At 67.3% G+C, this 56,682-nt stretch carries 51 protein-coding genes and 1 pseudogene (2 of these 52 cut by a window edge); 28 read left to right on the forward strand and 24 right to left on the reverse strand.

Annotated elements, in window-relative coordinates; genetic code table 11:
* The 5 genes from AC1MEQ_RS08815 to arsB all read right to left on the reverse strand — a co-directional run.
* On the reverse strand, positions 1–70 hold the start of the coding sequence (locus AC1MEQ_RS08815) for an excalibur calcium-binding domain-containing protein (protein ID WP_479795830.1). It extends 800 nt beyond the left edge of the window; the window shows 70 of its 870 coding nt (coding positions 1–70); its start codon is at positions 68–70; its stop codon lies off the left edge, out of view.
* 226 nt (positions 71–296) lie between these two features.
* Positions 297–590, reverse strand: coding sequence for an antibiotic biosynthesis monooxygenase family protein (locus tag AC1MEQ_RS08820; RefSeq protein WP_479795832.1), 294 nt, complete (start codon positions 588–590; stop codon positions 297–299).
* Positions 591–721: 131 nt separating this feature from the next.
* Positions 722–2,122 carry an NAD(P)-binding domain-containing protein gene (locus AC1MEQ_RS08825; protein ID WP_479795834.1) on the reverse strand — a complete coding sequence of 467 codons (1,401 nt, stop codon included), beginning with the start codon at positions 2,120–2,122 and terminating at the stop codon, positions 722–724.
* 68 nt (positions 2,123–2,190) lie between these two features.
* Positions 2,191–2,616, reverse strand: a complete 426-nt coding sequence (locus AC1MEQ_RS08830; protein WP_479795836.1) for an arsenate reductase ArsC — start codon at positions 2,614–2,616, stop codon at positions 2,191–2,193.
* Entirely contained in the window at positions 2,613–3,632 is a 1,020-nt protein-coding gene (gene arsB, locus AC1MEQ_RS08835) for an ACR3 family arsenite efflux transporter (RefSeq protein ID WP_479796095.1), read from the reverse strand. The genes AC1MEQ_RS08830 and arsB overlap by 4 nt, the downstream gene beginning before the upstream one ends.
* A 199-nt stretch (positions 3,633–3,831) precedes the next feature.
* On the opposite strand from arsB, the gene AC1MEQ_RS08840 reads away from it, so the two are divergent.
* Complete coding sequence (locus tag AC1MEQ_RS08840) at positions 3,832–4,182, forward strand: ArsR/SmtB family transcription factor (protein ID WP_479795837.1); 351 nt, start codon at positions 3,832–3,834, stop codon at positions 4,180–4,182.
* A 109-nt stretch (positions 4,183–4,291) separates the two neighbouring features.
* Here AC1MEQ_RS08840 and AC1MEQ_RS08845 read toward each other — a convergent pair whose 3' ends face one another.
* Positions 4,292–5,347 carry an MIP/aquaporin family protein gene (locus AC1MEQ_RS08845; protein ID WP_479795838.1) on the reverse strand — a complete coding sequence of 352 codons (1,056 nt, stop codon included), beginning with the start codon at positions 5,345–5,347 and terminating at the stop codon, positions 4,292–4,294.
* A gap of 448 nt (positions 5,348–5,795) precedes the next feature.
* Here AC1MEQ_RS08845 and AC1MEQ_RS08850 point away from each other — a divergent pair, with 448 nt between their 5' ends.
* The 3 genes from AC1MEQ_RS08850 to fdhA all read left to right on the forward strand — a co-directional run bounded on the left by AC1MEQ_RS08850 (position 5,796) and on the right by fdhA (position 10,685).
* Positions 5,796–7,610, forward strand: coding sequence for a glycerol-3-phosphate dehydrogenase/oxidase (locus AC1MEQ_RS08850; RefSeq protein ID WP_479795839.1), 1,815 nt, complete (start codon positions 5,796–5,798; stop codon positions 7,608–7,610).
* Between the two features lie 223 nt (positions 7,611–7,833).
* On the forward strand, positions 7,834–9,351 hold the full coding sequence (gene glpK / locus AC1MEQ_RS08855; protein ID WP_479795840.1) for a glycerol kinase GlpK: 1,518 nt from the start codon (positions 7,834–7,836) through the stop codon (positions 9,349–9,351).
* Positions 9,352–9,470: 119 nt separating this feature from the next.
* A complete protein-coding gene (gene fdhA / locus AC1MEQ_RS08860; protein WP_479795841.1) occupies positions 9,471–10,685 on the forward strand; it encodes a formaldehyde dehydrogenase, glutathione-independent in 1,215 nt (404 codons plus the stop codon).
* A gap of 297 nt (positions 10,686–10,982) precedes the next feature.
* On the opposite strand, the pseudogene AC1MEQ_RS08865 reads toward fdhA, so the two are convergent.
* From AC1MEQ_RS08865 to AC1MEQ_RS08885, 5 genes and pseudogenes are all read right to left on the reverse strand, one after another.
* Positions 10,983–13,005 (reverse strand): annotated as a pseudogene (locus AC1MEQ_RS08865) (APC family permease).
* 131 nt (positions 13,006–13,136) lie between these two features.
* The gene (locus AC1MEQ_RS08870; protein WP_479795842.1) at positions 13,137–14,144 is read right to left on the reverse strand and encodes a glycine betaine ABC transporter substrate-binding protein; all 1,008 of its coding nucleotides are present in this window, start codon (positions 14,142–14,144) and stop codon (positions 13,137–13,139) included.
* A 2-nt stretch (positions 14,145–14,146) separates the two neighbouring features.
* Entirely contained in the window at positions 14,147–14,950 is an 804-nt protein-coding gene (locus tag AC1MEQ_RS08875) for an ABC transporter permease (RefSeq protein WP_479795843.1), read from the reverse strand.
* A complete protein-coding gene (locus AC1MEQ_RS08880) occupies positions 14,947–16,242 on the reverse strand; it encodes an ATP-binding cassette domain-containing protein (protein ID WP_479795844.1) in 1,296 nt (431 codons plus the stop codon). The genes AC1MEQ_RS08875 and AC1MEQ_RS08880 overlap by 4 nt, the downstream gene beginning before the upstream one ends.
* Complete coding sequence (locus tag AC1MEQ_RS08885) at positions 16,235–16,876, reverse strand: ABC transporter permease (RefSeq protein WP_479795845.1); 642 nt, start codon at positions 16,874–16,876, stop codon at positions 16,235–16,237. Before AC1MEQ_RS08885 ends, AC1MEQ_RS08880 begins: the two co-directional genes overlap by 8 nt.
* A gap of 290 nt (positions 16,877–17,166) precedes the next feature.
* Here AC1MEQ_RS08885 and AC1MEQ_RS08890 point away from each other — a divergent pair, with 290 nt between their 5' ends.
* From AC1MEQ_RS08890 to AC1MEQ_RS08930, 9 genes are all read left to right on the forward strand, one after another.
* Positions 17,167–17,844, forward strand: a complete 678-nt coding sequence (locus tag AC1MEQ_RS08890) for a DUF6766 family protein (protein WP_479795846.1) — start codon at positions 17,167–17,169, stop codon at positions 17,842–17,844.
* Positions 17,845–17,969: 125 nt separating this feature from the next.
* The gene (locus AC1MEQ_RS08895; RefSeq protein ID WP_479795847.1) at positions 17,970–18,524 is read left to right on the forward strand and encodes a type 1 glutamine amidotransferase domain-containing protein; all 555 of its coding nucleotides are present in this window, start codon (positions 17,970–17,972) and stop codon (positions 18,522–18,524) included.
* 41 nt (positions 18,525–18,565) lie between these two features.
* Entirely contained in the window at positions 18,566–19,162 is a 597-nt protein-coding gene (locus AC1MEQ_RS08900) for a Dps family protein (RefSeq protein WP_479795848.1), read from the forward strand.
* A 134-nt stretch (positions 19,163–19,296) separates the two neighbouring features.
* The gene (locus tag AC1MEQ_RS08905) at positions 19,297–19,956 is read left to right on the forward strand and encodes a helix-turn-helix domain-containing protein (protein ID WP_479795849.1); all 660 of its coding nucleotides are present in this window, start codon (positions 19,297–19,299) and stop codon (positions 19,954–19,956) included.
* A 442-nt stretch (positions 19,957–20,398) separates the two neighbouring features.
* Positions 20,399–20,590 (forward strand): hypothetical protein, encoded by a 192-nt coding sequence (locus AC1MEQ_RS08910; protein WP_479795850.1) that lies wholly within the window; start codon positions 20,399–20,401, stop codon positions 20,588–20,590.
* Positions 20,591–20,665: 75 nt separating this feature from the next.
* Positions 20,666–22,105, forward strand: coding sequence for a DUF3375 domain-containing protein (locus tag AC1MEQ_RS08915; protein ID WP_479795851.1), 1,440 nt, complete (start codon positions 20,666–20,668; stop codon positions 22,103–22,105).
* Positions 22,102–22,827, forward strand: coding sequence for a DUF4194 domain-containing protein (locus AC1MEQ_RS08920; RefSeq protein WP_479795852.1), 726 nt, complete (start codon positions 22,102–22,104; stop codon positions 22,825–22,827). Before AC1MEQ_RS08915 ends, AC1MEQ_RS08920 begins: the two co-directional genes overlap by 4 nt.
* Positions 22,824–26,216 carry an ATP-binding protein gene (locus tag AC1MEQ_RS08925; RefSeq protein WP_479795853.1) on the forward strand — a complete coding sequence of 1,131 codons (3,393 nt, stop codon included), beginning with the start codon at positions 22,824–22,826 and terminating at the stop codon, positions 26,214–26,216. Before AC1MEQ_RS08920 ends, AC1MEQ_RS08925 begins: the two co-directional genes overlap by 4 nt.
* Entirely contained in the window at positions 26,213–27,409 is a 1,197-nt protein-coding gene (locus AC1MEQ_RS08930; protein WP_479795854.1) for a Wadjet anti-phage system protein JetD domain-containing protein, read from the forward strand. The genes AC1MEQ_RS08925 and AC1MEQ_RS08930 overlap by 4 nt, the downstream gene beginning before the upstream one ends.
* Here AC1MEQ_RS08930 and AC1MEQ_RS08935 read toward each other — a convergent pair.
* Positions 27,381–27,680, reverse strand: coding sequence for a DUF1905 domain-containing protein (locus AC1MEQ_RS08935; protein WP_479795855.1), 300 nt, complete (start codon positions 27,678–27,680; stop codon positions 27,381–27,383). The two genes, AC1MEQ_RS08930 and AC1MEQ_RS08935, sit on opposite strands and share 29 nt — an antisense overlap.
* Positions 27,681–27,849: 169 nt before the next feature.
* Here AC1MEQ_RS08935 and AC1MEQ_RS08940 point away from each other — a divergent pair, with 169 nt between their 5' ends.
* Entirely contained in the window at positions 27,850–28,410 is a 561-nt protein-coding gene (locus AC1MEQ_RS08940; RefSeq protein ID WP_479795856.1) for a hypothetical protein, read from the forward strand.
* Positions 28,404–29,036, forward strand: a complete 633-nt coding sequence (locus AC1MEQ_RS08945; RefSeq protein WP_479795857.1) for an RES family NAD+ phosphorylase — start codon at positions 28,404–28,406, stop codon at positions 29,034–29,036. The genes AC1MEQ_RS08940 and AC1MEQ_RS08945 overlap by 7 nt, the downstream gene beginning before the upstream one ends.
* Positions 29,037–29,068: 32 nt before the next feature.
* Here the strand turns inward: AC1MEQ_RS08945 and AC1MEQ_RS08950 are convergent, their stop codons facing one another.
* Positions 29,069–30,463: an LLM class flavin-dependent oxidoreductase gene (locus AC1MEQ_RS08950; protein ID WP_479795859.1), complete on the reverse strand. Its 1,395-nt coding sequence runs from the start codon at positions 30,461–30,463 to the stop codon at positions 29,069–29,071.
* A gap of 289 nt (positions 30,464–30,752) precedes the next feature.
* Between AC1MEQ_RS08950 and AC1MEQ_RS08955 the strand changes: the two genes are divergently transcribed.
* From AC1MEQ_RS08955 to AC1MEQ_RS08970, 4 genes are read left to right on the forward strand one after another with little or no spacing between them, the layout of a single operon-like run.
* Positions 30,753–32,435: an ABC transporter substrate-binding protein gene (locus AC1MEQ_RS08955; RefSeq protein WP_479795861.1), complete on the forward strand. Its 1,683-nt coding sequence runs from the start codon at positions 30,753–30,755 to the stop codon at positions 32,433–32,435.
* Between the two features lie 2 nt (positions 32,436–32,437).
* The gene (locus AC1MEQ_RS08960) at positions 32,438–33,559 is read left to right on the forward strand and encodes an ABC transporter permease (protein WP_479795863.1); all 1,122 of its coding nucleotides are present in this window, start codon (positions 32,438–32,440) and stop codon (positions 33,557–33,559) included.
* Entirely contained in the window at positions 33,556–34,428 is an 873-nt protein-coding gene (locus tag AC1MEQ_RS08965) for an ABC transporter permease (RefSeq protein ID WP_479795865.1), read from the forward strand. Before AC1MEQ_RS08960 ends, AC1MEQ_RS08965 begins: the two co-directional genes overlap by 4 nt.
* Positions 34,425–36,152: a dipeptide ABC transporter ATP-binding protein gene (locus AC1MEQ_RS08970; RefSeq protein WP_479795867.1), complete on the forward strand. Its 1,728-nt coding sequence runs from the start codon at positions 34,425–34,427 to the stop codon at positions 36,150–36,152. The genes AC1MEQ_RS08965 and AC1MEQ_RS08970 overlap by 4 nt, the downstream gene beginning before the upstream one ends.
* Positions 36,153–36,187: 35 nt before the next feature.
* Here the strand turns inward: AC1MEQ_RS08970 and AC1MEQ_RS08975 are convergent, their stop codons facing one another.
* The 5 genes from AC1MEQ_RS08975 to AC1MEQ_RS08995 are packed head-to-tail and all read right to left on the reverse strand — an operon-like array spanning position 36,188 to position 40,852.
* A complete protein-coding gene (locus AC1MEQ_RS08975; protein WP_479795869.1) occupies positions 36,188–37,324 on the reverse strand; it encodes an NAD(P)/FAD-dependent oxidoreductase in 1,137 nt (378 codons plus the stop codon).
* A gap of 29 nt (positions 37,325–37,353) precedes the next feature.
* Positions 37,354–38,430 carry a Gfo/Idh/MocA family protein gene (locus tag AC1MEQ_RS08980; protein ID WP_479795871.1) on the reverse strand — a complete coding sequence of 359 codons (1,077 nt, stop codon included), beginning with the start codon at positions 38,428–38,430 and terminating at the stop codon, positions 37,354–37,356.
* Positions 38,430–39,215, reverse strand: a complete 786-nt coding sequence (locus tag AC1MEQ_RS08985; RefSeq protein ID WP_479795873.1) for an amino acid ABC transporter ATP-binding protein — start codon at positions 39,213–39,215, stop codon at positions 38,430–38,432. The genes AC1MEQ_RS08980 and AC1MEQ_RS08985 overlap by 1 nt, the downstream gene beginning before the upstream one ends.
* Positions 39,215–40,009 carry an amino acid ABC transporter permease gene (locus tag AC1MEQ_RS08990; protein WP_479795875.1) on the reverse strand — a complete coding sequence of 265 codons (795 nt, stop codon included), beginning with the start codon at positions 40,007–40,009 and terminating at the stop codon, positions 39,215–39,217. Before AC1MEQ_RS08990 ends, AC1MEQ_RS08985 begins: the two co-directional genes overlap by 1 nt.
* A 3-nt stretch (positions 40,010–40,012) precedes the next feature.
* Positions 40,013–40,852, reverse strand: a complete 840-nt coding sequence (locus tag AC1MEQ_RS08995; protein WP_479795877.1) for an ABC transporter substrate-binding protein — start codon at positions 40,850–40,852, stop codon at positions 40,013–40,015.
* Positions 40,853–40,985: 133 nt separating this feature from the next.
* On the opposite strand from AC1MEQ_RS08995, the gene AC1MEQ_RS09000 reads away from it, so the two are divergent.
* A complete protein-coding gene (locus AC1MEQ_RS09000) occupies positions 40,986–42,059 on the forward strand; it encodes a LacI family DNA-binding transcriptional regulator (RefSeq protein WP_479795879.1) in 1,074 nt (357 codons plus the stop codon).
* A 13-nt stretch (positions 42,060–42,072) separates the two neighbouring features.
* On the opposite strand, the gene AC1MEQ_RS09005 is transcribed toward AC1MEQ_RS09000, so the two are convergent.
* Entirely contained in the window at positions 42,073–42,969 is an 897-nt protein-coding gene (locus tag AC1MEQ_RS09005; RefSeq protein ID WP_479795881.1) for a LysR family transcriptional regulator, read from the reverse strand.
* A 157-nt stretch (positions 42,970–43,126) separates the two neighbouring features.
* Here AC1MEQ_RS09005 and AC1MEQ_RS09010 point away from each other — a divergent pair, with 157 nt between their 5' ends.
* From AC1MEQ_RS09010 to AC1MEQ_RS09025, 4 genes are all read left to right on the forward strand, one after another.
* Positions 43,127–44,758, forward strand: a complete 1,632-nt coding sequence (locus AC1MEQ_RS09010; RefSeq protein WP_479795883.1) for an amidohydrolase — start codon at positions 43,127–43,129, stop codon at positions 44,756–44,758.
* 61 nt (positions 44,759–44,819) lie between these two features.
* Positions 44,820–45,794 (forward strand): ABC transporter substrate-binding protein, encoded by a 975-nt coding sequence (locus AC1MEQ_RS09015; protein WP_479795885.1) that lies wholly within the window; start codon positions 44,820–44,822, stop codon positions 45,792–45,794.
* Between the two features lie 9 nt (positions 45,795–45,803).
* Positions 45,804–46,787, forward strand: coding sequence for an amino acid ABC transporter permease (locus tag AC1MEQ_RS09020; protein ID WP_479795887.1), 984 nt, complete (start codon positions 45,804–45,806; stop codon positions 46,785–46,787).
* Positions 46,784–47,599 carry an amino acid ABC transporter ATP-binding protein gene (locus tag AC1MEQ_RS09025; RefSeq protein ID WP_479795889.1) on the forward strand — a complete coding sequence of 272 codons (816 nt, stop codon included), beginning with the start codon at positions 46,784–46,786 and terminating at the stop codon, positions 47,597–47,599. The genes AC1MEQ_RS09020 and AC1MEQ_RS09025 overlap by 4 nt, the downstream gene beginning before the upstream one ends.
* A 62-nt stretch (positions 47,600–47,661) precedes the next feature.
* On the opposite strand, the gene AC1MEQ_RS09030 is transcribed toward AC1MEQ_RS09025, so the two are convergent.
* Positions 47,662–48,234 (reverse strand): DUF4396 domain-containing protein, encoded by a 573-nt coding sequence (locus tag AC1MEQ_RS09030; protein WP_479795891.1) that lies wholly within the window; start codon positions 48,232–48,234, stop codon positions 47,662–47,664.
* A 68-nt stretch (positions 48,235–48,302) separates the two neighbouring features.
* The gene (locus tag AC1MEQ_RS09035; RefSeq protein WP_479795893.1) at positions 48,303–48,476 is read right to left on the reverse strand and encodes a DUF1541 domain-containing protein; all 174 of its coding nucleotides are present in this window, start codon (positions 48,474–48,476) and stop codon (positions 48,303–48,305) included.
* Positions 48,477–48,900: 424 nt separating this feature from the next.
* On the opposite strand from AC1MEQ_RS09035, the gene AC1MEQ_RS09040 reads away from it, so the two are divergent.
* Positions 48,901–50,646, forward strand: a complete 1,746-nt coding sequence (locus tag AC1MEQ_RS09040; RefSeq protein WP_479796096.1) for an MDR family MFS transporter — start codon at positions 48,901–48,903, stop codon at positions 50,644–50,646.
* Position 50,647: 1 nt separating this feature from the next.
* On the forward strand, positions 50,648–51,175 hold the full coding sequence (locus AC1MEQ_RS09045; RefSeq protein WP_479795897.1) for a MarR family winged helix-turn-helix transcriptional regulator: 528 nt from the start codon (positions 50,648–50,650) through the stop codon (positions 51,173–51,175).
* A 72-nt stretch (positions 51,176–51,247) separates the two neighbouring features.
* Here the strand turns inward: AC1MEQ_RS09045 and AC1MEQ_RS09050 are convergent, their stop codons facing one another.
* Together AC1MEQ_RS09050 and AC1MEQ_RS09055 are read right to left on the reverse strand one after the other, a co-directional pair.
* Positions 51,248–52,045, reverse strand: a complete 798-nt coding sequence (locus AC1MEQ_RS09050; protein WP_479795899.1) for an IclR family transcriptional regulator — start codon at positions 52,043–52,045, stop codon at positions 51,248–51,250.
* Between the two features lie 66 nt (positions 52,046–52,111).
* Positions 52,112–52,411: a hypothetical protein gene (locus AC1MEQ_RS09055; protein WP_479795901.1), complete on the reverse strand. Its 300-nt coding sequence runs from the start codon at positions 52,409–52,411 to the stop codon at positions 52,112–52,114.
* 110 nt (positions 52,412–52,521) lie between these two features.
* Here AC1MEQ_RS09055 and AC1MEQ_RS09060 point away from each other — a divergent pair, with 110 nt between their 5' ends.
* Entirely contained in the window at positions 52,522–54,462 is a 1,941-nt protein-coding gene (locus tag AC1MEQ_RS09060) for an FAD-dependent monooxygenase (protein WP_479795903.1), read from the forward strand.
* 130 nt (positions 54,463–54,592) lie between these two features.
* Positions 54,593–56,227, forward strand: coding sequence for a glycoside hydrolase family 10-like protein (locus AC1MEQ_RS09065; RefSeq protein WP_479795905.1), 1,635 nt, complete (start codon positions 54,593–54,595; stop codon positions 56,225–56,227).
* Positions 56,228–56,234: 7 nt separating this feature from the next.
* Here the strand turns inward: AC1MEQ_RS09065 and AC1MEQ_RS09070 are convergent, their stop codons facing one another.
* Positions 56,235–56,682 carry the 3' end of an acyl-CoA thioesterase gene (locus tag AC1MEQ_RS09070; protein WP_479795907.1) on the reverse strand. It continues 506 nt past the right edge of the window, so only the last 448 of its 954 coding nucleotides appear in the window; the start codon falls outside the window, past its right edge — the gene reads right to left on this strand; its stop codon occupies positions 56,235–56,237.

A 56,682-nucleotide genomic window follows, 5' to 3' on the forward strand; every position in this document is an offset into this window, starting at 1 on the left:
CCAAAATCACCAGCGCGAAAGGAGCTGTGATCAGCAGGAGGATGATGACGATGGCGGCCACTGCGAGCACCAGCCAGAATCGGGGTCCTCGTGTCTTTTTTGGGGCAGGCGGTAGCCCCCACGATGCGGTCAAGTTGGTCCCCCCAGGGCGATAAATCGATCAGATGCGTGAAGCATATCCCGGGTACTTGAAGCTTGAACATCATTCTGGGTAACGATTCGGGGGCACAGATCGGTGACGACGACGGAGCCCAGACTTCGTCGTCATCCCCGCGCTCCTGAGGGGCAGGCCCCGGCTACTCCCCGAGGTCGACGACCTCGAACTCCAGCAGCCCCATGCCGGTGGCGACCGGCGCGCCCTTCGAGTGGTCGTGCGGGGCGCGCTGGTCACGCCAGTTCTCGAAGTCCTCGCGTGTGGCCCACTGCGTATAGACGAAGTAGCGGTCCTCGCCGGCGACGGGGCGCAGCAGCTGGAACCCCTCGAAACCCGGTTGGCCGTCCACCGAGTGCTTGCGGGCGGCGAAGCGCTTCTCGAGTTCGGATCCGGCCTCGACGGGGACCTGCAGGGCATTGATGACGACGACGGACACGGTGCTCCTTCCGGGCCCGGAACCTCCGGGCCACTCATTCTTCCAAGCTATCGCAGCCCGGTCCCTGTTCGCCGTCGTCCCCGTCACGGCCCTCGGCGACGGGACCCCTACCGGGCAGGGCACTTCATGGGTCATGGCACGGCGGAGCGCCCATGGGCCAGGCCGGTGGGGATGCCGATGAGGACCGGTTCGGGCACGGAGCAGCAGGAATCCACCGTCGTGTCCTGTCCGGATTCTGCCGGGGCGTCGCAGCTGCCTCCGAGGTCCGTGGAGCAGACCCCGGTTTCGGGCAGATCCAGATGGACCTGTGCGGCGGCGGCCTGTTCTCCGGCGACCGCGGCGACGATGGAGCGGACCTGCTCGTAGCCGGTGGCGAGCAGGAAGGTGGGCGCGCGTCCGTAGGACTTCATGCCGGCGATGTAGAAGTCGCGCTCCGGGTGGGCCAGCTCCTTGGCCCCGTGTGCCGGGACGGTCCCGCAGGAATGGAATTCGGGGTCGATCAGCGGCCCCAGGGCGCGTGGCGCCTCCACGGCGGGATCGAGCTCGAGGCGGATCTCGCGCAGCGTACCCAGATCGGGACGGAACCCAGTGGCGGGGATCAGCACGTCCACGTCCAGCATTGCTTCCCCGTCCGGCGTGGCCCCCGTGACGGCCAGACGGTCACCGGTCGCGAAGGAGATCGTGGTGAAGGACGTGCGCAGTTCGATGTGCCCGTCCTCGACGAGCTCGCGCAGGCGGGTCCCGAGCTGGCCGCGGGCGGGCAGCCCGTCGAGGTCTCCGCCGCCATAGAGACGGGTGGCATCGGGGGCGCGCACGGCCCAGCTGATCCTGGTGCCGGGTTCGTTCTTGGCCAGCTGGCCCAGGGCGATCAGGGTGTTGGCGGCCGAGTGCCCGGCACCGATCACCAGGACATGCTTGCCGGCGAACCGGGGGCGGTCGGCACCGGTGACGTCGGGCAGCGGCTTCGTGATCAGGCCACGGGCGATGGCCGCAGTTTCGCCGGGCGCGGCCAGCCCAGACTGTCCCAGCGGGTTGGGCTGGGCCCAGGTGCCGGAGGCGTCGACTACCGCGCGGGCCTGGTGGTCAACCGTGGTTCCTGCTGCGGTCGAGACGCGGACCAGGAAGGGTCGTCCGTCCCGTCCGCGGGAGTGGGTCTTGTCCATGCCGACGCGACTGACTGCCGTGACGGTCGTTGAAAGGTGCAGGGCCTCGGCGATGGCAGGCAGTGCGGCGAGCGGTTCGAGGTACTGCTCGACGAGCTCGGCGCCGTACGGCAGGGCCGACAGCCGCGGCTCGGTCCAGCCGGTCGGCTCGAGCAGGCGACGGGAGCTGGGATCGATGTTGTGCCGCCACGGGGAGAACAGGCGGATGTGCCCCCAGGCCCGGATGGCTGCGCCAACCCGCTCACCGGATTCGAAGATGAGGGGAGTCAGTCCACGTTCGATGAGGTTGGCCGCCACCGCCAGGCCCACGGGCCCGGCCCCGATGATCGCAACCGGCAAATCGTTGGGCTGATTCGTCATGTTCGTCATGCTCCTTGATGCGTGAATTCTCGGTGCGCTCCGCGACACGAAGGACCAGCGGTCCCCCGGCCGAGCGGCTATTCGCGGGCCGGCAGCAGTTCCGCGACGAGGGCCTGGATGCGGGCCTTGATGTCGTCACGTATGGGGCGGACCGCCTCGATTCCCTGGCCGGCGGGGTCATCGAGTTCCCAGTCCTCGTAGCGTTTCCCGGGGAAGACCGGGCAGGTGTCGCCGCAGCCCATGGTGATCACGACGTCGGATTCGCGCACCGCATCGACGGTGAGGACCTTGGGCGTTTCGGCGGACAGGTCGATGCCCTCCTCCGCCATGGCCGCCACTGCCGCCGGATTGACCGAATCGGCGGGCTCGGATCCGGCGGAGCGGACCTCGATGGCCCCACCGGACAGCGAGGCGAGGTATGCGGCGGCCATCTGGGAGCGGCCGGCATTGTGGACGCAGACGAACAGGACGGACGGCTTCGTGATGGCCTCGGTTGTGCTCATGGGTTCATGCTCCTCGTCGAAGTTGGCAGGTCGGCGCTGTCAGGGGCGAAGAATCGCTTGCGGGCCCACAGCGCCACGTAGACCAGCGCCACCAGCGCCGGGACCTCGATCAGTGGGCCGACCACGCCGGCCAGCGCCTGGCCCGAGGTCACGCCGAACGTTCCGATGGCCACGGCGATGGCCAGCTCGAAGTTGTTTCCCGCCGCCGTGAACGCCAGCGTCGTCGTCTTCGCGTATCCCAGGTGCAGGAGCCTGCCGATGAGCATGCCGGCACCGAAGACGACGACGAAGTAGACCAGCAGCGGCAGCGCGATGCGGACGACATCCATCGGCCGGGACGTGATGGTCCCACCCTGCAAGGCGAAGAGCAGGACGATGGTGAAGAGCAGTCCATACAACGCCCAGGGTCCGATCCGCGGCAGGAACCGCCCCTCGTACCACTCACGGCCCTTGGCCCTCTCCCCCAGGGTTCGGGTCAGGAATCCGGCCAGCAGTGGGATCCCGAGGAAGATCAGCACCGAGGCGGTGATCGCCCAGAAGGAAAAGTCCGCACTGGTCGTGGGCAGGCCGAGCCAACCGGGCAGGACCTGCAGGTAGAACCAGCCGAGCCCACCGAAGGCGATGACCTGGAAGACGGAGTTGATGAACACCAGCACGGCCGCGGCCTCCCGGTCACCGCAGGCCAGATCGTTCCAGATCATCACCATGGCGATGCACCGGGCCAAACCGACGATGATCAGCCCGGTGCGGTATTCGGGCAGGTCGGGCAGGAAGATCCAGGCCAGCGCGAACATGAAGGCCGGGGCGGCGATCCAGTTGATGAGCAGCGAGGTGACCAGCAGCTTGCGGTCGGCGACGACACGGTGGGCCTGGTCGTAGCGGACCTTGGCCAGCACCGGATACATCATCACGAGCAGCCCCACGGCGATCGGCAGGGAGACGTCGCCGATCCGCACCGCGTCCAGCGCGGTGTCCAGGCCCGGCACGAACCGGCCAAGCAGCAAGCCCAGGGCCATGGCGGCAATGATCCACACCGGGAGGAAGCGGTCCAGCGTGGACAGCCGGCCGGCGACGGCGGCCTCCGGGGACCGCACGGTGGACAGGGCGCTGTGGTGGCTCACGGGACGGTGGCACCTCTCGGAAGATCGATGATGGTCGATCCACAGTATCCACGCCTATATTGATGAATGTCAATATAGGTGCATAATGGTGCCCATGACCTCCCTCGACAGCTTGGCGCCGGCCACCGACGCCGCATGCTGCATCCCCACGGCAGTCCCGGGTCTCAGCGCCGACGAGGCCGCACACAAGGCGCTCGTCTTCAAGGCCCTGTCCGATCCGAACCGGCTGCGGCTGCTCTCCATCGTGAAGGCGGGTGACGACGGCGAAGCCTGCGTCTGCGACTTGACCGCACCCCTGGACCTGGGTCAGCCCACCGTCTCCCACCACCTCAGGATCCTGGTCGAGGCCGGCCTGCTGCATCGCGAGAAGCGCGGGACCTGGGCCTACTATTCGCTGGTTCCCGGGGCGTTGGCGCGGACTGCCGCAACATTGTCAGGGATCTGACGCCCCACCCCTACGCGTAACACGCACCGGATGATCCTCGGCCGCCGAGAAGATTACCGGTGGTGAGGCGGCATCGTCTTGCCCCCGGAGAAGCGGAGCCGGTGGTTGGCTACTCCTCGTCCGATGCGCTCGGCGGGTCGGACGCTGCCCTGCGGCCCGTCGTCCCCTTCGGGGCGTTCGCCTGGTTCGGTTCGTTCGAATCGAGCGGTGCGGCTTCCTCGGTCCCTGGCCCGGCCTCCCCCTCCAGTTGCTGCAGCCGGAAACGGGCGTGCAGGATGTCACCGATGAACAGGTCGTACACCAGGATGCCGATGAGGCCACCCACCAGTGGGCCGACGATGGGAACCCAGAAGTACCAACTGAACGATCCGTCGATCGTGCCCGGTAGCGCCGTGTCCCCCCAGCCCGCCATCCACGCGAAGAGCCGGGGGCCGAAGTCGCGGGCGGGGTTGATCGCGTATCCGGCGTTGGCGCCGAATGATATGCCGATCGCTGCGACGCTGAACCCGATGATGAGGGGGCCGAGGTTTGCTTTCACCCCGCCATTGCGCATGTCGATGACGGCGGCGATCAGCATCAGCAGAAGCGCGGTGCCGACGATCTGATCCACCAGCGGCCCGAAGTTGTCGCCGTTGTAATATGGCGCCGGGAAGGTCGCGAAGATCGAATACGTGGCCAGGCCTCCGGCCGCATCCCTGGCGGTTTTCGCTGCTTGGTTGAACGCATCGATGGCTTGCCAGTAGACGGCGTAGACCACGGCGGCGGCAGCAAAGGCTCCGACCACCTGGGCGATGATGTACGGGATCACCTTCTTCCACGCGAATTTGCGCCGGACCGCGAATGCCAGTGTCACGGCCGGGTTGAGATGCGCCCCGCTGACACCGCCGGCGATGTACACCCCGAACGCCACGGCAAACGCCCAGCCCCAGGCGATCAGCATCCAGTCCCCGGATCCCTGGAAGAAGATATTGGCTCCTTCGGTGCGGCCCGACCCCGGCAATGCTGCCACCGCCATGGCGACGGAACCGTCCCCCAGAAGGATGAGGACAAACGTCCCCAGGAACTCTGCGAGCACCTCCCCCCATGTCCCGCCCAGTCGCTTGAGACCACTGCCGTTGCGAACGGCGCCTCGAAGCGCGCCTCGAATTGGGGTGATGTCGCTCACGCCGAACCTCCATTGGCCGTTCGTTTCCGTTCACCCTTAGTGCGTTGGCAAACAGGCTTGAGCGAAGACTAACTCTCACGGGCACGCTTTAGCTAGGGTACGAATTAACTCCTAGGGATCCTCCGCCTGTAGCGACACGTTGCCTCACTGGAAGACCTCCGGATGCTTCGGGTGTGCCCACGGGCCGATGCCCAAGTCACTGGAGGTGATGTAACGGTGTTTCCCTCGCTGTGGGCATTTAGGCGCTGGGCACCAGCAACGGATCGGCCGGGATGTCCTTCGCATCGAGACAGCTGTCGGAATTGGTGACGGGGCTATGACGGAATCTGGCCAGCGTCGGCATGCGTCCGCAACAGCCCTTGTCAGAGGGTTCAGCGAAGTCAACCATTGTGCCAAATCAAGATTGGTGTGACGCTACAGACACAACCATTGTTTGGAGGTCCCCTTGATGTCATCCAGTTCCCGATTGACGCCTCAATCACGGACCAGTGCCCTGGATGCCATGCGGGACTCCTCCGCCGCGGAACCACTTGACGTCCTGGTCATCGGCGGTGGTGTCACCGGCGCCGGCACGGCCCTTGATGCCGTGACCAGGGGGCTGACCACCGCCGTCGTCGAAGCCCAGGACTGGGCGTCGGGAACCTCCAGCCGTTCCAGCAAGCTGGTCCATGGTGGCCTGCGCTACCTGCAAATGCTCGATTTCCACCTGGTCCATGAGGCGCTCACCGAGCGCGACCAACTGATCGCCAAGCTCGCACCGCACCTGGTGCGTCCGGTCTCCTTCCTCTACCCGCTCGAACACCACGTCTGGGAGCGCGCCTATGTCGGGGCCGGCATCGCCCTCTACGACATCCTGGCCAGCATCACCCCCGGAAAGCGTCCGCTGCCGCTGCACCAGCACCTGAGCCGCAAGGGCATGAACAAGTTGTTTCCGGATCTGCGTCACGACGCGGCGGTGGGCGCACTCCGCTATTGGGATGCTTCGGTGGACGACGCCCGCCTGGTATCCACCCTCGTTCGTACGGCGGCCTCCCACGGCGCCCAGGCGGCGAATCGGACCCAAGTCATCGACCTCACCCGCAATAGCCGCGGACGCGTTGACGGTGCGCTGCTGCGCGATCTGGAAACCGGGGACGAGTTGCGCGTCCACGCCAGAAACGTCATCAATGCCACCGGCGTATGGACGGAGGAAACCGAGTCACTGGCCGGTGGCACGGGCGGGCTGCGCGTGCAGGCGTCGAAGGGGGTTCACATCGTGGTCCCCCGCGAACGCATCAAGGGCGAGGCCGGGCTGATCCTCCAAACAGAGAAGAGCGTCCTCTTCGTCATCCCCTGGTCGCGTTACTGGGTCATCGGCACCACGGACACCCCGTGGAAGCAGGAGCTCCAGCACCCCGTCGCCACGTCTGCCGACATCGACTACATCCTGGAACACGCCAACGCGGTACTGGCCAGGCCGCTGACCCGTGAGGACATCATCGGCACCTGGGCCGGCTTGCGCCCGCTGCTGCAGCCGGGAACCAAGGAGGGGACGAATTCGGCAAAGGTCTCCCGCGAACACACCACCGCCTCTCCGGTGCCGGGACTGACCGTCATCGCCGGCGGCAAGCTGACCACATATCGGATCATGGCCGAGGACGCCGTGGACTTCGCGCTCGGCCCCGAAGCCCAGGAGAACCCGTCCGTGACCAGCAACGTCCCGCTGGTTGGAGCGGTTAACCTCGAGGTCCAGCGCAACTGGAGCCGGACCTATGCGAAGACCTACGGCTGGTCGGACTTCATGGTGGACCACCTGCTGCACCGGTATGGCTCCCTGATCACCGACATCGTTGGGCTTTGCGCCAAGGACGAGTCGCTGGCCCGCCCACTCGAACACGCTCCCGCCTATCTCCGGGCAGAAATCGTTTACGCGGGCAGCCACGAGGGGGCGCTACATGTGGAGGATGTCCTGCTCCACCGCACCCGGTTGAACTACGAGATCGCCGATCGGGGGCTGGCCGCCCTGGAGGAAATCTCCACACTCATGGCCGGCGTGCTGGCGTGGGATGAGGCCACCCGCGAGCGCGAGATGGAGTCATACAGGTCCCGTGCCCACGCCGAGGAAGCCGCCGAGAACGAGCCCAACGACGAGGCCGCCGAGTCAACGCGATTGAGCGCCAACGACGTCGCGCCGATGGCCAAGCTGAGGCCGCCTCCCGACGCGGGGCTCAAGCCGGGATCACCGTCGGATTCGGCTGGCGCCGCGGGCCCTGCCGGTACCTAGAGACGGCACTGGCAATCACAGCAGGAAACACGCACCGCGAAATCCACGGAGGAAAGGACAAGGATGGACGCCACGCTCACCAAGGTCCTTGTCTCGGAGGTGCTTGGTACGGGAATCCTGGTCCGGCTCGGCCCGCTCGCTGCCGGGGTCGGTTAGAGCACCGGCACCGGGCCCACATAGCGCCAGCACGGATCACCGCCAGCCACCACCGATAGGAAAAGACATGAACACCAAGTACGTCCTCGCGATCGACCAGGGAACCACCAGCTCCCGGGCGATCGTGTTCACCCACGAAGGAACCATCCACTCCGTTGGCCAGCTCGAACACGACCAGATCTTCCCGCGGGCCGGCTGGGTCGAACACAACCCCGAACAAATCTGGAACAACGTCCGCGAGGCGGTCGGCCAGGCCCTGACGCGCGGGAACATCGCCCATCAGGACCTGGCGGCCGTCGGTATCACCAACCAACGCGAGACCACGGTGGTCTGGGACAAGAACACCGGAAAACCCGTCTACAACGCGATCGTCTGGCAGGATACCCGCACGCAGAAAATCGTCGAGGAGCTCGGCGGCACGGAAGGTGCCGAGAAATACAAGGCCCGCGTGGGGCTTCCGCTGGCCACCTATTTCTCCGGCCCGAAGATCAAGTGGATCCTCGACAACGTCGAGGGCGCCCGCGAAGCGGCCGAACGCGGCGACCTGCTGTTCGGCAACACCGACACCTGGGTGCTGTGGAACATGACCGGCGGCACCGATGGCGGCGTACACGTCACCGATGTCACCAACGCCTCACGGACCATGCTCATGAACATCGATTCACTGACCTGGAACGAGGACATCGCCGCCGAGATGGGGGTGCCGCTCTCGATGCTGCCCGAGATCCGCTCCTCCTCCGAGGTCTACGGCCACGGGCGCCAGCGCGGCATGGTCCCCGACGTGCCGATCGCCGGGATTCTGGGTGACCAGCAGGCAGCCACATTCGGACAGGCCTGCTTCAAGAAGGGTGCCGCTAAGAACACCTACGGCACCGGCAATTTCATGCTGCTCAACACCGGCACCGAACCGGTGGCGAGCAAGAACGGGCTGCTGACCACCGTTTGCTACAAGATCGGTAAGGCCCCGCAGGTCTATGCCCTCGAGGGCTCGATCGCGGTCACCGGCTCCTTGGTGCAGTGGCTGCGGGACAACCTGGGCCTGTTCGAGGAGGCCGCAGACATCGAGTACTACGCCAACAAGGTCGACAACAACGGCGGTGCCTACTTCGTACCGGCCTTCTCGGGCCTGTTCGCCCCGCACTGGCGCGCCGACGCGCGCGGCGCGCTCGTCGGGCTGACCCGCTTCGTGAACAAGAACCACATCGCCCGCGCGGTGCTGGAAGCCACCGCGTTCCAGTCCCGCGAAGTGCTCGATGCGATGAACGCCGATTCCGGCGTGGACCTGACCGAGCTACGGGTCGACGGCGGCATGGTCGCCAACGAACTGCTCATGCAGTTCCAGGCCGATATCCTCGACGTCGACGTCGTGCGTCCCGAGGTCGCTGAAACCACGGCGCTGGGTGCTGCCTACGCGGCGGGGATCGCCGTCGGCTTCTGGAACGGCGAGGAGGACGTGGAGGCCAATTGGCGCGAGGGCAAGCGCTGGAGTCCGGCCATGGACTCCGCGGAACGGGACCGGCAATACCGGCTGTGGAAGAAGGCCGTGACCAAGACGTTGGACTGGGTCGACGACGATGTCGTCTAGGTCCTCCCGGCGGGACCGTCGGACGCCATCCCCACGTGGAAGGAAGTGATCGTTCGCTTGTAGCTGCCAGACGACGCTGGGGAACCATTTGAACACCATTTCGGAAGGACTGAAATCACATGTCTGAAAACAGGGCAGTCGCGTACAAGGGAGCCGGGAAGGTCGAGGTCATCGACATCGACTACCCCACGTTCGAGCTGAAGGACGGGCCGGGCGTGCACCCGGACAACGTGGGCCGCAAGGTCCCGCACGGTGTCATCCTGCGCACCGTCGCGACGAACATCTGCGGTTCCGACCAGCACATGGTGCGCGGACGGACCACCGCACCCCTCGATCTGGTGCTGGGGCACGAGATCACCGGAGAAGTCGTTGAAGTCGGCCCCGGCGTGGAGTTCATCAAGGTCGGAGACATCTGCTCGGTCCCGTTCAACATCTCCTGCGGCCGCTGCCGCAACTGCAAGGAGCGCAAGACTGGCGTCTGTCTGAACGTGAACCCGGCCGGTTACGGCAGCGCCTACGGGTACGTGGACATGGGCGGCTGGGTGGGTGGCCAGGCCGAGTATGTGCTGGTGCCCTACGCGGACTGGAACCTGCTGAAGTTCCCGGACCGGGACCAGGCGCTGGAAAAGATGATGGACCTGACCATGCTCTCCGACATCTTCCCGACGGGCTTCCACGGTGCCGTGTCGGCCGGGGTGAGCGTCGGGTCCACGGTGTATATCGCGGGGGCCGGGCCTGTAGGCCTCGCCGCGGCGACGTCGGCGCAACTACTGGGTGCCTCCGTCGTCATTGTCGGGGACATGAACGCGGACCGCCTCGCGCAGGCCCGCAGCTTTGGGTGTGAAACCATCGACCTGACGCAGGGCGGCCCGGGGGAGCAGATCGAGCAGATCCTGGGGACCCCCTCGGTGGACTGTGCGGTGGACGCGGTCGGCTTCGAGGCCAAGGGTCACGGTGCGGGCGCCAAGGAGGCACCGGCCACCGTGCTGAACTCCTTGATGGACGTCACGAGCACGGGCGGTGCGCTGGGAATCATCGGGCTTTACGTCACCGGGGACCCCGGTGCCGCCGACGAGGCCGCGAAGAAGGGCTCGCTGTCCTTGAGCCTGGGCACCGGCTGGGCGAAGTCGCTTTCATTCACCACGGGGCAGTGCCCGGTCATGAAGTACCACCGGGGCCTGATGATGTCGATCCTGCACGACAAGGTGAACATCGCCAAGAACGTCAATGCCAAGGCCATTTCCCTTGACGATGCGCCGCGCGGCTATGCCGAGTTCGACGCCGGAGCGGCCACCAAGTACGTCCTGAACCCCAACGGCTACATCAAGAACTGATGTAGCCCGTCCGCGGGTTTGCCGCCCATCCCCCCATGCTTCCGGGGCACGTGGGCGGCCGATAGGTTGGAGAGAGGCTCCGGAACCTCTGCGCCGGCGCCTCCACGGGGCCCGTCCTGCTTCCCTGAAGCGGGCGGGCCCCTTCACCTGTACCTGTCCCCGCCGGGAAGGGTTGCGTGTGGAAACCGCCGTCGTCATCATCGACAGGCAGCGCGGATACTTCGAGGACGACGGCCGGGGGGTCATGTTCGAGGGCTCGGACGAGCTGCATGGCTGGATCCGCTGATCCCCCACCGTTCAGGACCCCGGATCCGCGCCCCGGTGGCGCCGCACAGAAATGCCCCCCGTCCGCCGTCGTGCCCTGTCGCCCGGTCGTGATCGCAGCGGGTCGCCTCTGCGGGTCTGTCCCGGCAATGGGCGGGCCGCGGTCACCGGGATCCGGGCCGAGGAGCCCAGCAGCCACGGCACCAGGGTCACGCTCACGCCGTGGACGAGCATCAGGTGCTGGCGGATGTGCCGCCCGCGGCGGTTCTGCAGCAGCTTCTCCCACCAACGCCCGACGACGTATTGGGGCAGGTAGGCGGTGACGACGGTGGGGCCGTGCCGCTCCCGGTAATGGCGGATGAAATCGGCGACCGGGCTGACGGTTTCCCGGTAGGGGGACTCCAGGATCAGCAGGCGGACCCCGCGCCCCTCCGCCGCCCAGTCGCGTTGGAGGGCCGCCGCGGAATCTTCATCGATGGCGACATGGATGGCCAACAGGTTCGCATGCCCGGCTGCCAGGGCGTAGTCCAGCGCCTTCTCGACGGGCTTGGTGATGCGTCCGACCAGAACGATGCCCAGGTCCCCCGCATTGCCGAATTCCACGGCGGGGTCTGCACCGACTTCGGCCTCCACGCGCGCGTAGTACCGGTTGATGCCCAGCAACAGGGTGAACAGCAGCGGGATGAGGACGAAGACGATCCACGCCCCATGGGTGAACTTCGTCACCGCCACCACGAGGAGGACCGCAGAGGTGCACACCGCCCCGGCCGCATTCAGGGCCAGCCGGCTGTGCAGCCAACGCGGCTTGTCGCCGGTGCCCCGCAGCAGCGCCAACCAGTGCCGGACCATTCCGGCCTGGCCCAGTGTGAAGGAGACAAAGACCCCGATGATGTAGAGCTGGATCAACCCGGTGACGCTGGCCTGGTAGACGACCAGCAGGACGACGGCCCCCAAGGGCCAGGACCAGGCAGCCGTTGGAGAAGACCAGCCGGTCCCCGCGGTTCAACAGGGCCTTCGGCGCGTAGCCGTCCCGGGCCAGCGTGGCGCCCAGCAGCGGGAACCCGTTGAAGGCGGTGTTCGCGGCCAGCAGCAGGACCGCGGCGGTGGCCGCCTGGACCACGTAGAACAGCACGGACGAGCCGCCGAACACCGCCGCGGCCACCTGGGCGATCAGGCTCGGCTGGGGCTCGCCGGCGCATCCGGTGAACCCCTGCAGGTCACACGGGTGCTCGGCGTAGTGGACCCCGGACACCAGCGCCAGCAGGGTCAGCCCGGCGAAGAAGGAGATCGCCACGACCCCGAGCAGCACCAGTGTTCCCTGGGCGTTGGCGACCTTGGGCTTGCGGAAGGCCGGGACGCCGTTGGCGATGGCCTCCACCCCGGTCAGCGCACTGCAGCCGCTGGCGAACGAACGCAGCACGAGCAACAGCAGGGCCGCCTGGACCGGTTCCGGGTGCGAGACGCCATAGGCCGAGCTGACGGCCACCGGCGGGTGGCCCAATGCCGTCCGCACCAGCCCGACGCCGATCATCAGGGCCACGCTGGCGATGAACAGGTAGACGGGGACGGCGAAGGCCCGCGAGGATTCGCGCAAGCCGCGCAGGTTCATCGCGGTGATGACGACGACGAAGGCCACCGCGAGCTCGACCCTCACCGGGTGCAGGGCCGGCAGCGCGGAGATGATGTTGTCCACCCCGGAGGCGACGGATACGGCGACGGTGAGGATGTAGTCGACCGTCAGGGCCGCGGCCACCACGAGGGCCGGGCGTTCACCGAGATTGGCACGCGCCACCGCGTAATCCCCACCGCCGGAGGGGTAGGCGCGCACGACCTGCCGGTAGCTGAGCACCACCAGCGCCAACAGCGCCATCACGCACAGGGCCACCCAAGGCGCCAACGCCAGAAAAGCGAGCCCGCCGCCGAGCAGGATCATGGTCATTTCCTGCGGCGCATAGGCGACGCTGGACAGCGCGTCGGAGGCGAAGACGGGCAGGGCCAGCCGCTTGGGCAGCAGATGGCCCTCCAGCTGTTCCGTCGGCAACGGCTCGCCGATCAGCAGCCGCTTGATCTTCCCGGCTTCGGTGTCCGGATCCGGCGGTTCCTTGCCCACACGCAGAACGCTACGCCGAAGCGGTCCGGGCGCAAGGGTCTGGGGGCCCGGTTCTGGGGCCCCGGAGCCGCTGGCTTCTACTTCTTGGTGATCAGCCCTTCGGAGACCATCCAGTCGAACGCCACGTCGGCCGGTTCCTCACCCTTCACGTCCACCCGCAAATTCAGATCGCGCATCACGTCGTCGGTCAGCAGCGGGGAGATCTGGCTGAAGACGTCCCGCAGATGCGGGTACTCCTCCAGCGTTTCGGTGTCGTAGACCGGCGCGGCGTTGTAGGCGGGGAAGAACTTGCGGTCGTCCTCCAGCACCACCAGATCCAGCGACTTGATGCGGCCATCGGTCGTGAAGACCTCGCCGAAATTGCAGTCCCCGTTGTCGGTGGCCGAGTAGACCGCGCCGGTGTCGTAGATGCCCACGTTGCCGTCCGGCACACCCTGGGCCGACCCGCGCTTGAGCCCATAGGCCTTGAGCATCGGGTTGAATCCGTCGGGCCGGGAGTTGAACTCCGCCTCCACGCAGAACGTGCGCTCCTTGACCGGAAGGTCCGCGATCTGCGAGAGCTTGCTGATCCCACCGAGGTCCTTGACGGCCTCGCGGCGCACCGCGAACGCGTACGTGTTGTTCAGCGGCGCCGGCTTGCCCCACGTGAGGCCGTTCGCCAGGTCCTCGTCGTGGACGGCCTGCCACTGCTTCTGCTTGTCCGGGATGCCCTTGGAGTGGCCCATGTAGGTGATCCAGGCGGTGCCGGTGTACTCCCAGGTGAAGTCCGCCTGGTGGGAGAGCATCAGCTCGCGGACCGGCTGGCTGCCCGGCACATTCGTCAGGTCCGTGACCTTGAACCCGGCGGCCTTCGCGGCCAGCACGGCGATCTTGCCGAGCACCAGCTGCTCGGTGAAGTTCTTCGACGTGACCGTCAGCTTCGCGTTCTTGGGCAGGTCCGGGGCCGGCTTGATGGTGCCCGGCCCCGCATCGGGGACGTAGGAGGCAGCGGGCTGCAGCCCGCAGCCGGCCAGCATCCCGACGGCGGCGAGGGCCGCGGCGGAGGCGAGCAGCCGGCGTCGTACGCCCTGCAGAGGTGCAGCCATGTCTAGAGTCCCTTCGGGCGGGCGATGTGCTCGACGAGTCGGCCCAGCCAGTCGATGATCAGTGCCAGCAGCGCCACCAGCAGGGAGCCGGCCACCAGTACGGTGCCGAGGTTCAGGTTCACGCCGGTGGTGATGAGGATGCCCAGGCCGCCGCCGTTGATGAACGTGGCCAGCGTGGCGGTACCCACCAGCAGGACCAGGGCGGTGCGGATGCCGGCCAGCATCACCGGTACGGCGAGTGGCAGTTCGACCTTCCACAGGACGGCTCCGGCGCTCATGCCCATGCCGCGGCCGGCCTCGATGAGGCGCTCGTCGACCTGGCGCAACCCGACCATGGTGTTGCGCAGCACCGGGAGGATCCCGTAGGCGACCAGGGCGATGATGGCCGCCCAGAAGCCGAAGCCGACCCAGAACGCCAGCAGCACGACCAGGCCGATGGCCGGGGCCGCCTGGCCGAAGTTGGCCACCGCGACGATCGGGCCGCTGGCCTTGCGCAGCGGTCCGCGCGTCAGCAGGATGCCCAGCGGAATCGCGATGACCAGCACGATCACCGTGGCGACGATCGTCAGCTGCAGGTGTTCGACGGTGTATCCCCACAACGCGTCGGGGGCGAGGGTTGCCCGTTCGGTGGCGCTCAGGTCGCTGGTAGCGAGCCAGATCAGCACGGCCCCGAGGGCGATGAGGATGCCGACGAGCTGCCAGATCAGCGGCTTGATGGAAGGGCCGGTGGCCCGACGGGACGGGGCTTCGGCGTCACCGGCGTCCACGGGCCCGGTTCCCGTGCGCTGGGTGTCAGGCGTGCTCATGGCCGGCCGTCCCCGTCGGCGGTGTCGGCCGGGGCGTCTGCTGGGACATCGGCGGCCAGGGCGGTGGCGGCGGCGGTCGTCGGGATGGCCCCGCTGTTCAGGCCCACCGGCGAATTGGCGTCGCCCTTGGCCGCTTCCTGCGCGGCCCGGATCGACTCCATGACGGTGTCGACGGTGACCAGCCCCAGGAAGGCGTCGCGGCGGCCGGTGACGAGCGCGGCGCTGACGCTGCCGACCAGCATGACGTCGAGCGCGTCGTTGAGGGTGGATCGGTCCGAGACCACCGCGAGGTTCGCATCGACCTGGTCGGTGATGACCTGCATGCGGCTCAGCTGGCGGCGGGAGAGCCACTGGGTGGGTCGTCCGCGCCGGTCCACGATGACGGCGTTCTGGTGGCCGGCGCCCTGCAACCGGGAGAGCACGTCGGAGGCGATGTCCCCCGGGGCCGCGGTGACGGCCTCTTCGAGCCGGACGTCATGCACGCGGTTGAGGGTCAGCTGCTTGAGCCCGGCGCCGGAGCCGATGAAGTTCTCGACGAACTCGTTGGCCGGGCTCGCCAGGATGCGCTCCGGGGAATCGTACTGGACCAGCTGGGCGCCCTCGTTGAAGATGGCGATCCAGTCGCCGAGCTTCACGGCCTCGTCGAAGTCGTGGGTCACGCAGACGATGGTCTTCTGCAGTTCGTGCTGGATGTTGATCAGTTCGTCCTGCAGGCGCTGGCGCGTGATCGGGTCCACGGCGCCGAAGGGCTCGTCCATCAGCAGGATGGGCGGATCCGCGGCCAGCGCGCGGGCCACGCCGACGCGCTGCTGCTGGCCGCCGGAGAGTTCCTTCGGGTACCGGTCGCGGTACGTGTCCGGATCCAGCGAGACCAGTTCGAGCAGCTCGTCCACGCGGGCTGCGATGCGCTTCTTGTCCCAGCCGAGCATCTTCGGGACCAGCCCGATGTTCGCCGTCACGGTCATGTGCGGGAACAGGCCGCCGGCCTGGATGACGTAGCCGATCTGGCGGCGCAGCTTGTCGCCGTCCATGCCGGTGACGTCCTCGCCATTGATGACGATGCTGCCCCCGCTGGGTTCGATGAGCCGGTTGATCATCTTCAGGGTCGTCGTCTTGCCGCAGCCCGACGGGCCGACCAGCATGACGATGGAGCCGGCGGGGATCTCCAGGGTCAGCCCGCCAACGGCGGCCTGGGCCTGGCCCGGGTAGCGCTTGGTCACCTCCTGCAGCAGGATCGAGGCGCCGGTGACACCCTCGGGGGTGTCTTGGGTGGAAGTTTGCAGATCAGACACGGATACCTCGCGGGGTGGTCAGACGACCCAGGCCGACGAGCAGCAGGTCGAGGATGAGGGCCAACAGGATCACGCCGACGACGCCGACGACCACCGACTCGAAGGCGTTGGCGCCGCCGAGCCGGGACAGACCGGAAAAGATGAATCCGCCCAGGCCGGGGCCGAGCGAATAGGCGGCGATGGCCGCGACGCCCATGACCATCTGGGCGGAGACGCGGACGCCGGTGAGGATGACGGGCCAGGCCATGGGCAGTTCCACGGTGGCCAGGGTGCGGAACCGGCTCATCCCGATCCCGCGCGCCGATTCAACGACGGTGGAGGGGATCCCGGCGAGGCCGACGACCGCGTTGCGCAGGATCGGCAGGGTCGCGAAGAACGCCACCACCGCGACCGCGGGCGGGACGCCGAACCCCATCGGGGCGATCAGCAGGCCGATCATCGCAAACGACGGGATGGTCAACCCGATCGCCGAGATGCTGTTAGCCGTCGAGCTGGCCACGCTGCTGCGGTACACCAGTGCCGCGATGACGACGGCGATGATGGTGGCCAGGATCAGGCACTGGACGACGAGGCTGAAGTGCTGCCAGGCCGCGAAGAGGATCTGGCGGTATCTCTCGCCCACGAATTCCCACACGTTCAGACCTTCTTCACCTTGGTTGCGAGTCACTCCCTGTGGCGGGCCGTAACCCGCGTCATGGGTACCCACGGTAACCACAGGGAGTCCGTTCGTACCGGTCATATCCAAAAACGTGTCATACCGTTACCGTTCCGTGACCTTCTGGACGACGTGACAGTTGCCGTATCCCGTTCGGCGCGACGGGGTTAAGGTCACCCCATGCGCACCGTGTTCATCTCCACGCTGGCCGTCCTGGTGATCGGGCTGGCCTACATGCTGGCCATCGGGTTCTCGGGTCGGTAGCGGCCATGAAATCGAAGGTTCGCGACCAAAGCCTGAGCATCGTCTTCGGCGCCCTGTTCCTGCTGACACTGCTCGCGCAGTCCTTCGCCGGGCTCGCCGCCTACAACGACGACCAGATCGCCCACGGCCAGCTCGGGGTCGGCTGGGGCGCGTTCGTCACCTCATCCGACTTCGTCGTGGACGTTGCCGAGAACTGGCAATCCGAGTACCTGCAGTTCTTCCTGTTCATCCTGGCCACCATCTGGCTGGTCCAGAAGGGGTCGCCGGAATCCAAGAAGGTCGGTGACGCGGGCGTGGGCACCGACAAGCAGCAGCTGGTCGGCAAACATGCCAAGGACAACTCGCCTGCCTGGGCCAAGGCCAACGGGTGGCGCCGGGTCCTGTTCTCGAACTCGCTGCTGCTCGTCATGGGAACCGTCTTCCTGGTCTCCTGGTGGGCCCAATCCGTTGCCGGGGTCGTGGTCTACAACAGCGACCAGATGGAGCACGGACAGGAAACCGTCACCTGGCTCGGGTATGTCGCCTCCGCGGACTTCTGGAACCGGACGTTGCAGAACTGGCAGTCCGAGCTGCTGGCTGTCGGCTCCATGGTCACCCTGTCGATCTACCTGCGCCAGCGTGGCTCCTCCGAATCCAAACCGGTCGGCACCCCGCACCATGAGACCTCGACAGAAGGCGAATAGACCCGTTCCCCGCGCCGCCGGGCCGGTACGCCGGTAGCCAAACCCCACGCACTTGCTTGCCACTGACTGGGCCCGGTGGAAGGGTTGATGACGTTGACTTCCTTTCACGTTAGGAGCACGAAACCATGGCAGATCTAGCCGGTAAGAAGATCCTCACGCTGGTCACGAACCGCGGCGTCGAGCAGGATGAACTGAAGGTCCCCGTCGACCGGCTGCGCGGAGCGGGCGCCCACGTCACGGTCGCGGCCCCCAAGCCAGAAGACGTCCAGACGCTGGTCGGCGACTGGGACCTCGGGGAGAAGATCCCCGTGGATACAGCGCTCGCGGATGTCGCAGAAGCCGACTTCGACCTGTTGCTGGTCCCCGGCGGGACCCTGAATGCGGACAACCTGCGTCTGGATGCCGACGCACAGCGCATCGCCAACGCCTTCGCCACCTCGGGGCGGCCCATCGCCTCCATCTGCCACGGCCCGTGGCTGCTGGTGGAAACCGGTCTGGTCAAGGGCAAGACGCTGACCTCCTACATCTCGATCAAGACCGACGTCGAGAACGCCGGCGGCACATGGAAGGACGTGGAGGTCTTCCGCTGCACGGCCGAGGGGTTCCCGCTGATCACCTCCCGCAACCCCGGCGATCTGGACCCCTTCGTCGGCGCCATCGAGGACCAACTCTCCGCCTAGGCCCCGACCACCACACACCATCCACAGAAGGAGCAATTACCTTGGCAACCAAGAACACCGCACACGCCGGATACACCGTCCCCGGGCTGAGCCTCGAAGACGGTCATAAGGTCGGCGACACGCTGCAGATGCGCCTCCACGCCCTCAACGACCTGCAGCTGACGCTCAAGCACGCACATTGGAACGTGGTCGGCCGCGACTTCATCGGCGTCCACGAGATGCTGGATCCGCAGATCGACCAGGTCCGCGCCATGATCGACGCGATCGCCGAACGCATGGCAACCCTCGGTGTCTCCCCCAACGGCCTGGCCGGCGCCATGGTGCAGGCCCGCCCGTGGGATGACTACGACATCCAGCGTGCTGGGACTGCCGAGCACCTCGCCGCCCTGGACCAGGTCTACATCGGCGTCATCGAAAGCCACCGCGAGGCCCGGGCGGTCGCCGAAGAGCTCGATCCCATCACCGAGGACATGCTCATCGGCCAGATCGCCGAGCTCGAGCTCTTCCAGTGGTTCATGCGCTCGCACCTGGAGAACAGCTCGGGCAGCCTGGATGACGCCTCGGCGCAGACGGAGAAGTCGGCCGCCGCCTCGACGAAGTCCTCTTCTGCGAAGAAGGGAACATCCAAGAAGAAGTAGCGGTACCCCTTGGCGTACCCGCATCACGGTGTGGGAGTACGACGACGGTCCATGGGCTTGGTTGCCCATGGACCGTTTCCGTTTCCTCAACCCCAGGCATATCACTAGCATACCGTTTGCGATAGGCTAGTGATATGGAAATTTCCGTGGTCGAATATGCCGAACGCAGCGGGATCTCGGAGGGTCGCGTGCGGCAACTCGCCCGTGCCGGAAGCATCGCCGGCCGCAAAATCGGTGGCTCGTGGCTGCTTGATCCGTCAAGCCTGGAGCGCCACGCGGAGCCGGTACGGCCGATGACGCGGGCCAATGCCTGGCGTCTGTCTTCGTATCTGGTCGATCCTTCGGGCACCGAGACCACTCCCCTGCAGCGACAACGACTACGGGCGGCCAAATCCAAGCTGGCCGCAGCAGAGGCGCCCGAGCGGCTCCTTGCGGCGTGGATGGCTCGACGCGCCCGCCATGAGGCCTACAGCCTTGATGACCACGATCTCGCCAAGTTCCGGAAGGACCCGCGTCTCGAAATCTCGGGCGTCTCCCATCCATCAAGTCGGCTGTTGGCCAACAACGAGATCGAGGCCTACGTTGCCGAAGGCGACGAGGAGAGCCTCGCCTGGGAATGGCTGCTCGTTCCCCGGACCTCTCCCACCATGGCCAATGTCGTACTGCACATCGTTGATGAACCACCCCAGGGCATCGCGCTGCCCATCGTTGCCGCAGATCTGGCCGACCGGGCCGGATGGCGAGAACAGCAGGAGGCACGCCGGATCCTGCAGGAAGTGGTCCCTCACGATTGAGCTCCCCGAAGCACCCCCGCGTCAAAGGGCCTCATGGCAGGCGGTCTTCGAAGTACACCAGCGACTGCCTTTTGGCTGGGTATTAGTTGGGGGCCAGGCCGTATACCTCCACACGATTTCGCGTGACGCCACGCAGGTGCGCCCAACTGACGACGCCGATGTGATCATGGACATTCGAAGCCACGGAAATATGCTCCAACGTTTTACCGAAGTTCTCGAAGGGCTGGATTTCCGCCCCGCCGGGGAATCCTTTGAAGGACATCAGCACCGATGGATACGTGGAGATGCCTCGGTCGACGTCCTCATACCCCGGTGGACAGGAACGCGCGCTGAATCCCGCACGGGGAGTGCTGGCGGGACAACATTGGCCGCCCCCGGCGGTCAGCAGGCCATCAACCGTATGCAGACCCTGGATGCATCGATGGACGGAATCGTCGGGCGAGTGAATGTAGCCAACTACCTGGGGTGCCTCATCGGTAAGGCCGCCGCCTTGCGCATCATGGTGGATCCCGGGCGCGAACGCCACCTGACCGATGCCTTGATCCTCCTGTCCCGGCCACGGGCAGCGGATACTCGCGGAATCGACTACAGCCCAGCCGAACGCGCGCACCTCGCCAACCTCCGTCTACGGTAGTTCCGAGTTGAATCATTTCCTGTCGTTCAAAGCGACGGAGCCCCAACTGGCAGCGGCGCCCGGTAGCGTGAGACCGTGAGCGTTCTGCGCGCCGCCCGTGCGGCCTCCCGGTTACAGGCATCAGACCCTGCCTGGGCGATGCTCCGTGCCCGCAACGCCGACGTCGCGGTCGCCATCCTGGGCCAGCATCTGGCCGGGGAGCAGCGGCGCCTGGCCGCCCCGGTATTGTTCGAGAAAGTCGACGCGGACCTCGAGGAACTCCGGGGCGAGGGGTTCGACCTCCCCCAGACCGCGCAGGCCTACTGCACTGAATGGCGGAACCAGCAGATCCTCGTCCGCCGCTCGGCCGACCAGTCCCGCGAGGAGACCTTCGAGCTCTCACCGGGCGCGCTCACCGCCATCCGCTTCGTCATCGACCTGGCCGAGCCCCGGCACAGTGTCACCGAGTCCCGTCTGGCCACCATCCAAGACCGCCTGCGCGAGCTCGCCCGCGACACCGATCCGGACGCCGCGACCCGGCTGGGCGCACTCCACGCCGAGCGGGACCGCATCCAGGCGCAGATCGACCGGGTGGAAGCGGGCGAGATCGACGTGCTCGACGCGGATCGGGCGCTCGAGCGGATCCGGGACATCCTGGGTCTGGTCGAAGAGGTCCCCGCCGATTTCGCCCGCGTCCGCAGCCAGCTCGAACAGCTCAACCGGACCCTGCGCGAACGGCTGGTCGAGCAGGAGGGCCCGCGTGCGTCCGTCCTCGAGGACATTTTCCGCGGGGTGGACCTGCTGGCCGAATCCGATGCGGGGCGCAGCTTCGCCGGGTTCTACGCCCTGTTGCTGGATCCGGAACGCGGACTCGAATTCGAGGAGAGCCTGGCCCGGGTCATGGACCGGAACTTCATCGGCCGCCTTTCCCCCACCCAGGTCCGCACGCTGCGTCGGCTGATGCCGTCCCTGCAGGACCGCGGCTCGGAGATCCACACGGTCCTGACCACGTTCAGCCGCAGCCTGCGCCGTTTCGTCCAGAGCCAGGAACTGCAACGGGAGCGGCAGATGAGCCGCCAGCTGCGTGCCGGCCTGCGCGAGGCGCTCCAGGCATCGGAGTCCGTCAAGCCCTGGGCCCGCACCGGGCTGCACCTGGACCTGACCAGCATGCGACTCTCCTCCGTCGATGCCCTGAAACTGCACAACCCCGGCGACTTCGAAGCCGGGGATGCCCCCGTAGCCCAGGACATCGACGTCGTGGACATCGACGAGTTGATGGCGCTGGCCCGCGCGTCGGACATCGACATGGCGGAGCTGGAAGCCAACGTCAACGACGTGGTCGATCGGCAGGGTGCGGCCACCATCGCCGAGGTGCTGGCGGCGTACCCGGCATCCCAGGGCGTCGCGAGCGTCGTCGGACTGCTGGTCTTGGCCCAGGAACACGCAGAACCGGTCGGCGGCCGGGAAGACGTCCACTGGGATGACCGCCACGGTACCCTCGATCGACACCTGTTCACCGGAAGGATCACCCCATGAACGGCTCCGAGCCCATCGCCGGCCCGGCCCCCGAGCTTGACGGCCCGGGCGGGGACGCCACGCGGGCGCCCGGCCTTTGGGAAGGCGACGGCGGAAGCCTGCGCGAGCCCTCGCGCCGCGCCCTGGTCCAGCTGCTGCGCGGCCCCTACCTCTCGGCGGCCCGCCACGCCAACCTCTGGTCCGCACTGCTGGCGGACGAGGAGCAGATCCGTTCCCGGCTGGCCGACTTGTTTCTGGACTTGGTGGCCGATCGCGAATCACAGGTCGCCTTCGTCCGCAACGTCCAGGCCACCTCGGATGCACCCAAGGTCATGCGGACCGCCCCGCTGACGTTCCTGGACACGGCCATGCTGCTCCATCTGCGCCAGCAGCTCCTGCACGATGCCCACGGCACGCGCACCATCGTCGGCGCCGACGAGGTCGCCGACCAGTTGCAGGTCTACCGCGGCCAGGACAATGCGGATCCTGCTGGATTCTCCAAACGCATCGAGACCTCCTGGAACAAGATGGTCAAGTTCGGCCTGCTGGCAAAGACGACCACGGAGGGCCGGTTCGAGGTCTCCCCCGTGTTGCGGCTGGTCTTCGGGGCCGAGGAGATTGCCGCGGTCCGCAGCGAATACCGCCGCCTGGCGACGCCGGTTGGTTCGGCCACCGAGGTCCCCCGTGCTGACGACGGCGAGCCGGACACCGCCGTCGTCCCCGATGACGAGGAGGACGCATGAGTTCCATCCATGTCGGCCAATGGCGGCTGGAGGGCATCGAACTGCTGAACTGGGGCACCTTCCAGGGTCATTGGTCCGTCCCCGTGGCCCGACAGGGTTTCCTGGTCACCGGCCCCTCGGGCTCGGGGAAGTCCTCGCTGCTCGACGCGGTATCAGCGGTGCTCACCCCGCGCGGGAAGCTGCGCTTCAATGCCGCCGCGAACGACGGCGGCGCCCGCGGCGAGGACCGCAGCCTGGTCAGCTATATCCGCGGCGCCTGGCGGCGCAGTGCGGATGAGGAGACGGGCGAGGTGGCCAGCGAGTACCTGCGCCCCGCGGCCACCTACAGCGGAATCCTGCTGCGCTACACCGACGGGACCGGCGGCAAGCCGGTGGCCCTGGTCAAGCTGTACCATCTGCGCCGGGGGACGAACACGCCCGCCGACGTCCAGGAATTGTCGCTGATCCTGCAGGACGACACGTCGCTGGCCGACTTCGTCCCGCACCTGCGCAACGGGGTCGACGTCCGCCGGATCAAGGCGGGGTGGCCGGAGGCCGTGGAGGCCACGGACAAGCACTCCCGCTTCGCCGCCCGGTTCAGCCGCATGCTGGGGATCTCCGGCGAGAACGCCGTGCTGCTGCTTCACAAGACCCAGGCGGCCAAGTCGCTCGGGAACCTCGACGAGCTCTTCCGCACCTTCATGCTGGATGAGCCCAAGACCTTTGCCCAGGCGGAGAACGCAGTCGCCCAATTCGCCGAGCTCTCCCAGGCCCATGCCGCCGTCGTCGAGGCCCGGCGCCAGCGCGACCACCTCCAGGACATGGCGGGACCGGCCCGCGACTACGAGGCCGGTGCCGCGGCGGCCGCCGAGGCGGGGGCGCTGGCCGCTGCCGTGCCACCGTTCAAGGACGCCTGGAAACTCCGCCTGGCCGAGGATGCCCGGGAGGCCGCCGGCGAGCGGCTGCTTGCGGCCGAACACGCCTCCGGGCAGGCGACCGACCGGGTGCGCGATCTCTACGATGCCCTGGCCGTGACCCGCCAGCGGGTCGCCGAGAGCGGCGGCGCGGCCGTCCAGACGCAGCGCGAATGGATCCGCCTGGCCGAGGGCAAGCTCGCCGACATCACCTCCCGCAGCGGGCGGCTCGCCGGACGGCTGGAGGAGGCGGGGCTGCCCGTACCGGTCACGTTCACCGATTTCGAGGAGCTGCGCACGGCCGCCGGCCGGGAACGGGACGCGTGGGCCACTGGCGAGGAGGAGGCCAGGAGCCGGTTGCTGGAGTTGCACGACCGGCGGGCGGCGTCCCGACACGACCGGGACTCCCTCGAAAAGGACGTCACCGCATTGCGCCGCCAGCGTTCGAACCTGGACCGCCGCCTGCTGGAGGCGCGCACCCGGGTCGCGGCCGCCGCCGGGCTACCGGAACAGGCACTGCCGTTCGCCGGCGAGCTGCTGGAGGTGGACGCCGGATACGCCGAGTGGACCGGGGCGATCGAGCGCGTGCTGCGGCCCCTGGCCACGTTGATGCTGGTTCCCCAAACACACCTTCCCGCCGTGCGCACCGCCGTCGACGAGCAGCACCTGGGCACGCGGCTGGTGTTCGTGGAGATCCCGCCCCGCCCGGAGGCCCCACGATCGGCCGCCTCCGACGTGTCCCTGGTCCACCGGGTCAACGTCTCCGACGGCCCGATGGCCGCGTGGCTGCACCTGGAGCTCTCCCGGCGCTACGACTTCGCGTGCGTCGAGTCCCCGGCCGAGCTTTCCGGGCATGATCGTGCGGTGACCCGATCCGGGCAGGTCAAGCGCTCGCGGACGGTGTACGAGAAGGACGACCGGTCCCGCATCGACGACCGCGGCAACTGGTACCTGGGCTTCAGCACCGAGGCCAAGCTGGACCACCTGCTGGACCGGCTCCGCGGCGCCGCCGCGGCGCTCGAGGAGGCCGAGCGGCAGGTCGATTCCTTCGCGGCCGAACGCGACCGGTCCCGCCGTCGCCTCGACGCTCTCGAGGAACTGCACTCACTGCAGTGGAGCGAGCTGGACGTGGCCGCCGGATCGGCCGCCGTCGCCGAACAGCGCCAACGGCTCGAGTCCCTGCTGGGGGCCAACGACGATTTGCGTGCGGCACAGGAGGAGGCCCGCGAGGCCGAGGAACGGCACACGGCGGCACGCACCCGGGAGAACGAGCACCGGCGCGAGGCGGCCGAGGCCGCCGCCCAGGTCAACACCTTGGACCGGACCATCGAGACACTGCGCGGGGCCGGTCCGGCCGACGACGTCCCCGCCGACACCGCTGCCCGGCTCGAGGAGCTGTTCACCACGCATGCCCAACGACGGCGGATCTCGCACGAGATCATCGACGACGTCGCCCTCGCCGTGAACTCGGCCCTGGCGGGCGATGAGCGCCGGCATACCGAGGATGCCCAACGGGCGGCCCGCGACTTCGCGGCCGCGGCCCACGCCTTCCGCACCGCTTGGCCGGCACCGGCAGCCGACCTGGGCCCGGACATCGAGGACCGCGAGGGGTATCTGCGCCTGCTCGAGCGGTTGGTCGCCGACGGCTTGCCGCAGTTCGAGACGCGCTTCTTCGACCTGCTGGAGAGCCAATCCCAGCAGAACGTCGCCCAGCTGGCCGCCGAGATCCGCCGCGCCCCCGGGGAGGTGCGTGACCGCATCGACCCGGTCAACCGGTCGCTGTCCCGATCCGCCTTTGACGAAGGCCGCTTCCTGAGGATCCAGGTCAAGGAGAACCGCGGGGAGCTCGGCCGGCAGTTCCTGGCCGACCTGCAGACGATCGCCGCCGGTTCCTGGGCCACGGAGGACCGGCAGGACGCCGAGCAGCGTTTCGAGACGATGCGCCGGCTGATGCAGCGCCTGGCCTCCAGCGAGGCAGCCGACGCGTCCTGGCGCCGGCAGTGCCTGGACACCCGCCTGCACGTGAGGTTCACCGCGCTCGAGGTGGATCCGCAGGGCCGCACGGTGAACATCCACGACACCAGCGCTGGACTCTCGGGCGGCCAGCAGCAAAAGCTCGTGACGTTCTGCCTGGCAGCGGCGCTGCGCTACCAGCTCACCCGCGACGACGAGCTGGTGCCGCGCTACGGGACGGTGATGATGGACGAGGCGTTCGACAAGGCGGACGCGAGGTTCACCCGCATGGCGATGGACGTCTTCCACGAGTTTGGCTTCCACATGGTGCTGGCGACCCCGCTGAAGCTGCTCCAGACACTTTCCGGGTACATCGGCGGGACGGCCGTGATCCGGTGCGTGGACTTCAAGGACTCCCGCATCGCCACGTTGGACTACGAGGACGATGACGCCGGGGACCCGACCGGCGACGAGCCGGAGGTCCCAGTGGGGGCGAAGGGACGCCAGGGTCCCGATGGCGATGGGGCGGGAACACTCTGGTGAACCCGGCCCCTGTCAGTCCCGAGGCCGCCCGGGCCCAGGTCCGCAAGCGCTATGACCGGTCTGCCGGAACCTGGGCAGCGGCCGCCACGGCGGAGCCGATCGAGGCGTCCGCAGGTCCCGTGGCCGTGGTGGCCCTGCACCCGCCCACCGAGCGGGCCGCCCTGGCCGACCAGGCGGCCGCCGTCGCCTGGGCCAGGTCTTGGCAGGGGTTCGAAGACGGGGCCGGGACCGTGATCTGGGGCGAGCGCCGGTGGGCGAACCTGGGGACCCAGCGCGTGCCGGAACGGCTGGTCCTCACCACCCCCGTCGACGCCGCCCGCGTGGCGGGCCGGGGTGCCCACTGGGCCCGGCTCCGCGGCCGTTTCGCCCAACTGGCCACGACGGTACCTGGCGACCGTGCCGCGCTCACGGCGGCGCTCCCCGGGGCCGCGACGGAGGTTGCCGCCGTGGACGACGGCGATTTCGAGCGGCTGGCCGCGGTCCTGGCATGGCTCGCCGAACACCCGGCATCCGGGCTGTACATCCGCCAATTGCCGATCCGCGGCGTGGATTCCAAATGGGTCGGCACGCACCGCCGGCTGGTGCAGCGGCTGCACCGGGCGGCCAGTGGACGTGCCGACCTGGGTCTGGCCGCCCGCCCCGACCTGGTCAGGGTCCGCTTCCTCGACCCCCATCTGGCTCCCGGAGGCCTGGGGGACGTCTCGGCGCCGGTGGCCGATCTTGCCGCCCTGGACATGGCCCCGCGGACGGTCTTCGTCGTGGAGAACCTGGAGACCATCCTCGCCATTCCCGCACTGGAGGGCGCCGTCGTCGTGCATGGGTCCGGCTACGCGGTGGAGCGCCTCGACCGGATCCCCTGGGTGCGTGGCGCCGACGTCGTGTATTGGGGCGACCTGGACAGCCATGGCTTCGCGATCCTCAACCGGTTGCGCGCCCACGGTGTCACGGCGCGATCGGTGCTCATGGACGAGGCGACCCTGGAGGCCTATGCGGACCTCTGCGTGCCCGAACCGAAGCCGTCGACCGCGACGCTGGAGTACCTGACCAGGGACGAGCGCGAGACGCTTGGTCTCCTCGCCGAGCGCGGAAACGCCCGGCTGGAGCAGGAACGCATCGACTGGGGCCATGCGGTGGCGGTCTTGTCCCGGGCCGCCGGCAGCACCCCTAACGACCGAGTTCCAGGTCCACGGTGATCTCGTCGTCGAGCTCGATCCCCTCGGCCCGACGCACCGCGGCCTTCAGCGGCACCAGGTAGCCCCCGTCCTTCGGGAACAGCGAGGTGGTGAAGCTGGTGCCGCCCACGGTGGCGGTCACCGGGATCACGCCCCAGCCATAGGTGACCTGGGCGGAGACGTCGTGGATGTACGCGGCGACGTCATCGGGCACGCGCAGATAGTAGAAGGGGGCCGGCCCGCGCCAAAAGAAGACCACCCCCGTGGCCAGCAGTGGGCCGTCGTCGTCCATGCCCTGCCCCTCCCGCCAACCATCGATCCGGTCGGGATCGGCTGCTGAATGTGCTGCTGAACAGCTTGCACCCGATGACGGAGGTTGGCTAGCCCGCGGGCACCGGTCCTGTGTTTCCTGCGTTTCCCGCGATATAATAGATCACAAGAATCGCAGGAAGAAGGCCGCCGTGAGCATCGTCCCCCGGGAAGAAGAACTGCTGCAGGAGATCCGGGCCCTGGACCACGACGGTCTTGGCTTGGAGGCCCTCGTGCTCGTCCGCGACCAGCTGCGGGCAGCCCACGCCCTCAAATCAAGCCTCACGACCCTGTCGGCGGAGAGCACTCCCGAGCAAGCCCTCCGGGCACAGGCCACGGAGAACGCCTGGCGAGCGGTGGACCGGGAATTCGGCCTGCTCCCTGCGGCCAACGTCGCCCGCCACTGTGGCTCCACCTCCACCGGACGCAGCAGCTATGCCTCCGATGCCCGCCGCAGCGGGAGGCTCATGGCCGTCAAGCGCCTCAACCGGTATCTCTACCCGGCGTTCCAACTCGGCGCGAACGGGCCCCTGGAACTCATGAAGGACCTGAAAAGCGAAGCAGACACACTGGACGTCGGGGAAGAGGCGACACTCCTCTGGCTCACCGCGCCCACGACGTGGTGGGATGACGACGCCCGCCCGGTCGACCACCTCGACGATCCTCAGGGCGTCCTCGCCGCCTTTGCGGCGCACTATGGCGCGACATGGTGATGCAGGCCCCTGAAGGCCAGCACGTGGCTCCTCGGGCGGAGATCCTCGCCACTGGAACAACCCTCTACCGTGTCCACTGGAGCAGGTACGACCCCGGGGAATTCAATCCCGGACCGACGCCTGCCGCGGTCAGGACGCGCTTCGCCTTCTTCGGGAGCCCAACCGTTTCCACACTCTACGCAGCCGAAACGGAAGACGCCGCCGTGGCAGAAGTGCTGCTGCACGATGTCCCGGTCGCGGGCGGCCGGCTCGACCGGCGGCTGGTGCGCAGCAGGGTGCTCTCGGGCATCACCTCGTCCAGGGAGCTGCGGCTGGTTGCCCTCCATGGCGACGGATTCCGGAGGATCGGGCAGGACGCGGCCGACATCACCCGGACCTCGCCCCGCCGATATCCGGAAACGGTCCGGTGGGCGCAGTCCGTGCATACTGCGGGGTTCGACGGCATCGTCTGGATGAGCCGGCTACATGACTCGGCGAAATCGTATGTGTTCTTCGGGCGCCCCGGGAAACCAGCGGACTTCGCTGCGGCGCCCGGAACGGGCCGCGCCTTCGCCTTCGAGCGGGACATGGACTGGCTGACTCGGAAGCTGTTACCCCTCAACGTCCACATCACGACCGCGACGTAGCCGGCCGGATTCCCTGCGTCCGGTCTCCAGACTTAGGACGCTGGCGCCGCGGCCTGCGCAGCAGTCGAGTCGTCAGTGGCGAAGGCGCGGCGGTAGGCGGCGGCCGGGTGGCGCTCGTTGAGCCGGTCGGCGCCGAAGAGCTTGGCCCGCAGCGTACCCGGGGCGTACTCGCTCTGGGCCAGGCCGCGCTCGCGCAGCACCGGCAGGACCTCGTCGGCGAATTCGGCGAAGGAACCGGGGATCACCCAGTTGATGACGTTGATCCCGTCGACCCCGGCGTCCTGCCATTCCTGCAGCCGGTCGGCGATCTGCTCGGGGGTGCCGACGATCCGGGAGTTACGGGCCTGCAGCCAGGCCAGGTCCTCCACGAGCGGCTCGCGGTCGGTGATGTGTTTGGACACCCATTCGGTGAAGCCCTTGGCCGTATTGGTGTCCACTTCTGACAGCGGGGTTTCCGGCGGGTAGACCCGGCCGGTCTTGTCGACGATGGCCATGTGGGCGAGGTAGCCGTCGATGGAGACGTACTCGTCGTACTCGGCAGACTTGGCCAGCGCCTCCTCCTCGGTGGCCCCAATGACGAAGGAGAGGCCGGCGAAGAACTTGATGTCCTCGGGCCGGCGGCCGAATTCGACGGCCTGGCGGCGGGTGTCCTCGACAATCAGCCGGGCGACCTCGGGGCTCGGGGCGATGATGAAGACCGCCTCGGCGTTGCGGGCGGCGAAGGCCCGGCCCGAGGCCGAGCTGCCGGCCTGGAACAGCACCGGGGTGCGTTGCGGCGACGGCGAAGGCAGATGCGGCCCCTCGACCCGGTAGCGCGGACCCTCGTGGTGGATCTTGTGGACCCGGGTCGGGTCGGCGTGCCGGCTGCCCTCCTGGTCGGCCAGCACCGCGCCCTCGTCCCACGATCCCTCCCACAGCTTGTAGGCGACGTCGACGTATTCGTCGGCCCAGGCGTAGCGCTCGGCATGGTCGGTCAGCTGCGGTAGCCCGAAGTTCCGGGCACCGTTGTCCTGCATCCCGGTCACGATGTTCCACGCGATGCGGCCCTTGGAGATGTGGTCCAGGGTGGAGATCTGCCGGGCAAAGTTGAACGGGTGGTTCTGCACCACGTTGGAGGTGGTCGCCAGGCCGATGTGCTTCGTGCTCACGGCGAGCGCCCCGAGCAGGACGGTTGGATCGTTCGAGGGGATCTGCAACCCCTCCTCCACGTAGATGTCGTAGTCGGCGTCCGAATCCCCGTACAGGCCCGACACGTCGGCGAAGAACATGGCGTCGAACTTCGCGGCCTCGAGCAGTTGGGCCAGCGCGATCCAGGTGTCCACGTCGTTGAACCGGGTCTGCCCAGCGTCGGGGCGGCGCCACTGGCCGTGGTGGATATGACTGGTGGTGTTCATGACGAACGCGTTGAAGTGCAGCGGCTTGCCCATGGTGTGCTCCCTGGCTGGTCGTAGGTGTGCCGACCATGCTGGCACTCGGGTTCACCCGCGTCGACGGACCCGACGTCCGGCGTCGTGCAGTGTCTTGCGACGACACGAAACCGCGTCACATGACCCCCTATGACGCCGCGCCAGCGGTGCGAAGCGACGCCCGGAGCCCGGATGAGACGCCCCGTGTCGTGCCGCGACAGCCGGTGAAGCGGGCGTGGTGCGGGCGTGTGCTGCCCGCGTAGAACTGACGGCAATCCACCTCCCATCCCGCCGATCCGCAGGAGAAACCGTGTCCCACCCTTCCCCGGGCCCCACCCCGACACCCCGCAGGCCAGTTCCGCGACGGCGTCCCACGCACGTGATGGGTGCCGCACTCGCCGCGACGTCGATGCTCTTGCTCTCCGCCTGCGGCGGAACCGCGACGGCCGCTCCGAATGGCGGCCAGCGCGTGGAGGGCGGAACGATCCGCTACGCCCACCTGCAGGAGGTGCCGTGCGTCTACGGTGGGTGGGTTCAGCAGGCCTACCTGTCGCGCTCGGTGCTGGATTCGCTGGTCTCCCAGACCGACAGCGGGAAGATCGTCCCGTGGCTGGCCCGGTCGTGGGGCGTCTCCGCCGACCGCAAGACGTGGACCTTCCAGCTCAAGCCGGGCGTGGAGTTCACCGATGGGACCGCGCTGGATGCCCAGGCCGTGGCCGAGAACTTCGACTACTGGATGGCCGGGGGCAACGGCACCGTCCAGGCCCACATCGGCGACTACTACTCCTCGGCGGAGGCCGTCGATGCGACCACGCTGCGGGTCCACCTGAAGGCGCCCTACGGGCCGCTGCTCTCGGCGTTAAGCCAGGCGTATTTCGGCATCCAGTCCCCCACCGCGTTGCGGACGCGCACCGAACAGCAGAACTGCGAGGCCCCGATCGGTTCCGGGCCGTTCACGGTCGGCGAGTGGAAGCGGGGCGAATCGATCACGCTGCACCGCAACGCCTCCTACGACTCCGCCCCGGCCAATGCGCGGCACCAGGGACCGGCCTACGTCGATTCGGTCATCTGGTCGTTCGTGCAGGACAACACCTCCCGGTACGGTTCCCTGGTCAGCGACGAATCCGACGCCATCGGCGAGGTCCCGACGGTGGACTTCGCCGATGCCAGCTCCAGGTTCCAGGTCCAGCAGTACGTGACGCCCGGTCGGCCCGTGACGCTGTCGCTGAACACCGTGCAGGGTCCGTTCGCCGACCGCCGGGTCCGCCAGGCCTTCGCCTACGCGTCCGACCGGAAGGCCAACGTGGACTCGGCCTTCCTCGGCGTCGTCCCGTTCGAGGGCAATGGGTACGTCAGCCGAACCACCCCCGGCTACAACGCCTCCGTCGCCGGGGACTACCCCTACGATCCGGCGAAGGCCGCCGCCCTGCTCGACGCCGCCGGCTGGACCGGCCGGTCGGCGGACGGGACCCGGACCAAGGACGGCAAGGAGCTGGCGGTCGACATCGTCTTCGGGCTGAACTCGATCGTGACCCAGGAGGGCGCCACCGCCCTGCAGAACCTCCAGGCGCAGGTCAAGGAGTCGGGCATCAAGGTGGACCTGCACCCGGTGACCCAGTCGGAGTTATTCTCCGGGACGTATTCGACCCCGGACAGCTACGACGCGCAGCTGGGCTACTGGACCAGTCCGCACGCCGGCATCCTCTACATCAACTTCCGCGAAACCACCGCGGCGGAGCCGAACAACGCCAACACCACCTTCTACAACAACCCGGAGATCGTCTCGACCATCCGCCACGCGCTCTCGGCCGGCACGACGGAGCAGGCCAACCGCTACTACAAGCGGGCGCAGCAGCAGCTCAGCGACGAGGCGGTGGCCGTCGGCCTCTACGCCCAGACCTCCACGATCGCCAGCCGGCCCGACCTCAAGGGCCTCTGGCTCGAGGCCTCGCAGGGCGAGCCCGTGTTCCACGACGCCTACTTCACGGAGTGACCATGACCACGACGACCCACGACCACCCCGCCACCAGCCCCAACCCGGCGTCCGGTGCACCGAGACCGGACGAAATGCCGGAATCGCCGCGTCATACGGCCCATTCTCGATCATCTGACCCGTCGTCGCGGTCCACGGGATCCGACGCCGTTCCCCGGCCAGCGGCCGGCATCCGGCGTACGGCGGTGTTCCTGCGCCGCACCGGGGTCCGCGTCCTGTCGGCCCTGGGGGTCATCTGGGCCGCGGCGACCTTCACCTTCCTGATCCAGGCGCTGCTGCCCGGGGACCGTGCCACGCTGCTACTGAACCAGCTCACCGGTCAGATCCAGGAACGCACTGCCGGCGAGCTCGCCCCCATCAACGCCAAGTTCGGGTTCGACGACCCGTTGCTGGTGCAGTACGCCGATTTCCTGAGGGGCCTGCTGCGTGGGGACCTGGGCTTGTCCTACCAGCTGTACAAGCCGGTCGCCGAGGTCATCGGCGACCAGGTCTTGCCGACCATCATGCTCACGTTCGCTTCGCTGGCCGTCGCCTGGGTGATCGCGATCATCTTCACCATCGCCACGGTGAAGCGGGTCCCGTGGTTGTCCTCGCTCGCCGCATCGATCGAGGCGCTGGCCGCCGGGTTGCCGCAGTACTGGCTGGGCGTGATCCTGCTCGTGGTCTTCGCCCTCGGGCTGGGGGCCTTCCCGGTCGTCGGCGGCACCGGGATCGCCAGCCTGGTACTTCCGGCCCTGACGCTGGGCATCCCGCTGGCCGGCTTCCTCGGCCAGACCATCCGCAGCGAATTCGACGCCGCACTGGACCAGCCGTTCACCCTGACCGCACGGATGCGCGGCATGGGCGACACGCAGGTGAGGCTGCGCCACGTGTTGCGCCACTCCGTCCTGCCGGGCATCACGCTCAGCGGCTGGGCCATGGGCGCCCTGTTTTCCGGGGCCGTCATCGCGGAGAACATCTTCTCCCGGCCCGGCCTGGGGAAGGTCCTCGTCACCGCGGTGAACAGCCGCGACCTGCCCGTTGTTTGCGGGATCGTGATCCTGGTGGCCGTCATCTACGTGGTGGCCAACCTGCTGGTCGACCTCGCCTACACCCTGATCGATCCGAGGATGAAGACCGCATGAGCACCCTCCAGACCCCGCTCCCCTCCCGGGCGTCCACCGCACCTTCCCGGCTGGACGCACTACGCCAGGTGCCGCTCGGCACCCTGGTGAGCGCCGCCGTCGTCCTCTTCTTCGTGGTCGCCGCCCTTGCGCCGCGGCTGCTCACCGGGGGCGACCCGTTCGCGATCGACCTCGGCGCCGCCCTGCAGGGCCCCAGCGCGCAGCACTGGTTCGGCACCGACCAGTCCGGCCGCGACCTGTACACCCGCGTGGTGTACGGGACGCGCGAATCGCTGCTGATCGGCCTCGGCGCCACCGCCCTGGCCGTCGGGATCGCCGTCGTCCTGGGGCTGGCCTCCGGGCTGGGCGCCCGCTGGGTCGACGGACTGGTCAACCGCGGACTCGAGGTGCTTTTCGCCTTTCCCGTGCTGCTGCTGGCCATGCTGTTCGTGACCATCTACGGGCCCAGCGTCACCACTCAGGTCATCGCCGTCGGGCTGGGGACCGCCCCGGGGTATGCCCGCATGATCCGCGGGCAGGTCCTGTCCGTGCGCACCTCGGGCTATGTGGAGGCCGCGCACGCACTCGGCCACGGCCGGGCCCGGATCCTGCGCCGGCACCTGCTGCCCAACGCCACCCGACCGCTGGTCGCCGTGGTCGCCCTCGGGGTGGGGCAGTCAATTGTGTGGGCCTCCGGACTCGCGTTCCTGGGGCTTGGCGTCGCCCCACCGTCGCCCGAATGGGGCGCCCTGCTCGACGCCGGCCGCCTGTTCATCACCCACGCCTGGTGGCTGGAGGTCATGCCGGGCCTGGCCATCGTGGCCCTGGCGCTGGCCTCCACCACGCTGGGCCGGTTCATCCAAGCCAACTTCGAAGGGGCACGACCATGACCACCACCGCCATCCTGTCCGGCACGTCCACTGCCACGATGCCCACCGCCGCGGCCGCACGCCGGCTGCTCCGCGTGGAACACCTCGATGTCTCCTTCGCCTCCGGACACGGGCGCACGGCCCGGTCCACCCACGTGGTGAAGGACGTCTCCCTGACGCTGGATGCCGGGCAGTGCCTGGCGATCGTCGGGGAATCGGGCTCCGGCAAGTCCGTCACCGCCCGGACGTTCGTCGGGCTACCCGGGGCCGGGGCCCATGTCTCCGCGGGGCGCCTCGAGGTGGCCGGACGCACCGCGCTGGGCCGCTCCGAACGCTCCTGGCGAAGAATCCGCGGCAAGGACATCGGCTTCATCCTGCAGGACGCCCTGGTCTCGCTGGATCCGCTGCGCCCCGTCGGCCGCGAAATCGAGGAATCGCTCCGCCTGCATGGCTCCATGAGTGCCGCCAGCCGCCGCGAAAAGGTCCTCGAACTGCTGGCCAGCGTCGGCGTCCCGGAACCCGGACTACGCTCCCGGCAACGGCCCGACCAGCTCTCCGGCGGGCTGCGGCAGCGCGCCCTGATCGCCTCGGCCATCGCCCTGGACCCCGCGCTGGTCATCGCCGACGAACCGACCACCGCCCTCGATGTCACCGTCCAGGCCCAAGTGCTGGACCTTTTAGCCGGCATGAAGGAGCGCGGGACGGGGATCGTGCTGATCAGCCACGACCTGTCCGTGGTCGCCCGGATGGCCGACCACGTCGCCGTGATGCAGGGCGGGGCGATCGTCGAGCAGGGGCCCGTGGACCAGGTCCTGGGCGCCCCCCGGCACGACTACACCCGCGCCCTGCTGGACGCGGTGCCCTCCGCCCACACCCGCGGCGTCCCGCTGACCAGCGCGGGCCGCGACTCCCTGGGCGACGCCCCCGACCGGATCTGGATCGAACGCCCGGCCGACGCCCCCGCCGTCCTGCGCGCCGAACATCTCAGCAAGGCCTACCAGGGGCCAGATGGCCGCCTGGCCACGGTCGTCGACGATGTCTCCTTCGAACTCCGTGCCGGCGAGACGCTGGGCATCGTCGGCGAATCGGGATCCGGAAAGAGCACAACGGCGAAGATCGTCCTGGCCCTGCTGGACCCGGATGCCGGGCGGGTGCTGCTCGATGGGCAGCCGTGGACCGAGCTAACCACGAGCCAGCGCCGCCCGCGTCGGCGCACCGTGACCTCGGTGTACCAGGACCCGCTGGGCTCCTTCGACCCCCGCTGGAACGCCGAGAGGATCCTGTTGGACGCCCTCGATGCCGGCACGTTCGCCCAGCCCGGCGCCCGCCGGGCGCGGATGGTGGAACTGGCGGCCGCGGTCGGCCTCGCCGAGGAACACCTGGCCAAGCATCCGCTCCAGCTCTCCGGTGGGCAACGCCAACGCCTGTCGATCGCCCGCGCGCTGGCACCGGAACCGGAGGTCATCGTGCTCGACGAGGCGGTCTCCGCGTTGGACGTCTCGGTGCAGGCGCAGGTGCTGGACCTGCTGACCGACCTGCAGCAACGCCTGGGGTTGAGCTACCTCTTCATCTCCCATGATCTGGGCGTCATCCACCACATGAGCGACCGCGTCCTGGTGATGAAGGACGGCCGCGCCGTGGAGCAGGGGGACGCCGACCAGGTGTTCACCGATCCACAGCACCCCTACACCCGCGAGCTGCTCGCCTCGGTGCCGCGGTTGGAGCCGGCCGGGTCCTTCGACTGAGGTCCCTGGGGACCGGGCCGGCGAAGACGAATACCTCAGGCAGTACGGCGCTCCTGCCGGGCAAAACGTTCGGGGCGGAACGTTTCAAGCATTGGATGTCGAACGCCGGTGCTGATTTCCGCGGTCAGGAGTTCGCCGGCAACCAGCGCCAAGGTCGCGCCGGAGTGGGTGAAGGCCACGAAGCAGCCCGGAACCTGCTCGAGTTCACCGAAGACGGGCTCCCCATCACCCGGGATCGGCTTCCGGCCGATCTTCCACGACGCTGCCGCCAGCTTGGGTGTCCCGCTCAATACGTCCGAAGCCTCTCTAACGAGCTCGTCCACTACCGCGCGAGGAACGTCAAAGGATCCGTCCGAGTGTTCTGTGATGTGCTCCTCGTACCAGTCGTGATCTAGAGCCAGGGTCCTGCCGGGATTGGGGCGCAGGGCCACCCGCGGAGTATTCATGACCGGAGGGATTTCGTGGTCCCCGGGCTCGGTGATGACCAACATGGAAACCGGCGACCCATCGGCGATGTGAACGCCGAGAGGTGCGACAACTTCAGGGGTCTGGGGCCCGCAGGCCACCAGTACCGCGTCACCCCTGAACTCTCCGGCGGATTCGGTGATGACGCCGACGGCACGCCCTGCCTCAGTGAGGACTTCGGCCCGCCCCGCCCCGAGCACCAATCGCCCACCCCTGCGGGAGAATTCCTCCATGAGGTGATCGATGAGGTGGGGCAGACTGACCCACCCTTCGGCTGCGTTGAAAATGGCAGCCTGGGGAATGGCACCAGGGTTCACGCCCTGTGCCGTCTCAGCTGCGGAAGCAGCATCCAGCAGCAATGAGGAGTAGCCGTGGGCTGTTTCGGCTTCGTGACGTTGGCCTGTAGTTGCAGAGCTGCCGTCCCAGAACAGCCCACCGCCAAATTCCAGCCAATCGACATCCGGGTACTGCGTCGACAGAATGCGGTAGCGCTCGATACCGGCCATCCTCAGCGCGTGGTACTCATCTGTGCGGGTTCCTGCGGAGTTGAGCCACGACAGGGAGCGCCCCGATGCTCCGGAAGCCAGACCGGCCTCGGTAACCAACGTGACCTCTACTGATTGCCGTAGCAGATGCACTGCGGTGGACATGCCGATAGCCCCGCCGCCGATGACGACGACGTGGTTGACGGTAGAAGTTTCATTCATGGTGTTTCCTTCGGAATCAGATAATTGGGTCATCGTTGTGCCCCCGAAAAGCTGGACTGCCGGACGTAATGACGCGAGTGGATATCCTCCAAGATCTCCAGCACGCGGGTGGATTCGGCGGGGTCCACGGGGAGTGGTCCGACTCCCCGCAACGCGGCGGCAAGTCGGTCGTAAAACTCCGGGTAGTCGCCGGCCACGAGATCGATCGGACGTGTTCCTTCTGGGGTGGTGAGTCTGGCCTGCGCGCGCGCGTGGCTGCCATAACCTTGCGCTGTCGGCACCACCCCATCCGCAAGTTGTGCCTCCTGCGGATCCTTGTCCTGGCTGGTGAAGGTGGCACCGCTGCCCACGACGTGGAACCTCGGACCCACTGCCGGAGTCTTCGAATTCATCCAGAGGCGGGACCGGACCCCGGTGGCATGGAGCATCGATACGAAACCATCTTCGTCTGGCCCTGCCCCGGGGGTGTGCCGGGCAAGTTCGGCCGAATACTCTTTCGGGAAGCCAAAGAGTTCTATGGCCTGATCGACGAGATGACTGCCGACATCCAACAGGATTCCCCCGCCGCGAGCCGTTGGAGTTGTGTCCTTCCACCCTCCAGAACTCGGTGAGTACCACTCGAATCGGGATTCGAAACTCTGTACCGTCCCCAGCTGGCCCCGCGTGACCAGCTGCTTCACGGTGAGGAAGTCGCCATCCCATCGCCGGTTCTGGAAGACGGTCAGGAGACTGCCGGTCGCCCGAGCCGTATCCATCAGGTGCCGGGCTTCGGCAGCGCTCGGGGTGAACGGTTTGTCCACAACGACGCCAATGCCCCGGCGCATCAGCAGGTCCGCCTGATATACATGGCCCTCCGGGGGTGTGCCCAGAACGGCGACGTCCAAGTCGAGACCGTTGTCCACCGCCGCCATCAGTGTGGGGAGGTCCGCAAAGACCCGAGTTTCAGGATGTCGCTGGTGGGCGCTCGCTGCGCGTTGCGGATTCGCGGTGACGATGCCTGCCAGCATGAACTCAGGATGGGCTGCGATCAATGGGGTGTGAAAGATGCTCCCTGAGACGCCGTATCCAACGACGGCAGCCTTGAGCGCCCTGCTGCCGGAGCCCATCAGAGCACCTCTGACAGGAAGCGTTGCAAACGTGGCGACTGCGGGTCGTTGAAAAGTCGCTCCGGCACGCCGACTTCGACGACTTCCCCTTCGTCCATGAAGACAACCTGGTCGGCGACTTTCTTGGCGAACCCCATCTCATGGGTCACGACGAGCATGGTCATACCGCTGGCACCGAGGCCCGCCATCAGATCGAGTACGCCTTTGACCAACTCCGGGTCGAGAGCGGAAGTTGCCTCGTCAAAGAGCATGATTTCCGGTTCCATCGCCAGCGCCCGTGCGATGGCCACACGCTGTTGCTGGCCGCCCGAAAGGTCCCGTGGCCGGTGGTCGCTTCGCTCCTCCAGGCCGACGTCCCGAAGCCGCTCCATTGCCAGTTGGCGCGCAGCCTTCCTTCCCTTTCCCTTTACATGCCAAGGTGCCAGGGCGACGTTGTCCAACGCTGTGTGGTCAGGAAAGAGATTGAAGTGCTGGAAGACCATTCCCACGCGTCGTCGCAAGGCGTCCGGTGGATCATCAAGGACAGAGCGTCCTCCAATGAGAATGTCGCCGGACGCGGGTTCATGCAGTCTGTTCACCCCCCTGAGGAGCGTGGACTTACCCGATCCAGAAGGCCCGATGATGCATGTCGTGGTTCCGGGGCGGACGGTGAGGCTCATATCCCGGACCACCTGGATTTGCCCATATGCGAGACTGAGATTCCTCAGTTCCAAGGAAGCTCCTTGGAAGGGCGCCCCCATCTCCGGGGCCCGGCGTTCCGATTCGAAACTGGTTTTCGCGCTCATTAGTGACCAACTCCAGCCGGTGTGTTGACCGCTACGCCGTTGTCCATTTCCTCGATTTCCTTCAAGCCGCTTGTGGGAGGCGTCGCCTTTCGGCGTCCGCTCCGGAAGCGCTCATCGATGAAATTGACCAGATGCGTCAGCGGCACGGTGATGATGAGATAAAAGACTCCCGCTGCAACGAGCGGCGATAGGTTTCCCGAGAGGACGGCGGCATCCTGGCCCACTCGGAACAATTCCCTCTCGCCGACGAGCAATCCAAGGAAATAGACCAACGACGAGTCCTTGATGATGGCGATGAACTGGTTGACCAGCGCGGGGAGGACTCTGCGGATCCCTTGCGGGACCACGACAAGTGCCATGGCCCTGGCGTAGCCCATGCCGAGTGCGCGGCATGCTTCAAGCTGGCCCTTCTCCACACTTTGAATCCCTGCCCGGAAGATCTCACCGATGTAGGCGCTGGAGATCAGGCTGAGGGCGAAGATACCCAGCGGATACGGGCTCGGGCCGAAAATTTCCTGGCTAACGCGCGCCAGGCCCTGCCCGATGAGCAATATCGTCAAGATGGCCGGCAGCCCCCGGAATAGATCCGTGAAGGCCCGGGCCGGAAGTCTCAACCATCGGGTGGGAGAAATGCTGCAGATGGCTAGCAGCATGCCGAGCACGATTCCGATGATGGTAGCCGACACTGAGATGATCAGGGTGTTGAGCAGGCCGACACGGAGCAGTTGCGGCAGGACCTGAACCATGGCACCGAAGTCCAGGAAGGTCCGGGAAAGGGTTTCGAGGGCATCCATTAGCTAGCTCTTTCCGCCACCGGGCAGATATTGCTTGGGCATCGGCGAGCCGGGGAACCACTTCTCGTAGAGCTGCTTCCAGGTCCCGTCTTCCATGGATTCGTGCAAGGCCTTGTCCAGGGCCTTCTTCAGTTCAGGATTGTCCTTGGAGACGGCAAATCCGGCCGGAGCGTCGAAAGAGGGGATGTCCGCGGCACTGACAAGATCGAACTTCCTGGCGTAGTCTTTAGCGGCCTCATAATCGAGGAAATGGGCGTCCACTGCACCGCTATTCAATCCGGAGATCGCAGTGTTGTTGTCGGGGAAACGCACAAGGTCGGCCTTGGGGAAGTGCTTGACCGCGTAGGCCTCCTGGAGGCTCCCCTGTACGACAGCAAGACGATGGCCCGCCAAGTCCTTGGCGGATTTGATCCCTGTGTCCTTGCGGGTGAGAACTGTGAGATAGCCGGCCAGGTATCCGTCCGAGAAATCGACCGTCTTCTGCCGCTCCGGTGTGATGCCGATAGCTGCGACACCCGCGTCGAACTGCCCGTTCGCCACTGCCGGGAGAATCGCCGAGAAATCCTGCCCAGTGAATACCACGTCGTCGATGCCGACTCTATGCGCCACGTTCGTGAAGAATTCGACGTCGAAACCGGTGAATTTTCCTGATGCGTCTGTGAATGTATACGGCTTCGCATCGCCCAGGCTAGCCACACGAATCTGACCCGGAGTGATGAGGTCGTAGGGATTTTCCTGGGCCTGGGACCCTGCCGAAGCGCCGCCACATGCAGTCAGCAGTAGCAGTGAGCCGGTGGCAGCAGCGGCCAATGCCGTCGTCTTGAGTCGGGAGATGATTCTCATGCTGACTTCCGTTCTAATGATGGACTGAGACCGGTCTCTTTTTTGAGAATATGAGACCGGTCTCAGTCTCGGGATATGATGATGAGGTTAGTGATGCACAACACCACCCGTCAACCCCTGGAGCGAAAATTCGATGACCAAGTCCAGTTCTGCCAGGGATGCAACCGTTGCCGACGTCGCCCGCCGGGCTGGCGTCTCCAAGGCACAGGCGGCACGCGCCCTAGGGGCATACGGTTCTGTCAGCGAGGCAGTACTGACCAGCGTCCAGGCAGCGGCCAAGGAGCTGGGCTACCATCCCAACCACGTCGCCAAAAGCATGAATACTGGTCGCTCGCATACGGTGGGCGTCGTCGTCGGTGACATCGAAAACCCCTATTTCGGAAGGGTCGTCCGCGGCATCAGCGATGCGGTGCGCGAGAGGGGCTACAATGTCATGCTCGTCAATTCCGACGAGCAGCTCACCGCAGAGCAGGAAGCCGTCCGCGTATTGCTCGACATGCGTGTGGACGGGTTGATCATTGCCCCCGCTTCGGCGGAGTCGTCCGATCATCTCCGAGATGTACAGGACCGGGGCCGTGCGCTCGTACTCTTCGACCGGGGTGCGCCCGGAATCGAGGCGGATCTAATTTCAGTGGACTTCCAAGCGGCTTCGGAGGCCTCTACCCAACAACTGATAGATGCAGGCCACGAACGCATTGCCTACGTCTCCAGCCTGAGAAGCCCCACTCCTTACAGCCCCGGAAAAGACCTCGGACAGTCACCGGTCACCCAACGCATTGGCGGGATCGAGGCAGCGCTCGCCAGGTCTGGCATGGAGCTCGACCCTTCCCTAGTGCGCCTCAACGCAGTTGATCCGGCCGCCGTGGAGGCTGCCGTCGACTCCCTGCTAGCCATGGCAGAACCACCGACTGCTTTTGTCGCCTCGGACAACATGATCGCGCAAAGCCTCTTTGGCACCTTGATAAAGCGGGGCCTGAGCGTCCCGGCCGACTGCTCATTCGTCATGTACGACGACTTCCCCTGGACGCTGCTGACGGCGCCGCCCTTGACCGTCATCCGCCAGCCGGTCTACCAGATGGGCGTTGAAGCAGGACGTCGAATCATTGACCGCATCGAAGGCAGTACCCCGGGGCCGATGCCGGATCTCGCAGCAGCCGTGATATCCAGAGGCTCCATCTCGCCGCCTCGAAAAATGCCGAGAACGTGACCGCAACGCCAAACTAAACGAGCAGCCGCTGGCAGCCCTCCACCAGCCGTTCCACCAGGTCTGCCGGGGAATCCTCGGACCACAGCGCCATGAGCTTGCGGGACAACTGCAGCTCGGGGACCTGGACCGCGACGATGCCCGGCGGCCGGGCGGTCATGGCCAGTTCGGGCACCATGGCCGCCCCATGCCCCGCCGCGACCAGACGCAGGGTGGCGTTGAAGTCATCGCTGGAGGCCACGATGCGTGGATGCATTCCCGCGTTGGCCAGGACGGCATCCACGACGTTCGCGTCGCTGGATCCACGCTGGTGGATGATCCAGGGCATCGCGCCCAATTCTTCGAGCTCCATGCGATCGTTCTCCACATGGCCGGCCGAGGCGGGGACCACCACCCGGAACGCGTCGTCGGCGAGCCAATGCCGGGTAACCCCCTGCGGCAGGACCAGCCCCGACTCACCTACCTGGTAGACCAGCGCGACGTCGAGTTCACCTCCTGCACGGAGGCCGGGGACGACGGCGCTGGGTTCGCCGATCGAGATCATCAACTGCGCACCGGACTCCACCCATGCTGGGGACTCCAGGAACTCCGACAGCACGAAGGTCGCCGCCGAGGGAAAGACTCCGATGCGTAGTTCGCGGGAGGACGTCTCGCGGGCAGCCGCGCCAGCGGCCAGCAGCCCCTCGACATCACGCAACAGCTTCAGGGCGTGTTGGCCCATCGCGTGCGCCGTTTGCGTGGGCTGGATGCTGCGGGCGCTGCGGATGAACAGCCGCATTCCGGTGTCGCGCTCCAGCGCCGACATCTGCTGGGATACGGCCGAAGCCGTGTAGCCCAGCCGGTTTCCCGCAGCGGTGAAGGACCCCAGCCGGAGCACTTCGGCCAATGTCCGCAGGTGCGTCAGATTGAGCATTAGCATTCCTTCAACTCAGTGCGTCAAAAGGTTATGTGACACACATCATATGTCAGGCATCCTTCCCTTAGAGTTAGCGGCACGACCGACAAATGGTGCTGAAAGCGGCTGGGGGAACTTAGCGGAATGACGCACGGATCTGCGCAGAGGATTAGGAATGCTTCAGCAACACCTGTACGTCAACGCCACCTTCCACACGCAGTGGGCGGGACGCCCCCGGGCGACGGCATTGTTGGCGCGCGGCGAACGGATCCTCGCCGTCGGCACTCCCGAAGAGCTCCGGGCCCACGCGACCGGCCCCCTGGAAACCGTCGACCTGGGCGGGGCAACTGTCATCCCCGGCCTCACCGATGCCCATATCCACACGGCAAATTACGCCCGCGAGATCTCGGCGTTGGATCTACGTCGGGTCACCGGGCTGTCAGATGCGCTGGCCAGGATCCGCGCGTACGCCCATACCCTGCCCGAGGGCGCCTGGATCTTCGGCGGCCGCTGGGATTTCAACACCTGGGACGTCCCCGTCCAACCGGACCGGGCGGCCCTGGATGCGGCCACCGGTTCGCATCCGGCGGCGCTGCCCAGTGTCGACGGGCATACCGTCTGGGCGAACTCGGCAGCACTCGCCGCCGTCGGCATCGATGCCAGTACCCCGGATCCTGTCGGCGGGGAGATCGTGCGCGGACCGGATGGCGTGCCGACGGGCATCCTGCGCGAGTCCGCCCACGCACCACTCGACGAGATCATGCACAGCGCCGCCGCCGGAGATCTGCAGTCCCAGCTCGTTCTCGCCCAGCGGCGGCTGTTGGCCGTGGGTCTCACGGGCATTCATGATTTCGACGGCGATGAATGCCGCACCGCCTATGCATCCCTGCACGCTAGTGGGCAGTTGCAGCTGCGGGTGCACAAGTCCATCCCGGCCACGTCCCTGGAGCGGGCCATCGACGACGGCTGGGCGACCGGCGACGGCGACGCCTGGCTACGCACCGGGCCGGTCAAGCTCTTCTCCGACGGCGCCCTCGGCTCCCACAGCAGCCATATGGGCCACCCCTTCCCCGGAGAGGGGGACAACACCGGGATCGAGGTCACTCCCTACCTCGACCTGCTCGCATTGGTACGCCGTGCCGCAGGGGCAGGGATCGCGGTGGCCACCCATGCCATCGGCGACCGGGCCAACCAACTGGTCCTGGATGCCTACCAGGACCTCGTCCGTCACCCACTGGACGCCGCACCTGGGCTGCCGGACAGCTCACGACCCACCCGCCAGCGCATGCGTCACCGCATCGAGCACACCCAGCATCTGCGGCCGGAGGATGTCCAGCGGGTGGCGCGCCTGGGCGTCGTCCCCTCCATGCAGCCCACCCACTGCACCACCGACATCCCCCTGGCGTCGACGCTTCTGGCCGGCCGCGACCTGGCCTCCTACGCCTGGCGGTCGCTCATCGACGCCGGCGCGCACCCGGCCTTCGGATCCGACGCGCCGGTCGAGCTCCCCGACCCGCTGCACGGGATCCACGCAGCCGTCACCCGCCAACGCCGCGACGGCGAACCCGCCGGTGGGTGGCAGCCCGGTGAGCGGGTCACCGTCGCCGAAGCCATCGCCGGCTTCACCACGGGGGCCGCGCGCGCCTCCGGGGAGGAAGCCCTCAAGGGCCGCCTGCGGCCCGGAATGCTCGCCGACTTCACCGCCCTGGCCGCCGATCCCTACGCTATCGACCCCCGCGATCTTCACGATCTGCCGGTGACGGCCACCGCCGTTGGCGGCACCCTGCGCTACCGCAAGGACTCGTGACCAGCGTCCATCCTGCTCCCACCCACCCATCACCGCACGAACCGCCACCGAGGAGAACACCATGAACACCACACTCATCCGCAAGATCCGCACTGGGGCCCTGACATCAGCCGCCCTGCTGGCGGTCCTGTCCACCACCGCCTGCGGCGGCCAGTCCCTCTCCGGCAACGATGACGCCGCGGCCGCCGACCCGTCGGCGTTCTCGGCCGCCCCGGCCCCGACCGAGGACCTCGCCGCCTCAACGATCGATGCCATCAAACCCGACGCCGAACTGACCAAGCTCCTGCCCGATGCCGTGCGCAGCGAGGGCCTGCGGATGACGACCTCCGAGGGCTACCCGCCCATGGAACTCTTCGCCAAGGACGGCAAGACCCTCATCGGCGTTGACCCCTCACTGGGCCGGGCCATCGCGAACAAACTCGGCGTCAAGATCAGCATCAAGAACGAGGACTTCAACGCACAGATCCCCGGCATCACCACCGGCCGGTACGACATCATCATGTCCTCGATGACGGACAACGCCGAACGCCGCCAGACCGTCACGTTCGTCGACTACGTGCAGGCCGGCAACGGCTGGGTGGTCAAGAAGGGCAACCCGGAGGGCCTGGGCGACCCCGACACCGCCTGCGGGAAGACCGTTGCCGTCGTCGACAATGGTTCCTCGCTGGCCCTGGCCGAGCAGTTCAACAAGGACTGCAAGGCTGCCGGCAAGGAATCCGTGGAGATCCTGAAGTTCACCGGCGACCAGGATGCCATCCTGCAGGTCCGCAACGGCCGCGCCGATGCCGGCATCAACGACTACCCGGTCGCCGCGTACCGCGCCCAGACCTCGAAGGACGTGCTGGAGGCCGTGGCGATCCCCGGCGACGAGAGCGTCTGGGGCATCGCCATGAAGCAGGACTCCACGGAACTCTCGGCGGCCGTGCAGAAGGCGCTGCAGTCCCTGATCGACGACGGCAGCTACGCGAAGATCCTCGACGCCTGGAACGTACAGAAAATGGCGATCGAGACCGCGACCATCAACGACGGGAAGTAGGGGGACCGCATGAGTCCGGCACTACGCCGCAATCCCCGGCCGACGCAGCTCAGCGGCCCGGACGGCACAGCCGTCCCGGTCATCGCGCTCAAACACCGCGAACGATGGGTCCTCGGCGCGCTGGCGCTGGCCGTGTTCCTCTGGCTCGCCTTCACGATGGCCACCAACCCCAATATCCGTTGGGGAAAGGTCGCCGAGTACCTGTTCTTCCCCAAGATCATCGACGGCATCTGGATCACCCTGATGATTTCCGTCCTGGCGACCGTGCTGGGCCTCGTGCTCGGCGTGGTCCTGGCCGTCATGAAGCTTTCGGCCAACCCGGTGCTGAACTGGCTGTCGACGCTCTACATCTGGTTCTTCCGCGGCACCCCCGTGCTGGTGCAGTTGATCTTCTGGTACAACTTGGCGTTCCTGTTCCCCACGTTGGTCATCAGGATCCCCTTCACCAACATCGGGTACCTGTGGAACACTAATGACGTGATGACCGGCTTCACCGCTGCCCTGCTCGGCCTGGGCCTGAACCTGGCCGCATACTTCGCCGAAACGGTACGGGCCGGCATCCAGGCGGTCGACGCGGGGCAGACCGAGGCTGCCTACGCCCTGGGCATGACCCCGGGAAAGCGGATGCGCAAGATCGTCCTGCCGCAGGCGCTGCGCATCATCATCCCGCCGACCGGCAACGAGTTCATCTCCATGCTCAAGACCACCTCTCTGGTCTATGTCGTCGCCGGCAACGACCTGATGACCAATGCCAGCCAGATCTACAAGCAGAACAACCTGATCATGGAACTGCTGATCGTGGCCTCGCTCTGGTACATGGTCATGACCGCCATCGCCACGTTCTTCCAATCCAAGCTCGAGGCACACTACGGTGCCGACGCGGTTCGCCTGGTACGCAAGCCGGGCGTGCTGCTCAAGACCGTCAGCGGTGCGAAGAGCACCACGCCACGGGCCGCCGACGACGTCGCCGCGGCAGGAAAGGACCTGTCATGAATGACCAGCCCACCGGAGCAATCCGCGACGCGTCCAGCCCGGCAAACCCGGGAAAGCTGCATGTCCAGGCGAGCGGGGTGACCAAGTCCTTCGGCAGCCACCAGGTGCTCACCGGCGTCGACTTCACCGTCGCCTCCGGGGAGGTCAGCTGCATCGTCGGGCCCTCCGGATCCGGAAAGTCGACCTTCCTACGCTGCCTGAACGCGCTGGAGACGTACGACGACGGCACCCTCCTGGTCGAGGACCGGCATGTCGGGTACGAATTCCGCGAGGGACGCTACTACGAATGGAACACGAAGCAGTTCGCGGCCTTCCGCTCGCGCATCGGGATGGTGTTCCAGCGGTTCAACCTCTTCGGGCACTTCTCCGCCGAGGAGAACGTCGCCTGCGCCCTGATGGAAGTGCGCGGCTTCCCCAAGGCGAAGGCGCGGGCCCGGGCGCTGGAGGAACTCGGCCGTGTCGGCCTCGCCGAGCATTCGCACAAGCGCCCCCACCAGCTCTCCGGCGGCCAGCAGCAGCGCGTGGCGATTGCCCGCGCGCTCGCCATGGACCCGGAGATCATGCTCTTCGACGAACCGACGTCGGCTCTTGACCCCGAACTGGTGGACGAGGTGCTCGAGGCCATGAAGGCGCTGGCCCGGGCCGGCATGACGATGGTGGTGGTCACCCACGAGATGGGCTTCGCCCGGGAGGTCGCCGACACGGTGCATTTCTTCGATGAAGGTGCCATCGTCGAGTCTGGACCCCCCGCAGACGTCCTGGCCAACCCGCAAAAGGACAGGACGCGGGCCTTCCTGGCGAAGGTCCTCTGACGACCTCGGTGCCCAGGGGTCCGGGGCCGGATCCTCGGCTGACGGTTGGCTGCCGACCGGGGTCAGCCGAGGAGGGTCCCGAAGGAGGCGACCATCCCCCCGAGCAGGAACGCGCTGATGCCCCAGACGAGGGGCCGGTTGTCCATGGTCGCGTTCTCGCCCAGTGCATGGTGTGTGACCGCATGCCCCTTGCCGCGGCGCAGCAGGGCGCGGTTCACCGGCCAGGCGACGAAGAACGCGATCGTCAGAGCGATCGCCATGGATACCCAGAAAACCGGGTTGAGCAGACCGGCGTTCATGGCTCCGGGGATGAGGAGCATGACCAGGTTGTCGACGATCTCCATGGTCAGGATCGAGAGGGTGTCGGCGGCGAGGACCAGTCCCAACGCCGTGGAGACTGCAATGCCGGCGCGGACAAGGGGCAGCGCCGACAGGGAGTAACCGAAGACGAAGGCCAATCCAATTGACAGGATTGTCGTGGGCAGGTTGGACCAACCGGCCGCGGTGCCCACCAGTAATCCGATGATCTCGCCGATGGAGCATCCCGTCAGGCAGTGCAGCGTCGCACCGACGGCCATCCCCGACATGTCGTGCAGGTGTCCTGCCTCGCTGTCGCCGTGGGGTCCCTCATCCATCCCACCCATCTGATGTCCGTGGTCTTCGCCCATATCGTGCTCCATCGCATTCCTCCTCGGCTTTCCGGCTACTTGGCGGGCTGCAGCTCGTCCTCGGCGACCCACTTGTGGTTCTTCATCATCATGCCGTCGACCTCGTCGTCGACCATATAGACGTTGCCGGTCCAGACAGATGCGTTCTTCGCCGTGGCACCAATCATGCCGGGAATATGGTCGGCCGTCAGCGTGACGTCGGTGCCCACCGGGGACCGACGGTCGGAGCCTTCCGGATTCCATCCGGAGGGGGGCCGCCATCGGCAGCGGACGACGAGGGCGATGCCATGTGGGTGGCGTGCGACCGGTTCGAAGGGTCGGGGTTTCCACCGCTTCCCGCCGCGCACCCGGGCAGGGCGAGGGCCGCGGCGACCACGACACCTGCGGTCCGCCATCTGGTCATGTATGCCATCGTTCCTCCTTGGTTTCGACACAATCCGACCATACCCCTAGGGGGTATCATGGGATCATAGGATGCGCCAAACGGAGATCGGGATCACCTTGAAACTAGTTGTCCTAAGGCAACCACTTCCTATATAGTTGTCTTAGAACAACCATCCCCCTCTTCCCCATGGAGCCTCCTTGTCTTCAGTTTCCACCCCGGAGCGCACGGCCTCGCTGTCCGACTCCGGCATGACCCACCGGCAGGTCATCCAGTCGCTGACCGGCCTGCTCATGGGCATGTTCGTCTCGATCCTCGCCGGCACCGTCGTCTCGACGTCGCTGCCCGTCATCCTCTCCGACCTCCACGGCAGCCAGACCGCCTACACCTGGGTCATCACGGCCACCCTGCTGGCCACCACGATCTCCACGCCCATCTGGGGCAAGCTCGCGGACCTCACCAACCGCAAGCTGCTGCTGCAGCTCTCGCTGCTGATCTTCGTGATCTCCTCGGCCATCGCCGGTTTCTCGCAGGACACCACGATGCTCATCACCATGCGCGTCTTCCAGGGCCTCGGCGCCGGCGGCCTGACCGCCCTGTCCCAGATCGTCATGGCGGACATCATCTCCCCGCGTGAACGCGGCAAGTACATGGGCCTGTTCGGCGCCGTCATGGCGCTGGGCACCGTGGGCGGCCCGCTGATCGGCGGCTTCATCACGGACTCGATCAACTGGCGCTGGAACTTCTTCATCGCCCTGCCCTTCGCTGCCATCGCCATTGTTCTCATCCAGAAGACCCTGCATCTGCCGGCCCAGGCCAAGCGCAAGGTGAGCATCGACTACGCGGGCATCATCCTGCTCTCCACCGGCATCGCCCTGCTGCTGATCTGGGTCTCCCTGGCCGGCAAGGACTTCGAGTGGGCCAGCGCCACCACCGCGTGGATGGTCGGCGGCGCCGTTGTCGCCCTGGCCGCGTTCGTCATCGCAGAATTCAAGGCCGCCGAGCCGATCATCCCGCTGACCATGTTCAAGAACCGCAGCTTCACACTCAGCGTCGTCGGCTCGATCTCCGTCGGTGTCTCCATGTTCGGCACCTCGGTCTTCCTCGCGCAGTACATGCAGCTGGCCCGCGGCGCCAACGCCACCCAGTCCGGCCTGATGACCATCCCGATGATGGCCGGGCTGCTGATCGTCTCCACCGTCGTCGGCGCCATGATCTCCCGCCGCGGCAAGTGGAAGGCCTACATGGTCGTCGGCTCCGTGCTGCAGCTGGCGGGCCTCTACCTGTTGGGGACCATCCACTTCGACACCGACTTCGTGCTGGTCTCGGCCTACATGTTCATCCTGGGCGCGGGCCTGGGCATGGTGATGCAGAACCTCGTGCTCGTGGTCCAGAATGCCGTCGTCCCCGCCGAGATCGGCGTGGCCTCCTCCGGCATCGCGTTCTTCCGCTCCCTGGGCGGCACGATCGGTGTTTCCGTCCTCGGTGCCATCATGGCCACCAAGGTCACCGATCTGATGGGCGAACGCTCTGCCGACCTCAAGGCAGCCATCGCCTCCCTCGGCGCCGGCGGCAAGGACATCGCCGCGACGCTGGCCAGCGGCAACATCCCGGCCGTCCACGCACTGCCGGAGCCGGTACGCCTGGTGATCGAGTCCGCCTACGGCGACGCCGTCGCACATGTCTTCGCGGTCGCCGCACCGCTGAGCATCCTGACGATCCTCGCCATCGTGTTCCTGCCCAACCTGGAGCTCAGCACGCAGACCCGCCACCAGCGCGCCGAGGCCGAAGCCGCAGGAGCCGACGGATCCGCGGCACCTGCCCACCCGGAACTCGAGGCCGCCGAACTGCGCCTGGCCGAGGTCAGCGAGGCAACCATCGCGGTCACCCCGACGCTGGACACCGACGCCATTCCCCTGGTCGCACCCCGCACCCCCGGGAACGACGGCGATGCCCGGCTGGGCTCCGGGGGCGGCACTCCCGGGTACCGTGGCTGAGATGACGAACCTATCCGACCCGTTCGCCGCACCGACGGGCGCCCCGGAAGCCACCCGGGCAGCTCCCGTGGATGCCAGCGCCATGGCCGAGGCGATCGGCGAGGTCGAGAGGCAATTCGGCACGTTGATCGTCTCGGCACGGGCCAGCATCCGCAACCGCGCCGCGGCGATCCACCCCGAGCTGCAGCCCACCGGCTACAAGGTCCTGACCCTGCTCGCCCACCACGGTGCACGGCAGCAGGTCGAACTGGCCGTGGAACTGCAGACGGACAAGGCCATGATGAGCCGCACCATCAAGCAGCTCGGCGCGTTCGGGCTGGTGAAATGCACGGCCGATCCCCATGATGGCAGGGCGAAATTGATCTCGATCACCGAGGATGCCCGGGCGAGGTACGAGACGACCATCGCCGAGTCCCGCCGATTGCTCTATGACCGGCTGGGCAGCTGGGACCAGGCCGAGGTCGAGCGGTTCGCCGAGCTGTTGGCCCGGTTGAACGAGACGAGCAGCGCGGGGACCACTCCCGCCTGACGCACGCCACCTTTTCGGCAGACGGGCCGTGGAACAGGTCAGCCCCGGTCCACGGCCCGTTGGCTTGCGGCGTCATCCGCTGCCGGCAACAAAGTCCGCGAGTTCGGCCTCGACGCGGTCCCGGGCCCGCAAGACCTCCCCGGCCAGCCCGGCATCGAAGACCTGGCGGAAACGCTTTTCGGGTATGGCAACCGTCATTCCGGCCACCAGCGCACCGGAACCGTCATGGACGGCCACGCCCAACGCACTCACACCGTCCTCGGTCCCCTCGAAGTTGGCGGCGAAACCCGTCGAGCGGATGATGGCAAGCTCCTTGGCCAGGGTCCCGAACCACGCCTCGTCGAAGTCCACTCCCCCCATCCCGGCCTCGGCGCGGTAGAGCTGCTCGACCTTCGACGGATCCATCCCGGCCAGTATGGCCTTGCCGCCCGATGCACGTTCGGCGGGCATGACAGCACCTTGCCGATCCCCCACGCGCAGTGGCCGCGTTCCCTCGACCGTCGCGAGGAACCGCACCTCTGTCCCGGCGCGGACCATCAGGTTCACCGCCTCGTCCAGCCGTCCGGCCAGAACGTCGAGGTGCGGCTGGACGCGGCGGCGCAACTCCGCCGTCCAGGAAACCCCCGCGGGGGCGACGCCCAGCGACGGGCCGGGGACGTAGCCTCGGGCGGCGTCCTGCTCGGCGAATCCGCGGTAGACCAGCATGGCCAGCAGCCGATGGGCCGTCGAGGGCGACACCCCGAGTTCCGTAGCTGCCTCGCTGAGCCGGATACGACCGAAATCCCGCAGCATCTCCAGCAGCGCCAGGGCATGGTCCACGGAGTCCACCGGATAAGCGGGCTTCTTGCGGTGGATCCGACGTTTCTGCACAACAGGATCCTACGGGTAGGACCGGCCGCCGTCGGCCGGCCCCACCGTTGCCAAACCTCGTCGGCCTCAGCATGGACGGGTTCCTGAGAGCGGTGCAGGCCGAAACCAGCTCAACAGCGCAGCGGGCAGTGCGGCGATCGTCACGACGAGGTAGGCATGGCTGAATCCCGCCCCGAGGGCTTCCAGGACCAGCGCGCCGGCGCCCGCGCCGGGGGCGCCCTGCTGCAGGTTGTTCACCGCGATCGCCCCGCCACCCTGGGCGATGCCCATGGCCGGGCCGAATTCCGCGGGCGGGAGTCCCGCACTGGACAGGGCGTCAATCAGTTGCCGTCCTGCCGTGCTGAGCGCAATGGCACCGACCAGCACCGGCCTCGTAAATTCTGCTGTGCAGAAACTTATAGGGTCCGCCCCACCCTTCCCCTACGGTCACCGTGAGGCACGCAACACCACCAACCAGCACCGGGAGCACCACCAGCATGCAGTTCTACGAAAACGGCTACCGCACCGGCGACCCCGAACTGCGTCCCACGGCGACGGGCCGCCCTGACCCGCGCGATGCCGGACTCGCCCGCGAGGTCGACGTCCTGGTCGTCGGCACCGGACCGGCCGGGCTGGTCCTGGCAGCCCAACTCGCCGAATTCCCGGACATCAGCACGCTGGTGGTCGAACGCGGCGACGGGCCCCTGCAGCTGGGCCACGCGGACGGCGTGGCCTGCCGGACCATCGAGACGTTCAACGCGTTCGGCCTTGCCGAGCGGCTGGTCCGAGAGGGCTACTGGGTCAACGAGGCGGTCTTCTGGCGCCCCGACGAGACGGACCGCACGCGGATCACGCGCAGCGGCCGGGTCCAGGACGTCGCCGACGGGCTCTCCGAATACCCGCACGTCATCATCAACCAGGCCCGGCTGCAGGACTTCCTGCTCGACTACATGCGCAAATCCCCCAGCCGCCTGGAACCCGACTACGCGCTCGAGGTCACCCACGTCGAGATCGATGACGACGGCGACCATCCGGTCCGCGCCACCCTGCGCCGCACCACTGACGACGGCGGGACGGAGGAGATCGCAGTGCGCGCCAAGTACGTGGTCGGCTGCGACGGCGCCCGCAGTGCAGTGCGCCGCTCGATCGGCGCCCAGATGCAGGGCGATGCCCGCAACCATGCCTGGGGCGTGCTCGACATCCTGGCCACCACCGACTTCCCGGACATCCGCTTCAAGGCGGCGATCCAGTCGGCCGACGGCGGCAACATCCTCCTCATCCCGCGGGAGGGCGGCTACATGATCCGGCTGTATGTGGACCTGGGCCAGCTGGACCCAACCGACCGCGATGCCCGCGGGCGCTTTACCGCGGACCAGCTGATCGATACCGCCCGGCGGATCCTGCACCCCTACACGCTCGACGTGCAGGAAATCGCCTGGTGGTCCGTCTACGAGGTCGGCCAGCGCATCGCCGACCGCTTCGACGACGTCCTGCCGCGCGACCGCGGCACCCGCAGCCCACGGGCCTTCATCGCCGGTGATGCCTGCCACACGCATTCGGCCAAGGCCGGACAGGGCATGAACGTCTCGATGCAGGATGGCTTCAACCTGGGCTGGAAGCTCGCCGCCGTCCTGCAGGACCGCAGCCCCGCGTCCCTGCTGGACACCTACTCCGCCGAGCGCCGGGTCATCGCCCAGGAGCTCATCGACTTCGACATCGAATGGTCCCGCACCATGGGGGCCAAACCCGCAGACCCCGATAATCCCGGGGCCGGGGGCGTGGATCCGGCAGAAGTCCAGCGCCAGTTCGTGCAGGCCGGGCGGTTCACTGCCGGCTTCGGCACCCGGTACACGCCCTCGATGCTCACCGGCCCGGACCACCACCAGCAGCTGGCCTCGGGTTTCCCCGTCGGCGAGCGCTTCCACTCGGCACCCGTGCGGCGCATCGCCGACGGCAGGCCGCTGGGTCTGGGGCACGTGGCACGGGCCGACGGCCGCTGGCGCCTCTACATCCTGGCCGATGCGGCCCGCCCGGACGACGGTGGATCGGCGGCTTCTGGCTTGCTGGATTTCCTGGCCACCTCCGGGGATTCACCCCTACAGCGGTTCACGCCCGCGGGCGCGGAGCCGGATGCGGTGTTCGATGTGCGGGCCGTCTACCAGCAGGGCAACCGGGACGTCTCCGTGGACCAACTGCACCCGCTGCTGCTACCGGCCACGGGTGCGCTCGGTCTGACCGACTACGAGAAGGCGTTCACCGCCGATCCCGTCTCCGGCGAGGACATCTTCGACGTCCGGGGGATCGACCGCACCCGCGGCGCCCTCGTGGTGGTGCGCCCCGACCAGTACGTCGCACACGTCCTCCCCCTGGACGCCCACGACGAACTGGCCGGCTTCTTTGAGCAGATCCTGCACGTGGCGGTCCCCTCCACCGTCTGAACGGGCGCCCTGGGTCCGCGGCTTTCCCCGGGCACCTACCGTCACCGCCGACACGGGTGTAAAATCCGTGTCAACCGGTGCCCTGGTTCCGGAAGGATCCGCTCCAGGAGCCGTCGTCGGAGGCCCTGCCATGGATCAGCTACCCGTCGTTCGAGAACGTCCCACCCGGAGAACGGTCCTGTCCGCGGCGGTCGTTGCCGGGGCCGCGCTGGCCACCGGACTGCCCATATCCCCTGCCAACGCGGCGGTCACCCGCAACAAGGTCTACACCGTCTCCGGCCGCAACTCCGGTGCCAGCGCGGTCTACCCGCGGAGCGAATTCCGCGGCCTCTGGGTCGCCAGCGTGGTCAACATCGACTGGCCGTCGAAGGCCGGGCTCAGCGTGTCCACGCAACAGTCCGAACTGCGCTCGATCCTGGACCTCGCCGTCGCACGCAACCTGAACGCAGTGCTGTTGCAGGTCCGTCCTGCGGCCGACCGGATGTGGCGGGCCACCCTGGGCGAACCGTGGTCGCGCTACCTCACCGGCACGCAGGGAAAGGACCCCGGCTACGACCCCCTGGCCTACGCCATCAGCGAGGCGCACCGCCGCGGCCTCGCCCTGCACGCCTGGATCAACCCCTTCCGGGTGGCGATGGACACGAGCCTGTCATCCCTGGTGGCCGACCACCCGGCCCGCAAGCACCCCAGCTGGTCCTTTGCCTACGGTGGCCGCCGATACTACAACCCGGGAATTCCCGCGGTGCGCGCCTATATCAGCTCCGTCGTCGTCGATCTCGTCAAACGCTACGATGTGGACGGCATCCACTTCGACGACTACTTCTACCCCTATCCGGTCGCCGGTGCCGGCATTCCGGACGGTGCCGCCTATGCCGCCTACCGCGGCTCCTGGACAACGGTCGCCCGGTGGCGGATCGACAACATCAACCTGTTCGTGCGCGACACCTACGCCGCCATCAAGGCGGCCAAGCGCCGGGTGGTCTTCGGCATCGGACCGTTCGGGATCTGGCGCAACAACACCAGCACCTCCCTCGGCTCGGCCACGAGCGGGTTGGAGAGCTACTCGGCGCTCTACAGCGACACCCGCCGCTGGGTCCGCGACGGCTGGGTGGACTACATCCTCCCCCAGCTCTACTGGTACCAGGGGTACAAGCCGGCGGACTACAACGTGCTGGTCAGCTGGTGGGCCAAGCAGGTCACCGGGACCACTGTGAAGCTCTTCACGGGCGAGGCCGCCTACAAGGTCGGTGACCCCGCGACGGCAGCCTGGCGGGACCCGAATGAGCTACGCGACCACCTCACTCGGGGACGCTCCCTGCCCGCGGTGCGTGGCCAGGCGTACTACAACACCACGGCGTTCCGGGCGAACAAGATCAACGCCATCGGCATCCTCAAGGCCCGCCACTATGCCCGACCGGCGCTGCCGGTGCAGTTTGCCCAGCTGAATGCGTCCCGCCCCTACACGCCCGTCATCACCCGGGCGGTCCGGGAGGGCACCGGCGTCCGACTGACGTGGCTCTCCAGCTCCAACGGCGAACCGATCAAGCACATCGCCATCTGGCGGTGGGAGTCGACCGGCTCCGTGGTGCCCTACATCCAGTCCACCGCCACGAATCTCCGCGCCGTCCGACGCCGTACGGCGGCGACCCAGTCGTGGCTCGACGCCGGCGCGGTCCCCGGGCACACGTACTGGTACATGATCCAGTCCGTGACCCAAACGGGGACCGACTCCGCGCGCGCCAGCGCCATCTTCATCCGCGCTTGAGGTCGGCTCAGTAGACCCGCGCGGAGGCGAACTGCAGCGGTTCCAGCTCGCTGCGGAGGCGGACGAGATCGACCGCGTGAGCGTCCAGGGCACGGTCCTCATCGCTGACGGGGACCAGCTGCGGGACCGCGGAGGCGCGGCCCTGGTCGTCCCGGGTCACGAATACGCTCATGCACTGCGTGGTTTCGCGCCAGTCAACGGAGCGCGGATCGCGGGCCCTGACGTGCACGGCGATGTGCATGCTGTGCGGGCCGGTGTGGATCAGCCGCGCCTCAAGTTCGACGACGTCGCCAATGTGGATGGGATTCAGGAAGTGGATGCCACCGGAGTAGACGGCCACCGCGTCGTCACCACACCACCCCATCGCACAGGCGCGGGCCACCTCGTCGATCCAGCGCATGACGATTCCGCCATGGGCATTGCCGCCCCAGTTCACGTCGGTGGGCGAGGCCAGG

The organism is Arthrobacter sp. ASL1 (genome assembly GCF_056680475.1).

What these genes read in the sequence shown, in the direction of transcription:
- AC1MEQ_RS09060 (WP_479795903.1), top strand. Translation starts at nt 52,522, where the DNA reads ATGCAGTTCTACGAAAACGGCTACCGCACCGGCGACCCCGAACTGCGT.
- AC1MEQ_RS08985 (WP_479795873.1), bottom strand. Translation starts at nt 39,215, where the DNA reads ATGAGCGCGAAAACCAGTTTCGAATCGGAACGCCGGGCCCCGGAGATG.
- AC1MEQ_RS08825 (WP_479795834.1), bottom strand. Translation starts at nt 2,122, where the DNA reads ATGACGAACATGACGAATCAGCCCAACGATTTGCCGGTTGCGATCATC.
- AC1MEQ_RS08840 (WP_479795837.1), top strand. Translation starts at nt 3,832, where the DNA reads ATGACCTCCCTCGACAGCTTGGCGCCGGCCACCGACGCCGCATGCTGC.
- AC1MEQ_RS09040 (WP_479796096.1), top strand. Translation starts at nt 48,901, where the DNA reads ATGACCCACCGGCAGGTCATCCAGTCGCTGACCGGCCTGCTCATGGGC.
- AC1MEQ_RS09025 (WP_479795889.1), top strand. Translation starts at nt 46,784, where the DNA reads ATGAATGACCAGCCCACCGGAGCAATCCGCGACGCGTCCAGCCCGGCA.
- AC1MEQ_RS09015 (WP_479795885.1), top strand. Translation starts at nt 44,820, where the DNA reads ATGAACACCACACTCATCCGCAAGATCCGCACTGGGGCCCTGACATCA.
- AC1MEQ_RS08970 (WP_479795867.1), top strand. Translation starts at nt 34,425, where the DNA reads ATGACCACCACCGCCATCCTGTCCGGCACGTCCACTGCCACGATGCCC.
- AC1MEQ_RS08990 (WP_479795875.1), bottom strand. Translation starts at nt 40,009, where the DNA reads ATGGATGCCCTCGAAACCCTTTCCCGGACCTTCCTGGACTTCGGTGCC.
- fdhA (WP_479795841.1), top strand. Translation starts at nt 9,471, where the DNA reads ATGTCTGAAAACAGGGCAGTCGCGTACAAGGGAGCCGGGAAGGTCGAG.
- AC1MEQ_RS09030 (WP_479795891.1), bottom strand. Translation starts at nt 48,234, where the DNA reads ATGGATGAGGGACCCCACGGCGACAGCGAGGCAGGACACCTGCACGAC.
- AC1MEQ_RS08935 (WP_479795855.1), bottom strand. Translation starts at nt 27,680, where the DNA reads ATGGACGACGACGGCCCACTGCTGGCCACGGGGGTGGTCTTCTTTTGG.
- AC1MEQ_RS09020 (WP_479795887.1), top strand. Translation starts at nt 45,804, where the DNA reads ATGAGTCCGGCACTACGCCGCAATCCCCGGCCGACGCAGCTCAGCGGC.
- AC1MEQ_RS08950 (WP_479795859.1), bottom strand. Translation starts at nt 30,463, where the DNA reads ATGGGCAAGCCGCTGCACTTCAACGCGTTCGTCATGAACACCACCAGT.
- AC1MEQ_RS08870 (WP_479795842.1), bottom strand. Translation starts at nt 14,144, where the DNA reads ATGGCTGCACCTCTGCAGGGCGTACGACGCCGGCTGCTCGCCTCCGCC.
- AC1MEQ_RS08975 (WP_479795869.1), bottom strand. Translation starts at nt 37,324, where the DNA reads ATGAATGAAACTTCTACCGTCAACCACGTCGTCGTCATCGGCGGCGGG.
- AC1MEQ_RS08960 (WP_479795863.1), top strand. Translation starts at nt 32,438, where the DNA reads ATGACCACGACGACCCACGACCACCCCGCCACCAGCCCCAACCCGGCG.
- AC1MEQ_RS08905 (WP_479795849.1), top strand. Translation starts at nt 19,297, where the DNA reads ATGGAAATTTCCGTGGTCGAATATGCCGAACGCAGCGGGATCTCGGAG.
- AC1MEQ_RS08965 (WP_479795865.1), top strand. Translation starts at nt 33,556, where the DNA reads ATGAGCACCCTCCAGACCCCGCTCCCCTCCCGGGCGTCCACCGCACCT.
- AC1MEQ_RS08830 (WP_479795836.1), bottom strand. Translation starts at nt 2,616, where the DNA reads ATGAGCACAACCGAGGCCATCACGAAGCCGTCCGTCCTGTTCGTCTGC.
- AC1MEQ_RS09000 (WP_479795879.1), top strand. Translation starts at nt 40,986, where the DNA reads ATGACCAAGTCCAGTTCTGCCAGGGATGCAACCGTTGCCGACGTCGCC.
- AC1MEQ_RS08895 (WP_479795847.1), top strand. Translation starts at nt 17,970, where the DNA reads ATGGCAGATCTAGCCGGTAAGAAGATCCTCACGCTGGTCACGAACCGC.
- AC1MEQ_RS08875 (WP_479795843.1), bottom strand. Translation starts at nt 14,950, where the DNA reads ATGAGCACGCCTGACACCCAGCGCACGGGAACCGGGCCCGTGGACGCC.
- AC1MEQ_RS08925 (WP_479795853.1), top strand. Translation starts at nt 22,824, where the DNA reads ATGAGTTCCATCCATGTCGGCCAATGGCGGCTGGAGGGCATCGAACTG.
- AC1MEQ_RS08945 (WP_479795857.1), top strand. Translation starts at nt 28,404, where the DNA reads ATGGTGATGCAGGCCCCTGAAGGCCAGCACGTGGCTCCTCGGGCGGAG.
- AC1MEQ_RS09045 (WP_479795897.1), top strand. Translation starts at nt 50,648, where the DNA reads ATGACGAACCTATCCGACCCGTTCGCCGCACCGACGGGCGCCCCGGAA.
- AC1MEQ_RS08995 (WP_479795877.1), bottom strand. Translation starts at nt 40,852, where the DNA reads ATGAGAATCATCTCCCGACTCAAGACGACGGCATTGGCCGCTGCTGCC.
- AC1MEQ_RS08980 (WP_479795871.1), bottom strand. Translation starts at nt 38,430, where the DNA reads ATGGGCTCCGGCAGCAGGGCGCTCAAGGCTGCCGTCGTTGGATACGGC.
- AC1MEQ_RS08920 (WP_479795852.1), top strand. Translation starts at nt 22,102, where the DNA reads ATGAACGGCTCCGAGCCCATCGCCGGCCCGGCCCCCGAGCTTGACGGC.
- arsB (WP_479796095.1), bottom strand. Translation starts at nt 3,632, where the DNA reads ATGGCCCTGGGCTTGCTGCTTGGCCGGTTCGTGCCGGGCCTGGACACC.
- AC1MEQ_RS08850 (WP_479795839.1), top strand. Translation starts at nt 5,796, where the DNA reads ATGTCATCCAGTTCCCGATTGACGCCTCAATCACGGACCAGTGCCCTG.
- AC1MEQ_RS09005 (WP_479795881.1), bottom strand. Translation starts at nt 42,969, where the DNA reads ATGCTCAATCTGACGCACCTGCGGACATTGGCCGAAGTGCTCCGGCTG.
- AC1MEQ_RS09065 (WP_479795905.1), top strand. Translation starts at nt 54,593, where the DNA reads ATGGATCAGCTACCCGTCGTTCGAGAACGTCCCACCCGGAGAACGGTC.
- AC1MEQ_RS08890 (WP_479795846.1), top strand. Translation starts at nt 17,167, where the DNA reads ATGAAATCGAAGGTTCGCGACCAAAGCCTGAGCATCGTCTTCGGCGCC.
- glpK (WP_479795840.1), top strand. Translation starts at nt 7,834, where the DNA reads ATGAACACCAAGTACGTCCTCGCGATCGACCAGGGAACCACCAGCTCC.
- AC1MEQ_RS09010 (WP_479795883.1), top strand. Translation starts at nt 43,127, where the DNA reads ATGCTTCAGCAACACCTGTACGTCAACGCCACCTTCCACACGCAGTGG.